The organism is Erythrobacter sp. S158, from assembly GCF_057364915.1.
On sequence record NZ_CP200279.1, the window covers coordinates 164,510 to 222,180 of the forward strand.

Here is a 57,671-nt window from a genome sequence, read left to right on the forward strand (position 1 = left end):
CGCCTGGGCATCGAGCCACTCAAGCCAGTGCGGCCACCAGCTGCCCTTATGCTCCTTGGACCCCTCGACGAACTCTTTGAGCGATGCAGCTTTGCTGTTGCCCAGCCAGTATTGGTATTTGCCCGCGGCAGGTGGATTGACGACGCCGGCAATGTGGCCTGAACCGGCGAGGACGAATTCCAGCGGTCCCTTAAAGTGATTGGTGATCCGCCACACGCTTTCTGCTGGCGCAATGTGATCCTCACGCCCCGCCTGTACGTAGGAAGGGGTCTCGACCTGCGTGAGGTCGATCGGCGTCCCGTCGCCTGACAATGCGTCAGGCACGACCAGCTTGTTGTCGCGGTAAAGGTCGCGCAGATAGTCGCTGTGCCACTTGGAAGGCAGATTGGTGACGTCGCCGTTCCAGTGCAGCAGGTCGAAGGCGGGATAGTCCTCACCCAGCAGGTAATTGTTGACGACGTAATTCCAGATCAGGTCCTTGCCGCGCAGCGCATTGAATGTCGCGGCAAGGTAACGCCCGTCGAGATAGCCATCGCTCGACAGGTTTCCGATCATGTCGAGCTGCGTATCGTCGATGAAGCTCTTGAGATCGCCTGCGCGCTCGAAATCGACCTGCGCGGTGAAGAAAGTCGCGCTCTTGACCCGGTCGGCCCCGCCCCGGCGTGCAAGAACGGCGAGCGTCGCGGCAAGCGTGGTCCCCGCAACGCAATACCCGATTGCGTGAACCGAGGGCACGTCGAGCCGCTCGCGGATGGTGTCGATCGCCTCGATCTGTGCGCGGATGTAATCGTCCCACACGACGTCGGACATGCTTTCGTCGGCTGACTTCCAGCTGGCGACGAAAACGGTGATTCCCTGATCGACCGCCCATTTTATGAAGCTCTTCTGCGGGGTCAGGTCGAGAATGTAGAAGCGGTTGATCCACGGCGGGAAGATCACCAGCGGCACCTCGTACACGTCCTTGGTCGAGGGCGAATACTGGATCAGCTGGTAAAGCGGCGTCTCGTGCACGACCTTGCCCGGCGATGCGGCGAGGTTCTTGCCCAGTGTAAAGGCATTGGGGTCAGTGTGCGTGAGCTGTCCGCGCTTGAGGTCGGTGATAAGGTGGCGCATCCCGCGCACAAGGTTCTGGCCCTTGGTCTCGACCGTGCGCTTCATCACGACCGGATTGGTCAGCAGGAAGTTGGCGGGGCTCAAAGCCTCGCTCAACGCTTCGACGGCAAAGACAAGCTGCTGCTTCTTTTCCTTGTCGAGGCCGTCGATCGAGGCGGCCGCTTGCTGGAAGTATTCTGCCAGCATGAGGTAAGTCTGGTGAAGCAGCGCAAAAGCGGGAAGCTGGCGCCAGGCGGGGTCGGCGAAGCGGCGGTCCTTGCGCGGCAAACTGGGTTCGGCGGCGTCGCCCGCCCCATCACCGCCCACAAGGTTGCCAGCCATATTGCCCAGCACGCCCTGCCACAGCTCCATTGATTCCTTAGCAAGCTTTGCGGGTGCTTCGATGGCTGCCTTGGGCAATTGCTTGGCCATACTCTGCGCGACCATCAGCCATTGGCCCGGGTCGAACATGTTCTTGGGATCGGCTGCGCGGGTCATCGCCGACTGCGCCTGGCTGGCGACAAATTCGAGCCACATTTGCTGCAGCTCGGCGCCCGCACGGGCCCACTCGCCAAGCTCTGCATTGCTGACATTCTTGGGCATCAAATCGGCCAGGTTGCCGGCGACACCTTCAGTACTTTCGCCAAGACCGGGAAAGGACTTCGCAAACAGGCCCTGCATGGCCTTGCCCTGCATGTCGAGCATCGCACCGAACGGAGCCATCGCGTCCATCATCGCGTCAGCGCCCGAGGGAGTGTCTTCCTTGTCAGCCATCGGTGTCAGCCATCCTTGTGACGTTGTCGGTCTGTCCCGGTCCCTTGCCCCAAACAGATTGGCGTGTGTGGCAATCCGGTCTGCATTCGTCGAGATTTCAATGCCTAGCCGAAACGGCCCTTCACTTCGATAGCTAATGCCTTAGGATTGTGTAACCCGATGGTCGCATTGACGCGTCAATCGGGCATTTCAGGTTGCACCAGCCAAGGGCAAGAGATGGACGAACAATTCTACCGCATGAAGCGGCTGCCGCCTTATGTCATCGCAGAAGTGAATGCGATGCGGCACGCGGCGCGCCAGGCGGGTCAGGACATCATCGACCTTGGCATGGGCAACCCCGACCAGCCACCTCCGCAGCACGTGATCGACAAGCTGTGCGAAGTCGCGATGAAGCCCGATGCGCATGGCTATTCTCAGTCCAAAGGCATTCCTGGATTGCGGCGCGCTCAGGCGAACTATTACGGACGCCGCTTCGGGGTCGATCTCGATCCCGAAAACGAAGTCGTTGTGACGATGGGCTCGAAAGAGGGCCTCGGGAGCCTCGCCAATGCGATCACCGCTCCCGGCGATGTCGTTCTGGCGCCCAACCCGTCATACCCGATCCACACATTCGGCTTCATCATTGCGGGCGCAACCATTCGCTCGATTCCTACGACGCCTGACGAGGAATATTGGCGCTCGCTCGAAAGTGCGATGAATTTCACCGTACCCCGGCCAAGCGTGCTGGTGGTGAGCTATCCTTCCAACCCTACAGCCGAGACGGTCGACCTCGCTTTTTACGAGCGGTTGGTCGCGTGGGCGAAAGAGAATCAGGTCTGGGTCCTGTCCGATCTTGCCTATTCCGAGCTCTATTATGACGGCGTGCCGACGCCCTCGATCATGCAGGTTGACGGGGCAAAGGACATCGCGGTCGAGTTCACCAGCATGAGCAAGACTTATTCGATGGCCGGATGGCGGATGGGATTTGCGGTAGGAAACAAGCAACTAATCGCCGCGCTAACACGCGTGAAGTCTTATCTCGATTACGGCGCGTTCACACCGATCCAGGCGGCAGCCTGCGCTGCGCTCAACGGACCGCAGGACATTGTCGAAAGCAACCGCGACCTGTATCGTAAGCGCCGTGACGTGATGGTTGAGGCGTTCGGCCGTGCGGGTTGGGATATTCCATCTCCGGCGGCCTCGATGTTTGCTTGGGCGCCTCTACCTCCTGCTTTGAAGGAGATGGGGAGCCTTGAATTTTCAAAGCAATTGCTGACCGAGGCGCAGGTCGCGGTCGCTCCCGGTGTCGGATATGGTGAGAAAGGCGAGGGCTATGTCCGCATTGCGATGGTCGAGAACGAGCAGCGATTGAGACAGGCGGCTCGCAACATCAAGCGATACCTCGCGTCGGCTGGAGTGAACACTTCAGCGGCATGATGTGATTATTCAAGTGCTTGATAGGTTGATGTGTAAGGGGCGGAACTAACAAGCGAAACGATCTGTTGTCTTAGTGAGTACCCGATGAATAAACAGGTGGAGACTCCCATGCCTAGCCCAGCAGCGCGATCGCTCACCGAGCGGCAGCGTGCGGTTATGGAAATGATAGACAGGCGCGCCTCGATTAAGGTTATCGCGCAGGAGCTTGGGGTATCCGAAACCCGAATCAACCAGCATATCCGGGCACTTAAGGACATCTATGAGGCCGAAAGCCTCGGCGAACTGGTCGAGTGCTATCGGGCGGACAATGCCGAAATTTACGATGCAGAAGGTTCGGGCTCGCAAGAAAATGCCAAGCAAACTGAAGGGGTTACGTCAAAAGAGAACCCCTACAGCGATCCTGCATACAAGAATAATCAGGTCCCCAATCCCGACCTGATCGCCAATACCCATTCAGGCAACGACCCGGGCGAGCTCGTGATGAGCGACGTTCTCCCGCTGGAGGAACAGGCCCCATGGCTAAGGCCTGGCGAACCAAGGGTTGTTGCCCGGGCGCTCGACGGCGAACACGCTGTTCTCTATCGCCTCGCAGCAATCGTGGGTATCGCATTCGGCTTTCTTGCCGCAGTGGTTCTCACTGTCACCGCAGCGGTGACGCTTAGCGATGCTTTGGAAGGACGCGCGACCGTCCCGGTCGATGAACGAGGGTTTTCCTGACGAGCACAGGGGCCTGTTTGGAGATCCTCCCATGTCCGACCGTATCCTCAGCGACGCTCACAATATCCGCAAACTAATCCGCGAAGCCGAAGCGCTGGCAGACGAATCCATGATCGCATGCGCTCGCCTGAAGCAGGCAATGCTTGCCGCACGTCAGAACCCAGAAGTCGAAGTCGTCGAAGGCCAGCGCGCGCTGATGCGTCTGAGCCAGGCGGAAAGCCAAGCGCTCGCCATGTCGACCACTCTGCTGCGCGTCCACGACGAGCTTAGCAAGATCGGCCGCGAAAAGATGGGCGGCGACAACGGAGCTGATACCATCATTCCCAATGAAGCGCTGACGCTTGATGCGCCGGTAGCCGATACGCGTGTGCCCGCCGACACGTGATTGATCTGCCGCGATGATTGAACTCCTGACAGACGGTGAGGTGCGGGGCACCTTGCAGACGATCCTCGCGATACTTGTCTGCGGGGCCGCCTTCTTCCTTGGCGGAAAGCCCGAGCGGATCATCGCGGCAACATGGCTTATCTGTTTTGACGGGCTGCCGTGGCTGAAAGCCTGGCTGACCGGAGAAAGCATGCAATTGGTCGGCGTGGACGAGTTCGCGGCGGCGATGGACCTGCTCGCAGGAGCCATCTTCGTCGCTGTCGCACTCTACGCTAACCGCAACTATCCCCTTTGGATTGCAGGCATGCAGGTTTTGGCGATCACCGCTCACATGGCGCGCGGCTTCAGCGAAATAATCTCGCCGATCGCATACACGGTGTTGGTGGTCGTGCCTGGCTGGTTTCAGTTGGTGTTCCTCGCGATCGGACTGTTCCGACATATCCGGCGCGAGCAGCTTTACGGTCGATATCGCGATTGGCGCGTCATGGGCGGTCGTCCGCCGACAAATCTGCCGTTCGATACGTCAGGCGCTTCTACGGGTTCGCTCCTTCCGGGGCAGACTTCTTGGCGGGATGAGCTTAAATGATCCAGCAGATCCTCAGGCCGCTTGAACAACGCCGGGCGACCTATCCAAGACAGCAGCGCGAGCTTGTCGAACTGCTACGGGCCATGGTGGTCGGTCCTTCGGGGAGATGCGAGCGGATGCATGCCTTGTTTGTCGACAACACACGATCCTATCTCGGCGATACGCCGATCGGTTCGGGCGCAGCGGGAAGCCTTTCGATGCGCATTCGCGAGCTGTTTCAGGCCGCGCTCAGCGTCGATGCGCACGGCATAATCCTCGCTCACAATCATCCGTCCGGTTTATGCCGACCCAGCGCGTATGACGTAGAGGCGACCCGGAAGCTGAAAGCCATTGCGCAAACGCTCGATATCGAGCTGCTCGACCATCTTATTTTTACGACAAGCGCGGTCTATTCGATGCGCGCAGGGGGTCAATTATGAAGAATTCCGCCGTCAGGCGCCGGTTTCCGGACAGCGCTTTGCTCATCCCGCGATTTCGCGAGTTGGGCGATCTGACACTCGACCTTTTCCACCGCGACGGGCGGGTGGACGATCGCTGGCTTGGCTTTCATCCCCGCGAATTCGAATTGGTCTGGCGACTGGCTGACACGCCGGGCGAACCGGTGACAAAGCGACAACTGCTTGCCGAGGTATGGCGACTGAACTTCGAGCCTGCCACTAACAGCGTGGCTGTCCACGTTGCACGGGTCCGGAGCAAGCTCCTCGCGGTTGAACTCGGCGGACTTCTGGTGACCCATCCTGAGGGTGGGTACTATCTCGATTGCCCCGCAACACCGGAAACCTTCAAGCGCGAAAACCAGGCGTAAAGAGCGCCAGATTGTCCCGTTTCAGCTGGACAGCGCGTGTCCGTTGCTCCACTTTCGCGACATTATTTTGAAGACACATGCGAGGGAATCCGATGTCGCAAATCGAGGCCGAAAGCCAAGTCCAGACCAAGGCACCGACAAAGCCAGAGAACGACCGCGTGTCGATCGACATCGGCGAGGATGGGGTAGCGCAGGTCCGCTTGACCCGCCCGGACAAGATGAACGCCCTCGACCCGGAAATGTTCGCCGCGATCATCGAGGCCGGAGAGTATCTGGCGAAAGCCAGGGGTGTTCGCGCAGTTGTCCTGTCGGGCGAGGGCCGCGCCTTTTGCGCAGGGCTTGATACATCACGCTTTTCGCAGGCGCCTGACGAGAACGAGCCAACGCTGCTCGAGCGCACGAACGGCAATTCCAACCGCCCGCAATATGCAGCGATGGTCTGGCGCAAAGTGCCCGTTCCCGTGATCGCTGCGCTTCACGGCGTGTGCTTCGGCGGTGGTCTCCAGATCGCAAGCGGTGCGGATATTCGCATCGCTCATCCCGATACGCGTATGGCGATCATGGAATTGAAATGGGGCCTCGTGCCCGACATGGGCGGCTATGCCCTGTGGCGCGGCCTCGTGCGTGACGATGTGCTTCGCGAGCTCGTCTACACCAACCGCGAGCTCAACGGCGCAGAGGCGCACACGCTCGGCCTTGCGACCTATGTCGACAATGACCCGCACCGCCGCGCGACCGAAATCGCGACTGAAATCGCCAATCGCAACCCGCACGCCATTCGCGGCGCCAAGCGGCTTCACGCGGTGATGCAGGAAGCAGACACCGACGAGATCCTGATGGAGGAAAGCGTCGAGCAGCACTCGATCATCCGCAGCCCGAACCAGATCGAAGCGGTCATGGCCGCGCTGCAAAAGCGCAAACCCGATTTCAGCGACGTAGAGTAGGCGCGCGCCTCAACCGAAAACCGCGACGCATTGGAGGCCGTCAAGCACTTGGCGGCCTTCGCCATCCCACATCCTCAAACGCTCCGACGAATAGCCGGCATCGGCATGCTGGCTCGCATTTTCGGCGAGATACCACCCGTCTTTCGAGCGCGTTTCGGGGTCGAGCACGTTGAATGACCAGTTGATCGAGCTGATCGGGCCCATGCGCTGCATGATGCGCATTGCGCCCGGCGGCATGACGTCGCCCATCAGCACCAGCTTGCTCACTGGATCGAGATCGTGCTCTTCGGTCAGCCGTGCCCAACGCCTGATAGTCGCGCCGTGGTCCTCGCCTTTGGTCTGACCAAATCGGATTTCGAAATTGTTCTGGATGAAGGACGGCCCCTGACCCTTCATCGCCTGTGCAGCGTCTTCGGGCGGGCCGGGCCAGTTCTTCGGCGCATCCGCCTCGCGGCGCGCATTGGGGTCGCGGCCCTCTGCAAATAGCCAGAACGCAGTGAGAGCCACGCCTTTTTCGTTGCGAACCTCGCTGCGCACTTGAGTTACATTGCGCCCTTGGCGAACGATCTCGGCCGAAAGCTCGATCTCTTCGCCAACCGGAGCCACGAACCCAATCTGCGCTGCGCGAAGCGGAGGCAGATCGGGGAAAGCGCGAACAGCCGCCGTGTAGCCAACCAGCGCCGATGCGCCGCCATAAAGCGTTCGCCCCTGCATCCAGTCGCTTGCATGTTCGAGCCGGGCTGGGCCAGGCTTGCCGGTGATCGGTTCAAGAAGGCTTGCAATGGTCATGGCACGCCCCTGTGCCCAATGCGACCCCGCCGGTCCAGAGTGACGTTGCGTAACCCACTGGCAGCACAATTGCGCGGCTGAAGCGAATGATTGCATTGCCTTTCGCGCGCCGAATTGTTAGTGCGCCGCTTCCGCCCTCAAAACGGGGCGGCTCGGCCCGATGGCGGAGTGGTTACGCAGAGGACTGCAAATCCTTGCACGCCGGTTCGATTCCGGCTCGGGCCTCCACCTTCTCAGCAATGAGAATGTGCCGCTTTAGCTCAGTTGGTAGAGCACATCATTCGTAATGATGGGGTCACGTGTTCGAGTCACGTAAGCGGCACCAGCACTTTCAGCTTCGTTTTCATCGACCTTTTGGCGAGAGTGCCTTGGGCCTCGCTTGGTTCGGTTTTGAGCCGGGGCGGTCGGTCCTCTTTTTGCCATTGGGGGTCGCGAAGCCGCTATTTCGCTTCCGGCCCAAATCAGGCCGCAGCGCAGTAGCCTTCCCAACTCCCCAAGTGCTGATTTGAAATTGCCTTATGCGATCAGAGAAGCCTCCCGAGAGATGGGAGCGATAAAAGCGCTCAAGCGAAGGGGTACCCTCGCGCCAATGACAGCGGATGTACTTCGCACGTTCTGCCTCAATTGACATTCAGTGCCGATAATGCGCCAAAGCCAAGTTTACGAAGCTAGCCAGGCGCTTCGACTTTAGCAGCTAGGCCTCATTCGACCCTGCTATTCGAGGTATCTGCCAGGTGAATTGCCGCTCTGCTCACGGTATTCCAGCCGCAACCATGCGCTCGTTCAGCTTTTGCGGTCGCTTGGAACCGGAAAGCTGCAACGCACTTTAAAGATCATGTCGTCCTCGTGCGAGACGATCTCGCCGCCCAATTGCTGGGCAAAGGCATGAATAAGATCGCTGCCAACCCCTTCGGACACGATCTTGGTGAAGCGGACTTCAGCAATCGGGTTTTCCACCCTCAGATGTACCGTCTCACCTTCCTGGGCGAGCGTGACGGTGATTTCGCAATCCTGGTCATGCGACATCCCGTATTTGACGGCGTTCGTGAGCAATTCGTTGAGCGTCAGCGCAAGCGAAACGGCAAAGCGCGAAGGCAGCGCGATCGACTGTGTTGTCACGCTGATCTTGCAACCGTTCTCATCGCCTTCAATGGTCCGGGCAAAACTGTTCGCAAAGCGTTTGAGCAGGTCGCCTGCATCAACGTATTCAACGCCCGTATCCGCGTGCAGTTCGCCGTGAACATCCGAGATTGCCATGATGCGATTGGCAGAGGCCTTGAGAGCTTCCTGGGCCTCGTCGCTCTTGGTCGCACCGATCTGGTAGGACAGCATCGCTGCTGCAATCGCGAGCGAGTTCTTGATCCGGTGGTTGCTCTCGATCACAAGCGCCGCGTTCCGCTGTGACAGGTCTTCCATCCGAGCGCGGGCTTCTTCGACGTCGGTCATGTCGATGAAGGCGCCGAACAGCTTGAGCTTTCCATCGACCGGATCGCGCTCGATCCCGGCGCGCACGCGAATGAACCGATGGCCCGAAGTTTCGGGTATGACGACCCTGTAATCGAAGGCCGCACTCGTCCCGGCTCCGCCGGCCATAGCGCGCTCGACCTCGGCCTGCACTGCAGGCAGATCATCGGGCATGATGCGGTCGAAAAAGGGTGTTGCGGTTGGTCCGGCCTCGTCGGGTTCGAAGCCGAACATCTCGTCGATTGCGCTGTTCCTCACGAACCGGTCATTTCGCGGATCGTAAGAGAAGAAGGACAGGCCCGAGGCTTCCTCGGCTGCTATCCTCACCGCATCGGTGAGGCGGCGTTGTCGCACCCGCTCGGTCACGTCTTCTGACCGCTGAATAATGGCGACGACTTCATCGCCATCGACGACCGGCCACATGACCAGGGACCAGAATCGCGGCTCGTAGACCCCATGCTCGTCAGGCAGATCGTGCTGTTGCTCGGTAATCGCGAAAGGCTCGCGCGTGCGCACCATTTTCGCCACACCATCCTCGATTGCACCTTTGGCGCTGGCTTCATCGGGCTTTTCAGGATTGGGCGCGAACACATCGAACATTCCGCGCCCGACAACCTCTTCGGCGCTACGCCCGGTCATCTGCTCATGAGCGGCGTTGATGTACAGCATGGTTAGGTCGGGCGTGAACAGCACCATTGACGAGGGGCTCTCGTTCAAGAGCATCACGGCTGCTTCGACCACCTTGCTGGAAAGGGCAGTTGTCATTGAATGCCCCTACGGAAAGCTGCCAAAAGGCGCGAGTCAATTCGTCCTAACACCTCTATGCGTCCATGGCGCGAGAGTTGGTCTTGTCCGGCAGGGGGAATTGCACGACCGCTCTCACCCCTTTCTCTTTGGTCTCAAACTGGAATTTGCCGTCGAGACTGTGTGCAAGCACGCCGATGATTTGCGAGCCGAGGCCGGGATGCATCAGCGCGGTATCCGCAATGCCGACGCCGTCATCCTCGACCACCAGTGTCGCGGCATCATCACCGTCTCGCACGAGCGCGGCGCGCACCTCGCCCTTCTCGCAGCCCGGATAGGCAAAACGGGCTGCATTGCCGACCAGTTCTGAAAGGATGATACCGAGCGAAATCGCCTGGTCGACCGAGACGGTCGCTTCGATGCATTCGAATTTCAGGTCGGAAAGCGAGCGTCTGCCAAGGTGATCGCTGCGCAGCTCTCGGGCCAGGCGCGTCAGATAGTCGTCAATCGCGACCGTCCCGACTTTCATCGAGGCATAAAGTCCTTTGTGAACCTGTGCGATTGCGTGAACGCGGTCGGCAAAGTCATCCATCGCGCGATGCGCTTCGCCTGTTGGTAATGCACCGGCCTGCATGTGAGCCATCGACACGACGAGCGCGAGGCTGTTGGCGATGCGATGTTTCATCTCGTCCAGCAGCATGTCGGAGCGCGAACGCGATACGGCCGCCTCTCGCTCCGCGATCATCTTACCGCGCCGCGCACGGTCATGATTAACGCCGCGGCCAAGGATCGCATCGAGCAGGCCAACAAACCCCGGATCAGTCTCTTTGACGAGATAATCCTGCGCCCCGGCTTTCAACGCATCAAGCGCAAGCGAAGCATTGTGCGAGGCAAGCAGGCAGATGACCGGTGGCAGACTGTCGACCTCGCCCAGCGAACCAATCGAGCCTTTCATTACGTCTTCGCTGTCAGCAAGAAGGACAGTATCAAACTCACGATTGGCAAGAAGTTCTGCGGCATCGTCTGAGCTCGCCACATGTGTGACGTCATGTCCGATGCCGCCGAGCTGGCGCGCGATGTCAACTGCCGATGCCTCGTCGGGATCGACATAGAGAACGGACAAGGAACCTGTGCCAGAGGTCATCTGTCAGCTCTCTTGGCTAGCCGCCCTTATCAGGCGTGCTCTGCATCCATCGAAGCCTCGCGGCTCACCAGCAAAGCCTGCATGACCGTTGCCGCGACGTGATCGGGATTAAACGGTTTGGCGATGACGTAGGCCGGTTCAGGACGTTCGCCGGTCAGCAGCTTTTCCGGGAAAGCCGTGATGAAGATGACAGGCACGTCGATTTTCTGCAGGATCTCGTCGACCGCATCAATCCCGCTCGACCCGTCAGCCAGGTTGATGTCGGCAAGGATGAGTTCGGGCTGGACTTGGTCAGCGGCTTCGACCGCCTCGCTCGCCGTGCGGGCGACCGCGGCGACGTCATTGCCCATGTCGACAAGCAGTTGTTTGAGGTGCAGCGCGATCAGCGCCTCGTCCTCGATCACCAGCACGCGTGAAGAAAGCATCGCACTGATCGCTTCTCGCGCTTCGGCAGTAAGGGCGCGCACTTCGCTTTCCTCGATGGCGAGAATGAATGCTGCGTCGTCCGCTTCGAAACCCTCGATCGTGGTCAGCAGCAATGCCTTGCGGGCCTTGTGCGGCAATGCGCCGATTACTGCGCTCGACAGGTCGATTGAGCGCAGGGACGCGTCGGTCCAGAGCTTGTGAAACACGCGGTACAATTCATTTCGCACCGGAAACTCGGTGCGAAACTCGTCGGGCGCGGCAATCATCGCCTGCAGCGTTTCGCGGACAGCGGCATCGCCAGCGGCCTGCGATCCGGTAAGCATTCGTGCGTAGCGGCGGAGGAACGGCAGCTCGCGCGCGACTTCATTCTCAAAGGTCATAATCAGTAAACTCCCTGATGGACCAAGATTGCCCGGTCGGATTTGTTCCCGCTTTTTATGGAACATTTTGCGTCGCGACCCACTTGCATGGGTATGACTATCGAGCAGCTTCATCAAAATGCTGCTCATCCAACCTGATTTTTGCGGTGCTCAAGGCACCGATCTGGAAAGACAAATGAGCTATGCAAGCACGATGACAAACGAGCGCAAACAACGGTCTACGTCATTTGACCCAATTGACGCGGCACTGCGTCAGATGTTCAACGACGTGGAAAAAGAAGAGGTGCCGGATGAATTTTGCGACCTGATCGCAGAGTTCGCCAGCAAACAAACCCGGTCGAGGGAGAGCTGATGGCAGGCACCGTGGAACGTTCTTCGCGACCCGACGGCTTCTCTCAGTTCCAAGAGGATATGGTCGCGCTGGTCCCTTCGTTGCGTGCTTTTGCGCGTGGCCTTTGCCGCAACCGCGATCTTGCGGACGATCTTGCGCAAGAAGCGATGGCTCGCGCATGGTCCGCGCGTGAAACCTATATTCCGGGTTCCAACTTCCGGGCATGGATGTTCACGATCCTGCGCAACGAATTCTACAATTCGCTCCGCAAAACAAAGCGCGAAACAGATCTCGAACCCGAACAGGCCGAGCGCTTACTCATTCAGCAGGCAACGCAAGAAAACGGCATCCACGTCGATGACGTCGAGCGCACCATGGCGCGCCTGCCAGCACATCAGGCAGAGGCCCTGTGGCTCGTTGCCGGGGCTGGAATGTCTTACGATGAGGCAGCGAGTATCATGGACACGAATGTCGGCACGGTCAAAAGCCGCGTCAGCCGAGCACGCGAGACCATGCGGGTGTTCATGGGCGATGTCGAAATGACTTCAGCGACCCAGAAGGCGCTGGCCCCCTGAGCGCAGAGTTCATGGATTAGATCCCTGGAACGATGTTTGCGAGGACTTCAAAATAACTGTCGTTCCCGCAAGGGTCCGAGTTAGTCGCAGATGAGCGAGCGGCTTGTCGAGCAACAAGCCAATTGCAGGCGCGACAGATCATATCGCCAAGGGCTTCACCAGCATCCAAACCGCCATGCCGATCATGAACAGGTTCTCGGTCAGTGAGACAAAGCCCAGCGGCACGTTGCTGTCGCCGCCGACACAAGCGCACTTAAGCTCGCGTTTGTCGATATAGACTGCCTTGAACACGCTCACCGCGCCGATCGTACCGATGAAAAGCGCGACGGGGATCGATACGAAGTTGAGGACCTGCGCGGTCATCAGCACTCCTGCTAATCCCTCTGCAAACGGATAGATATATCCATATGGCACCCAGCGCTTTGCCAGGAGGTCGTAGTTCAAGAACATGGTCGAGAAGCTCTCGACATCGCGCAGCTTCAGATAGGCAAGCGCACACATTGAAAAGCTGACGAACCATTCAGCTGACAGGATCGAGAGCGGCTCACCCGTTGCGACCCACGCTGCACCGAGCGCCATCAACGCCATCATACCGAACAGCGCCGCGACCGGCTGGTATGACGTTCCCTTTTTCTGGACCGGGTTGCCGAAATGCGCTGCGAGGTCGGTGTAGCCGCCTATGCGCTCATCACCGATCCATGTCTGGGGGGTGGTCTTGACCCCGTGCTTGTCCTTGAAAGCGTCGGTCTCTTCGCGCGTGGTGAGGTGGTGGTCGTCAACCTGGTAGCCACGGCTCTCGAGCAACCACTTCGATTTGATACCGTAGGGGCACACATGGTCTTCCATGACCATGCGATAGAGCTTGGCTGTATTTGGCTGTTTCATATCCAGAAAAACGCTTACTTGCGCGTGCGTTCCAAGAGCTCGACCAGTTCCTCGAACTTCTCGCGCTGTTCGACTTCGTCACCGCTTGCGATAGCCTCGGCTACGCAGCACGCGGCGTGGTCCTTGAGCACCTGGCTTTCCACCTTGGCCAAGGCTGACTTGATCGCTGCGATCTGGTGCAGGATGTCCATGCAATAGCGGTCATCCTCGATCATCTGGGCCACACCGCGCACCTGTCCTGCGATGCGGTTCAACCGCTTGATCTTGTCCGTTCCGCTCATCGGATGAAATCCCGTTTACATACTATAGGGGGGTATAGTATCCCGATGTTGAGATTGCAGCAACCCCAAAGCCAGAATGACATTCAACACCTCACGCCGCGCATTTATTTCGAGCACTGCCGCCCTTGCCGCAGCAACTTCACTTCCGATGCCTGCATGGGCGCGAGGTGGTGGTCTTGCGCACGCGAAAAACGGGTTCGGCGAACTTTCGGGGGAGGACATCAATCTCTCGATTGGCGATGCGCATTTCATGACGGGCGGGCGTTCGGGACATGCCTTTGCGGTCAATGGCACGGTTCCTGGCCCGCTCATCCGCTTGCGCGAAGGGCAGGACATTCGGCTCCACGTCACGAATAACCTTGCAGAGGATTCCTCTATCCACTGGCACGGCCTGCTGCTGCCCTTCCAGTTCGACGGCGTTCCCGGTGTCAGCTTTCCAGGCATCAAGCCGGGTGAGACATTCACCTATGAGTTTCCCGTCAGGCAGAACGGCACATATTGGTGGCACTCGCATTCCGGGCTTCAGGAACAGGCTGGGCACTATGGCCCGATCATCATCGAAAGCGCTGACCCCGACCCGCGCTACGACCGCGATTATGTCGTGCTGCTGAGCGAGTTCACGCCGATCCACCCGCATGAGATCATGCGCAAGCTCAAGGTCGGCGAGCACTACTTCAACCGCCAGATGCAGACCGCGAGCGAGGGCGACATGTCTGGCGAAATGCGCCGCATGTGGAGCCAGATGCGCATGAACCCGCGCGACATCTCGGATGTGACAGGCTCGACCTATACCTATCTCATCAACGGCCACGGCCCGGCAGACGACCTTCAGCTCGAGTTTCGACCGGGCGAGAAAGTGCGGCTGCGCGTCATCAATGGCAGCGCGATGAGCTTCTTCAATGTCCGTATCCCCGGCGTGCCGATGACGGTCATCCAGGCCGACGGTAAGGACGTCGACGAGGTCGAGGTGGACGAGTTCCAGATTGGTGTCGCGGAAACCTACGACGTGATCGTCGCGCCATCGGACGGGAGCCACGCCATCGTGGCCGAGGCCATGGATCGCAGCGGCATGGGCGTTGCCAGCCTCACGAGCCACAAGGGCCACATCGCGACGCCTCCGGCCCTGCGCGAGACACCCACGCTGACCATGACCGATATGGGCATGATGGATCATTCCGCCCATGCCGCGATGGGTCACGATATGGGCGGTATGGATCACGAGATGCGCGACACGTCAAAACTGCCCGATGACGTGAAGGTTGGCCCCGGTGTCGACATGGTCGCACCCATGCCAACCGATCGCATGGACTTCCCCGGCCTTGGGCTCGACAATATGCCGCACCGCGTGCTGCGTTACACCGATCTCAAGGCAAAGCGCATGAACCCGCACCGCGAGGTCGATCGCGAGATGGAAATCCATCTCACCGGGAACATGGAGCGCTACATGTGGAGCTTCGATGGCAAGAAGTTCACCAGCGTTACCGATGACCCGATCCGCTTTGGCTATGACGAACGTGTGCGCGTGAAGTTGGTCAACCAGACCATGATGGCGCACCCGATCCACCTTCACGGTCATTTCTTCGAAATGGTGAATGGCGCGGATCACATGCACCAGCCGCTCAAGCACACGATGGTCGTTCAGCCGGGCGGCACGGCGACCTTCGACCTCACCGCGAACGAGCCGGGCGACTGGGCCTTCCACTGCCACCTGCTCTATCACATGCATGCGGGCATGATGCAGGTCGTGACCGTGCGCCCGTTTCCCGAAGGCACGCCGTCCTGATGCGTTTTGTTTTGCTTGCAAGCGCGGCGCTCTTCGCTGCCCCTGTTGCCGCGCAGGATCACTCCGCGCACGGCTCGCACGGGGCGCATCAGCACGCAGCGCAGCCTGAGCCGACGACCGAAGTCGATCATTGCGCCATAGGGCATCTGCCGCCCAAGCAATGCCCTGCGAAAGAGAACGAGGTGCAGAATGGCCAGATGGACCATTCGCAGATGGACCACAGCCAGCATCAACAGGATGCCAAGAGCGATGACGGTGCGGCGGATGATCCCGGTAGGGACCACGGCAGCATGGAACACGGCAGCATGGACCACGCTCAGATGGACCATTCCGCGATGGATCATTCGCAAATGGGGCACGGCCAGCACGGCGGCGCTTCGGTCGATAAAACCGCACCCGGCGCAGCGCCCGAAAGCGCCGTCCCCGAGCGCGCCTTCGACGGCCCGCGCCACGCCGCCGACTCGATCTGGGGAACCGATGCGATGGCTTCCAGCCGTCGCAACCTCGCACGAGAGAATGGCGGCATGCGCACCGGCAGCGTGCTGATCGAGCGGCTCGAAGCGCGCTTTGCTGCCGATGGCGGCGAGGATGGCTATGTCTGGGACGCGCAGGCATTCTATGGCGGCGATATCAACCGCTTTGTCCTCAAGACCGAGGGCGAGGGCGAGTTCGGCGGCGAGCTCGAAGACGCGGAAATTCAGGCGCTCTACAGCCGCGCCATCGGCCCGTTTTTCGATCTTCAGGCCGGCGTGCGCTTTGACCCCGAGCCCGATACGCGCGGCCATCTGGTCGTCGGCATTCAGGGCCTTGCGCCTTACATGTTTCACGTAGACGGGGCGCTGTTCCTTTCAGATCGCGGGGACCTGACAGCGCGCGTTGAGGGCGAATACGACCAGCGCATCACGCAGCGACTGATCTTGCAGCCAAGGCTCAAAGTGGAGCTTGCTGCGCAGGACATTCCCGAGCGCCGCATCGGCGCAGGGCTGACCAAGGTCGAGCCGGGCCTGCGGCTGCGCTATGAGATCGAGCGCGAGTTCGCGCCATATGTCGGTGTCGAATACGAGGCAAAACTGGGCGAGACCGCTGACATTGCTCGCGCAGCCGGTGACGATCCTGACGGCTTCAAGGTGCTGATCGGCGTACGGGCCTGGTTTTAGAGCTCAGCTCCAGTCTGCTTCGCGCCCCATCAACCTCTATTCACGGAATCTCTCTTCGAAAGCTGCATCGAAGAGCGGCTCGGGCCGATCCGAGGCCACGGACGGGCCCGTCAAATCCCGCGATGAGGAAAAATTTTCGTTACAATGCAACCTTTTGGCGCGCTGTGCATATTTCTCTTTGCATCGTTCAATGACCCGCGGTGCCCCCGAACTTAGCCCCCGCCATCCTTAGAGATCGCGGGGGCATTTTTCGTCCTGGCTTCAGGTGTCGTCCTGTGACCAACCCTGCTGGCTCGATCGCGCGATTGCGCGCAGCAAACACCTGTCTTTAAGCCCTTTGAATTATAAGCTAGCTTTACGAGACAGTTACCTTGGGGTCGGGGAATGGAAGTATCAGCGCAGGAGCGTTCGCTCGCGCCTTTTCGATATCATGATGACGTGATCGCGCATCTCAAGCGCGAGGAGTCGCACGCATGGGAATGGTCCGCGTCAGAGGCCCAGACGAAGGAATTTGGCGAAATTCGCGACACAATGCTGCGCGATACATACCGGTTGGAGCCTGCGGGCCATCCGGAGGTGTTCGAGGCATGTCGCACGGCGATGGAACGGCTCGGGATCGAGGCGCCGGTGACGCTCTACCAGGCGAATGACGGCACTATGAATGCAAGCCTCGTCTATACGCCCGGCGAGATCCACATGATCTTCTTCGGCCCGATCCTTGAAAAGCTCAATGAGGCCGAACTTCTCGCGCTGCTTGGCCATGAATTGTCGCATTACCTGCTGTGGTCGATTGGTGAAGGCGAGCATTATCGCGCGAACCGCGTGTTCGAACACGCGCTGGCCTATCCGGACGCAAAGCCGTCGCACCGCGAGACGGCGCGTCTGCTCAGCCTCCACACCGAACTTTTCGCCGATCGCGGCGCAGCGATTGCGGCAGGCGCTTTCGAGCCTTCGGTTGCGGTGCTGGTCAAGGTCATGACCGGTCTCACCAATGTCGATCCCGACGCCTACCTACGTCAGGCGCAAGAGGTCGAAACGCGCGGAGGCAAATCGCAAGGGCTCTCGCACCCAGAGGCCTATGTGCGGGCGCGCGCGCTCCAGTTGTGGTGGTCAGGCTATCCGGAGATGGAGCCATGGCTTGAAAAGCAGCTCAAGGGCCCGCTCTCGATCGAGGCGCTCGACCTGCTCGGCCAGAGCAAGCTAACGGAAATGACCCGCGCATTCCTTGCCCGATTGATGGTCGATATCGAGGATGCAGGAGAGGAGATCACGACCCAGCTGCGCGCGTATTTCCCTGACTTCGGCAAGCGCGAAGAGACGCCGCTGGATCTCGCTGAAATCGGCGTCGAGCGGATCGATGACGCGACGCGCGACTACTTCGTCGCGCTCACTTTCGACATCGCGATGGCCGATCCCGACGCGACCGACGCGGTGATGTTGGCGGGGGCCAAGATCGCTTCAGAAATTGGCGCGAGCGAGCGTATGACCGGCGCGCTGCGGCGCGACCTCAAATGGACCAAGGCGCGCAGCGACAAGCTGGTCGCGCAGGCGGCGAAGGCAGCATGAGCGAGACATTGGAACAGGCAGCACCGACCCGGCTTCTGGGTGCGGTTCTCGAGGATGCGCGCATGCTCTCGCAGGACGATGTCGTTCACGCGTTGCTCGGCCTCATGCGGCAGGTCGCGCAGCTTCACGAACAGGGGCTGGTCGCAAGGATCGCGCTCGACAGCGTGGTGGAGCTCGAAGACGGCCAGCTGGTGCTTGTCGATACAGCAGGTGAAGCGCCAAGCAGCAATCTGAAAGCCATCCACGACATCCAGCCGCAGGTCTCCAGCGCGCTCAAACTGGTCGGCAATTACCGCGTCACGCAGGACGAGGAGCGCGGCACCAAGATCGATGATCTCTCGGTACTCGAGGGCGACGAAATCGATCTAAAGGCCCCGTCCTACATCACCGGGCTGCGAAGCTGGGAAATCGAGCTTGGCCATCACGACGAGATCACCGACGTCTTCCAGCTGGGCATGATCATGGCCTCGCTTGCCTGCGGGATCGACCCGAGGGAGTTTGAGGATCTCAAGCAGTTCTCGCTTAATCGCGACAACCTCTTTGCCATCGCGCCGCGCCTGCACCCGGTCATCGCCTCGCTGATCCTCGAAGCCACCGAGCTGAACCGCCACTCGCGCGCAACGGACGTCGCCGAGCTTGCGCGCCGCCTCGACACGTGGCGTGACCAGCCCACCGGCATCGAGGTCGAGCGCGTCATGGCCGAGGCGCAAGGCGTGCCCGGACGCCGCGCGGCGGTGCTCTCGCACCTGCGCGACCGGTTGTTCGACCTCTCGCGCCGCAACCGCCTGATCCACTTCCGCGCCACCCAAAGCTCGATCAACCTGACCGAGGCCAGCATGCCGATGGTGATGCGGATCGAGAGCGTGCGGGCCGATTCGCTGTGCACGTGGAAGGGCAAGTTCACCAAGGACGTGCTGGGCGGGAAATCCGTGCCGCTCAATCGCTGGCTGCGTTTCGAAGACCAGCCGCAGATCCCCTCGCAGCTTGACCGGATCATGCAGGAAAACCGGCGCAACCGGAATGAATACGGCTTCTCCAGCCTGCGCCTGACGGTCGCTTTCCTGCACTGGCACAACCTGAAAGAAGCGCCCGAGGACCGCATCAGCTCGCCGCTCTTGTGGCTTCCCGTAGAGGTGAAGAAACGCAAGGGTGTGCGCGATCAGTACGTGATGACCTGCCAGGACAGCATCGCGGAATTCAACCCGGCGCTGCGCCACATGCTGCGTCAGCTTTACGACATCGAACTGCCTGAAAGCGTCGATCTTTCCGAAACACCGATTGAGGCAGTGCACGAGGCGATCCGCACGCAGATCCATGAGAGCGAGCCCGGCGTGCGGCTTGAACTGCAGGAGCGGCCCGAAATCCGCCTCATCATGCAGCGCGCGGTCGCCCGCGTGAACAAGTTCAACCGCCGCCGCTCGGGCCGCAAGGAAAGGATCAGCGCCAATGCCGACTTCAGCTATTCGCGCGACGATTATCGCCCGCTCGGCCTTGCCCTGTTTGAGAAGTTCGTGAAGCCCGATGCTCTCCCTCAGCGCATGGCGGCAGGCGGTGGCTATCAGGCCAAGCGCGAGCTGATGGTCGCCGAAACCGAAGCGCTGTCATACGGAAAGGCGAGCGGCGAGGGGCACAAATTTTCTTGGTCGATAGACCTCACCGGCGTGACGCTGGCGAACTTCAATTACAAGAAGATGTCGCTGGTGCGCGATTACAACGCGCTCATCGATGACCCCGAAACGCAGCCGGGTTTCGATCAGGTCTTCTCCATCGAACCGCGCCCGTTCGTCGAGGAAGCGCCGCCGCCGATCCCGCCTGAGGAGCAGTGGAGCGTCGTGCCGAGCGATGCGACGCAGGAACAGGCCGTCGCCTTCGCGCGCACGGGGCGCAGCTACATCATCCAGGGGCCGCCGGGCACCGGCAAGTCGCAGACGATCACCAACCTGATCGCCGACTATGCGGGGCAGGGCAAACGGGTCCTGTTCGTGTGCGAGAAGCGCGCGGCGCTCGACGTCGTGTATCACCGGCTGGGGCAGGCTGGCCTCGATGGGCTCGCCACGATCATCCACGATGCGCAGGACGACAAGAAGGACTTCATCGCCAATCTGCGCGACCATTACGAGCGCTGGGGGCGGACTTCCGACCAGCTCGAAGACGCGCGCGCTGCGCGTTCGCAAACGGTTGCTGCGCTGAAGGAGCATTTACAGCAAATCGCTGCATTCGAGGCGGTCGTCGGGGCTACGGATGAAGGCAACGGCGCTTCATTGCGCGATCTTGTGCGCCGCGCTGCGATGCTGCCTGCGCCCGATGGATCGGTAGGGGCGGCGACGCGTGAGATGCTGCCCGATCTTGCGCAATGGGACGCCAGTCGCGCCATGATCGAGCGCGTGACCCGCGCGATGCACGAACTGGTCGGCGTCTCGCAGATCGCGGTGATTCCCTTTGCGCGGCTGCGCGCCGATATCCTTCGTCAGGATCGCCCCTACGCCGCGATCGAAGCCGCCATCGATAATGCCGAAAGCCAGCTCCAGCGGCTCGACCCCCTGTTCGAGGATGCAGACATTCCGCTTTCCGGCGGCAGCGCCTTTGCCGAGGCGAGCGAGATTGTCGCGCTTGCCGAGAAAATGGCGGCAACAGGCCTGGCGAATTCACCCGGCCTGCTCGACCCGCTTTCGGATGACACCAAGGCACTGAAAGCCGATGTCAGCCGCATCGCCTCGCTCGAAGAGGCAGAGAGGGAGGCCGCGAAACAGGCAAGCGGGTGGAGCGATCCGCTCGATCCCGCCGATACCGCTACGGCGCTTGATCTGGCGCGCTCGAAAGAAGGTTCTCTCTTCGCGTTCTTCAGCGGCGAGTGGCGCACGCTCAAGGCGACTGTCGCCTCGCGGTACGACTTCGCGTCGCATGCAGTGAAGCCCAAGATCACCGCCGTGCTCGAAACGCTGTCGCAGCTTCACGGCGCGCGCGATGAATTGGCGCGCGGACGCAAAGCGATTGAGGAGCGTCTCGGCACCGATGATCTTGCCGGCCTGCTCGCATTTCGAAACACGATCCTCGAAGGCACGCCTTCGAAGGCGACAGAGAAACTGCTCGCGCTTTCCTCGTCTCCCAACGGCGCGCAAATATTTGCCCGCATGGCGCAGGCCGCCTCGGCCATGCGTTCGCTCAGCGAGACGGTGGAGGGCACACTTGGGGCGTTGGGTGACATTACGTTTGATGAGCTTGCCGAATTGCTGCGCGATCTGCGCGAAAATCTCGACGAGCTTCCCGACTGCCTCCCGCATCTGACCGAGCTGCACAGCGCGCCCGAAGCGGTGGCGCGCGCTCTCACCCAGTTGCCTCTGCCGCTAGGCGGGATCGAGGCGCTGATTGTCGATGAAGCGATTGCACAGAAAGAGCGCGGCAATCCGGAGATTCGGCGTTTCGACATCGACCGAATGATCGCGATCTCGCGCCGTGCCTCAGCCGCGCGCGACGTGGTGCGCGACCAGAACTCGGCGGCGATCCGCGCGACGCTTCACCGCCAGTTCCGCGACAATGTGAAGATCTCCGAGACCTCGGTGACGCAGCTCGACAACGACGGGCGCGCGTTCAAGAAGGTCTACGCCAATGGCCGGCGCGAGCTCGAGCACGAGTTCGGCAAGACCATGCGCTACAAGTCGATCCGCGAACTCGCGAGCGGCGACACGGGCCGGGTGGTCAATGACTTGAAACCCGTCTGGTTGATGAGCCCGCTTTCGGTGTCCGACACGCTCCCGCTCGAGCCCGACCTGTTCGATGTCGTGATCTTCGACGAGGCGAGCCAGGTCCCGACCGAAGACGCCGTGCCCGCGCTATGCCGGTCGCAGCAGGTGGTGATCGTGGGCGACGAAATGCAGCTACCCCCGACGAGCTTCTTCGCAACCTCGCAGAACGACGAGGACATGGAGATCGTCGCCGAGGAGGGCGGGGAGCGCATTGCGATCGTGCTCGACGCCGACAGCTTGCTCAGCCAGGCCGCGCGGAACCTGCCTGCGACCTTGCTCGCATGGCATTATCGCAGCCGCTTCGAGGCGCTGATCAGCTTCTCGAACGCCGCGTTTTATGCCGGCGAACTCGTCACCATCCCCGACCGTTCATTGCGCAAGCGCGATGCGGCTGGCGCTCCTGTCAATTCCGAGGACGAGGGCGCGTGGGGCACAGGCGTCGACCGCCTGCTCGCCGCGCCGATCACCGCGCACCGGATCGAGGACGGCGTTTACGACCGCCGCGCCAACCTGCCCGAAGCGCGCTATATCGCAGGGCTCGTGCGCGAGCTTCTGATGCGCGAGACGGGGCAGACGATCGGCATCGTCGCCTTCTCCGAAGCCCAGCAATCAGAGATCGAGGACGCGCTCGAGAAGCTGGCGGCAGAGGACGAACCCTTCGCCGCGGCGCTCACCCGCGAAGTGGAGCGCGAGGATGACGGGCAATATACCGGCCTCTTCGTCAAGAACCTCGAAAACGTGCAAGGCGACGAGCGCGACATCATCCTGATGAGCGTGTGCTATGCGCCCGGCCCGAATGGGCGGATGGTGATGAATTTCGGACCCATCAACCAGCGCGGCGGGGAGAAACGCCTCAACGTCATCTTCAGCCGTGCAAAGCGTCACATGGCGATTGTGTCGACCATCGCGCCCGAAGCGATCACCAACATCCACAACGACGGCGCGCGCGCGCTTCGCAGCTTCCTCGCCTTTGCCGAGGCGCAATCGGACGGCGCGCATGACAACGCGCAGGCTGTCCTTGCAACGCTCAACCCGGATGCGGCGCAAACGTTCGATGCTGAATTGCCCAATGATCCGGTGCGAAGCGCCATCGCGGCAGCTTTGCGCGCCAAGGGCCACGAGGTGCACGAGCATGTCGGCGGGGCAAGCTTCCGCTGCGATCTCGCCATCGTCGATCCAGCGGGCGGCGGCTATGCGCTCGGTGTGCTGCTCGACCGCGAGACGACGTCGCCCGAGGCTATCGAGGAACGCTATGTCTTCCGCCCCGGCATCCTGCGCGCCTTTGGCTGGCGGGTGGTCGATGTGCCGGTGACGAGCTGGCTGCGCAATCGCGGCGCGGTGGTAGAGCGGATCGAGCGCGAGCTTGCCCGATCAAGCTGGGAGTTGGCCGACCCCGATCCAATCGCGGGGACGACCATTACCCCGATAGCCACGCCCGAACCTGCTCCCGCCGAGGCCGCGCCCAAACAAGGCGAGGCTCAGCAGGACGAGGCTCAAGGCCAGGCAACCGGCATGACCGAATACCGCCTCGTCGCGGGCGCTTCGAACAAGTTCTGGCGCGTGGGCGTCGATGGGGCCGACCTGATCGTCGAATTCGGGCGGGTGGGGACTAAGGGGCAGCGCGTGATCAAGTCCTTCGCGGACGAAGACCGCGCGCGGCGCGAGGCGAACAAGCTCACGCTTGAGAAAACCCGCAAGGGCTACGAACAGTTCGGCTGAACTCCTCGCCTTGCCCCGCCTCAGCTTTCGGCGTTGAGGTGCTTGAGCAGCGGTGCCTGAACGGTGCGGTGCTCGACCAGTTTCGAGAGGCGCAGCACCGGTGCATCGACATCGTCGCCCCCCATCGCGATCAGCGTCGCGATGGCGGCGTTGGCGATGATCTTCGAACGCATCGCGTCCTCGCCGGTCCACAGATAGGTCGCTGCGCTCAGTGCGGTCAGCTCCAGCGCCTCGATCGCGCACGCCCGGTTGGGCATAGCCGCAACCAGCCACAGCGCGCCGCGCACGAATTCCTCGTTCTCGACGCTCAGCCGCATGAAGCTCGCGAGTGACTTGTAGGCGGTGCGGCCGTCGGCATGCTTGTAGCTTGGCTTGGGCAGGTCGAGCACGCCGGTGGTCGCGGTCTTGTTCTTGTAGCTGTGATCGTCGGTCAGCACGAGCTTGCAGCCAAGCGCGTAGTCGAGGCCATGTTTACCGCCACTCGCAACGCAGATCGCGATGGCCTTGCCAAGCGCTTCGACCTCGTAAGCGTGGCGCTGCGGCCAGTCGCCATGGGCTTCTTCGAGCCGGTCGATCGTGTAGGCGAAGCGGTCGCCATTGACGACCGCAGTATAGTTCGCACGGCCAAGCGCGGGCGAATGGAACAGCGCAAGCCAATCGTGCAGCTTCTCCTCCACCGTTTCTAGACCGAGCGGCTTGCACAGTTCAAGCGCTTCCTTGAGCCAGGTTTTCGTCGCCTTGGTTGCGCGGCGCTGGGTGATAAGATGCTCGACCAGCGCGGTCCAGGCAGGGTTTTCAAGGTCGGCCAGCACATCGAGGCCGGGGATCTGGCCCATGCTCCAGTCATATCGCGAATGCGCAACGGCGCCCGCGATTGCGCCGGGGAGCGTGCGGTAGGCTTCCGTATCGGCCCAGCCATTGCGTCGGCCATTGTTGGCCTTGAGATCTGCGACCGGTTGGGCGGAACTTTTCCAGTCGGTATAGCTCGGGCGCACGTCGCCGCAGGCGGGCCAGTGGGCGTTGAAGGCCGCTTCGGTGCTCGCCCACTTGGCGCGTTTCGAGCCCTTGGTGGCGAGACGGATGTCGTTCAGATTGGTCGCGACCTCAGCCAGCAGGTCGGCCCAGAACTGCGCGTTCGGCCGTTCCTTGTCGGGGATCGCAAACTCGTTCTCTGCGCCCTCACAGCGCTCCATCAGGAACTCGGTCGCGCTCACCTCGACACCGGCGAGCTTCTCTAGCTTCTCGGCGCGCAGGATCATCTTTTTGGTGTTGGACTTGCGATAGGTCGAGCGCGCTTGCCGGATCTCGCTCGCCATCTCGGCAAGCGCTTCGCAATCGCCCGAGGACAGGTAAGCGCCCTGCTTGATCGCGCTGTTGATCAGCTTGAGTAGCTTGGAGACCTGCGTCTCGTAATAGTAGCGCTGGCGATAATCCTTGTTGCGGAGCAGGATCGTGAGCAGCGCGGCCAGATGCTCCTTGCGGACCTCGATTTCCTTGTTCCAGAGGCATGAAAGGCCGTGCTGCGCGATCAGCTGCGCTTCTGATGCGTCGCGCTGATATTCCCCGTAATGGCCTTGGCCCATGACGATATCGGCGAGCAGATCGCCGCGTTCTTCCGGGGTGAGGAGCTCAAGCGCCTGGTTGCAGCCGGATGCGGGATAGGAGGGGTTGGTGACCAGCTCGCGCGCGTCGGCATAGAAGCGATCGAATGGCGAGCCACCGCCGCCCCCGCGCGATGGGCGATTGCCGAAAATCCGGCCGGACTTGGGCTTCTCCGGTTGAAGCGGGGCGAGACCCTTGCGACCAAAGGTCTTGCGACCGAACCCCATGAAACCCATTACAACCCCCTTCAAACCATCCATTCCAGTTCGACCCTCGCTGTAATTTGGTAGTCTTTACAAACGCTAAACCATGAAACCCGGCGGCCTTGCCGCAGCATTGGACCGGCTCTCGAAATATCGCTAGCTCTTGAACCGTACTCGAACCGGACGGAGCCGCAAGTTGGACGAAAAACAGTATCTGGACGCGAACGAACTTCTCGAATTGTCGTTTGCGCTCGCGAACCAGATCATCGCTTCAGGCTTCGTGCCAAGCCATATCGTCGGCATCTGGCGCGGCGGTGCACCCATCGGGATCGCAGTGCAGGAATTGCTCGAAGCGCGCGGGTTCGAATGCGATCACATCGCGATCCGCACCTCGTCCTACACCGGCATCGGCGAGCAATCGCGCCACGTCAAAGTCTATGCGCTCGGCTACCTGATCGACACGCTCAATGCCGAGGATTCGCTGCTGATCGTCGACGACGTGTTCGACACGGGCCGCTCGGTCGAGGCATTCATCGAGGAGCTGGGCAAACGCTGCCGCCGCAACACGCCCGAGACGATCAAGATCGCGACCGTCTTTTACAAGCCGTCGAAAAACAAGACCGTCCTGACGCCCGACTACTATATGCGCGAGACCGAGGACTGGCTGATCTTCCCGCATGAGCTTAACGGGCTTTCCGACGAGGAAATCCGCGCGAACAAACCGTGCGCGAACGAGATACTCAAACTGAAAGGACAAGCCTGATGGACCGGGCCGCAACCAAGACCCGCGAGGCATTCATCGCCGCGGTGCCCAAGGCCGAACTGCATCTGCATATCGAAGGCTCGCTTGAGCCGGAAATGATGTTCGAATTGGCGAAGCGCAACGGAGTCGATCTGCCTTATGCCAGCGTCGAGGAAGTGCGCGCCGCTTATCAGTTTTCGAACCTGCAGGAGTTTCTCGACCTCTATTACCTCGGCATGCAGGCACTTGTGGAGGAGCAGGATTTTTACGACCTCACCATCGCTTATCTCGAGCGCGTCCACCGCGACAATGTGCGCCATGTCGAGATCTTCTTCGACCCGCAGGGCCATACCGAGCGCGGCATTGCGTTCGAGACGGTCATCACCGGCATCCTGCGCGCACTAGACGAGGGCAAGGCACGGCTTGGCATCAGCTACAAGCTCATCATGTGCTTCCTGCGCCATCTGTCGGAGGAAGAGGCCTTTGCCACGTTGGAAGAGGCGATGCCGTGGCTTGGGCGGATCGAGGGTGTTGGGCTGGATTCGTCCGAAGTAGGCCATCCGCCAGAGAAATTCGCACGCGTTTTCGCCAAGTGCCGCGAGCTTGGTCTCAAGCTTGTCGCACATGCGGGCGAAGAGGGGCCGCCCGAATATGTATGGCAGGCGCTGGACGTGCTCGACGTCGACCGGATCGACCACGGCAATCGCGCTTTGGAAGACGCGGCGCTGGTCGAGAGGATCGTGCGCGAGGGACACACGCTTACCGTCTGCCCGCTCTCCAATTTGAAGCTCTGCGTAATCGACGACATCGCCAAGAGCCCGGTTCGCACGATGCTCGAAAGCCGGGTGAAGGCGACGGTCAATTCGGACGACCCTTCCTATTTCGGCGGCTACATCAACGACAATTACCGCGCGGTCGCCGAAGCGCTCGACCTGTCGATCGAGGACATCACGACACTGGCGGCAAACTCATTCGAGGGTTCGTTTCTGGAGGAATCGGAAAAGGCCGCTTTCGTCGAGCAGGTCCACCGCGCCGCGGCTGAGGCCGGCTGAAAGGCACACGTCTCAATTCTTAAATCCTTTGCGAGTTTGAGGGCGCTTCGCATGATTTGAGACGACCAGCGGCGCGAGGGATGTAGGGGGCGTGGGGCATGCACATTCCTGAACAGAGAGCCGCCTGATGGAAGGCGCAGATCAACTGACCCTCAACTGGCGCAGCGTTGCGCTCGCCTGCGTGTTGGCGAGCATTCTCGTTGCGCAGTTTTACATCCTGTCACGCGGGATCGAACGGCGCGCGTCTGTATGGTTCACCGCCTTCGCCGTCGCGATTGCGATCACGACGATCCCGATGATCATTGGCTTTGCGGGTGCTTATGACATCTGGCCGGGGCTCACCTTCCTGCCGACTGACCTCACCTTGCTGTTCGGTCCGTTGCTCCTGTTCCATGCGCGCCAGCTGCTCGATGGCGCTGCGCCGCGAGGGCAATATTGGCTGCTCGCACCCGGAGCGATCTATTGGCTTTACCAACTCTGGGCTTTCACAATGCTCGGCGATTACCGCGACAAGTGGGCGTTCAACGATGCGGTGCATGAGCCTTTCGTCGTGCCGCTCGTGATGGTCACGGCAATCGCTCTTAGCGCATGGTCGCTGTGGGAGGTCTTGCGTATGCGGCGCGGCTACAAGGCGTGGCTGGACGCGAACCGCTCGGACGGGGACGATTTCGAGCCGACATGGATAGGGCATTTCATCGTTCTCGGCGTGGTGGCTGCGGCGATCTGGGCCTTGGAAACCGCGCTCTACCTGTCGCTGGGCCTTTCCTATGTCGATGCATTCTGGTGGGACCTCGCCGTGCTCGCCGCGATCATGCTGCTCTCCCTCGAAGCGCTTACCCGGCTCACCCAACCATATCCCAAGATGCTCGCGCCCGATGCGGTTTCTATCGAGCAATTGGTGGAGAGCGCTAATACCGAAAGCGAACGTGACTGGCAGGCGGAGGGCGAGCGGCTGCGCGATCAGGTGATCGCCAATGGCTGGCACCTTGAATCCTCGCTCTCGCTGCAGACGCTTTCGCGGCGCTTCGGCATGAACCAGGCCTATGTCTCGCGCGCGCTCAATCAGGGGCTGGGGACAAGCTTCAGTCACTTCGTAAATGCATTGAGGGTCGAGCATGCACGCGGAATGATCCTTCGCGAAGAGGTCAATCTGCTCGATGTGGCGCTGTCCTCCGGCTTTGGGTCGAAGGCGAGCTTCAACCGCGCGTTCAAGGCGCATGCGGGGGTGACGCCGTCCGAATACAAGCGTCTCAATTCGTAAAAAGCTCAAGCGATGTGGTCTCTTGCAGCGCATCGCCCGCCAGCATGGCTAGGTGAAGCGGCGAAGGAGACTTGAACATGAAAACCCTCGCTTACTTGCCCCTGACTGCCCCCCTGACTGCGATGGCCTCGCTCACTCTCGCAGGCCCGCTTGCTGCCAATGACGATCCTGCAAAAGCGTGGCTGACCACCGAGCAGGTCGCTGCCGACCTCGCCATTGCCGAGGATGCCTATTCGCGCATCCATCCCGGCTACACCCGCTATGCGAGCGAAGACGAGATGCGCGCCCAGTGGCAGGCGATCCTGGACGATGCGCGCGGAAGTGGCGGCATGAGTTCAGGCGATTTCTACCTCGCTGTGACGCTCGCGCTCACCAATATCCGGTGCGACCACACCAAGGCCGAATTGCCCGATGCCATGCGAGAGGGCCGCGCCGGAAAGCCGCTCTACATGCCGTTTCGCTGGGAGCTCGTCGAAGGGCGCGGGGTGATCGAGATCGCGGGCGAAGTCACGAGCCTCGCGCGCGGCGATGAAATCCTCTCGATCGACGGCCGCGCTCTCGCCGATGTGGTCGATCAGGTCGCCAAGTACATTCCGGTCGACGGCTTCACCGAATGGGCCCGGCGCGGAGAGATCGCAGCGAGCACCGAGGTGATGGGCGGCGGGGTCGACCATTTCGGCGCGCTTCTATGGGACGTGCCCGCGACCGCGACGCTCGAAGTGCGCCGGGTGGATGGCACGCTTGAAACGGTCGAGGCACCGCGCATAGACTACGCCCAATGGCTTGCGCTTGGCCGCGAGGCGGGGCGGGCGCGCAATTTCAAGGACGCAGTGCGGTTCGAGCGGGTGGGCGAAAACGCCGCCATCCTCTCGGTCGACACCTTCGTCAATTACCGCACGCCGGTCGGCCCGCAGGAGCTTTACCAGCCGCTGTTCAACGCGCTGCGCGATGAGGGGCGCGACACGCTGATCCTTGACCTGAGGCGCAATGGTGGGGGTTCGACCGATGCCTCGATCGGGCTCGTCGCCAACCTCGTGCCTGACGAGCGGCGCTTCATGCGCGAGTTTCGCGTGGCTACCATCGACCACTCGCCATGGGAGGGCATGATCGGGACGTGGGATGAAAAAGCGCTAAACCCAGATCCGCGCGGCTTCATCGCGAATGCGGATGGCAGCTACACTCTGCGTGACGGGATCATGGAGGACACCGGGACGGTCAGCCCGACCGACGTTGCATTCGACGGCAAGCTCATCATCCTTACCAGCAGCAACAATTCTTCCGGAAGCACCAACATTCTGGCGCACCTCGCAGACCGCCCCAACACTGTGACGGTAGGCGAGAAAACGGGTGGCAGTGCGGAAGGGCCGACTGCAGGCGTGATCTTCTTCCTGACCCTGCCCGAAAGCGACATGCGGGTGCGCATCCCGATGTTTCGCCAGTGGAACAACACCGGCAGCTTCGAGGAGGGCATGGGCGTCACCCCGCAGGTGAATGTCGCCATGACCTTCGATGCCTATCTCGAAGGCCGCGATCCGGCGCTTGAGAAGGCGATAGAGCTTGCAGGCTCACCTACGCGCACCGCGATGCGCTGATCTCAGGCGGAGGCGAGTTCCGGCTGGTCGCTGCCTTGCGACTTGGCCGGTCTCTCCGCCTCCCACTTGAGGTCGCCAACATAACGCTGTGCGAGCTCGCCATCCTCGCCAATGGCGAACAGGTGAAGCCAGCGATTGTCGAACAGCGCGCGCACTTGCGGATGCGCTTTGAGGATATCGTTCATGGCGCTGGTCGGCGCCTCGATGCAGACCGAGAGGCGCAGCGGTTCGTGGACGAGGTTCTCACCATCATGGACCGACTGCCACGCAAGGCCGGCGCGCATGTTGCCGCCATTGCCTTCGAACACGCCGATGCCGCCGACGACATTGTGCAGGAGCTTGTTGCCCGCACCGAATGCCTGCGGAGCGACGGTCGAACCGTAATATTGCAGGCTGATCCAGCTCGCGACCACGACCGGCGCGGTCATGATGAGTTCGAGCACCGAATAGCCGTTTTCCTTGTCGTGCCGCCAATCGTAGTCGTGCAGGAAGGCGCGACCATCCAGCGCCTTGCCGCTGGTGCGGTGGCGCGGGGCGGCGATGAAGGCCTTGCACCCGGCGAGCGCCCATTCCGGGCGAACCTCTGACCAGTCGCGTGCGCGCCGGGCAATGTCGCGCTGGCTGGAAGCGCCGGGGAGGCGGCGGCTGCGCTCGGTGCGCGAAAGTTCCCCTGCCATTGCCAGCCAGGTGCGCGCCTGCCGGATCGCATCATCGGGCGCAGCGCCGCCAAGGTCGCCGTCATAGATCGTGACTTCGTCCTTGGTTGTATCGTGCAGGGCGGCAACGAAAATCGTATCTGCGGGCACTTTGATCCCGCGCTGTGACAGCCCGTCGCGCACAGCTCCGGTATTGAGCAGGCCAGCGAGCAATCGCGCATTGACCTCGCCCGAATAGCCGCCGCACGCCCCGCAATGAAGCGCGCTTGCATGCGGGTTGTTGGTGACGTTTGCGCCGTGTCCCGCGATCAGCACGAGGGGCGCGAAATTGCCGGTCAGCGACATTGCCTTGAGGATCGTCTCGGCCGCATCGACCTGCTCGCTCAGCTCCATGCGCGTCGTCAGGCGCGGTGCGGGTTCTGGTGATTTGCCAGAAGTCTGAAGCCCGAACGTGTCGCGCAGCAGCTTTGCGGCGTAGAGCGGACCCGTCGCCTCGACGAATGCGAAGGACGAAACCGCTGCCAGTTTGAAGCGGCCCCAAGCGCGTTTGGCGCGGGCGGTGAAACGGGTGGAGCGGTCGCGGGTTTTGTCGCCATCGCTGCCGGAAACCGACTGAACCGACGGGTTGAGCAGCACCGGCAGACGGCGCTCGGCAACATCAGAGGCAAAGCTGCGGTGCTCTGCGGCAAGCCCGAAGAAGCCAGCAAAGCCAAGCGTGCGGATCGAAGGATCGACGCTCTCGAGCGCGCGGCGGAAGACTTCGGAACGAACGTCGATGCAGAAGGCAGCCTGCATGGCAGGGCGCTCGGTAGTCGGCGTTTGGCCTTCGCTTGCGAGCACTGCGCCAAGGTCGCGCTGGGCGGCGCGCTCGGCGGCTTCCTGAAGGATCTCATCGACTATGTCGGCCCGGTCGGCGCGCGTGTCGCGGGCGTGGGCGGCGCGGGTCTCGCGCCATTCGTCAGCGACCATATCGGCATATTGCAGGTAGAGCGTCTCCTCCCACAGTAGACGGATCGCGAGCAGGTCCGAGATCACCTCGTCCGTCTCGCCCGCAAGTTCGGCCTGCCACAATTTGTATCGCGCATATTGCGACCAGCCGCCCATCGAGAACAGCAGCTGGTGGAAATAGGTCGCCATCTCCTCGTCCCTGAGGCCGAGCGTCTCAACCGCGCGCGCGATCAGCACTTTGGGGTTCTGCGGCGCTTCGGCGACGATCCGGCCAAAGCCCGAAAGCCCCATGATCTCAGGCGTGAGGTCGTGGGTCGCATAGGTGCGCCAGGCTGCCCAGGCCGAGCGGCCCGGAATGGCTGGCCACAGCGCCTGGCCTTCATCGAAATAGCTCGACAGCCACGACCCGGTGCGATCAGCACACACGCCCGCCCAGTCGGTGCCGCTCGCGTCGGACGCAAGGTTGGCGATGGTGGGCAGGGCCGTGGGCTTGTTGCTCTCGGTCTGCACTTCGAACTTGAGCGCTTCCATTGACGACGGCTTTGCCGAATGCGGCGAAGCGGCAAGCGCTGCGGCGAGGTCTTCGCTTGTGATCTCACCCTCGGCGATCCGCTCGCGATACCAGGAACGAGGCATGGTGACCGGCACGCCGCCCACGCGGCGCAGGCGCGAGGCGGTGGCGGCGAGCGACTCGTCCGTCTGGCCGAGGAACGGATTGACCGCGACGGTCGCCGACAGCGGCCATGCTGGCGGGATCTGGCGAACGGCATGTTCGATCGCGCCTTCGATGGCGACCGCGATTGCCGTGACTTCGAACTGGGTGGTGGGGAACTGGGTGTTCATGATGAATGTCCTTGTTCGAAGCCGCTCAGCGGGCCTTGCGGGTCGACCAGTTGCCGACGAGGCGGTCGAAGACGGCGTTGGCGTAAAGCCCGTTGGAAAGGTGGACGCGAAGGCCCGATGCCGCCGGGTGCAGCGCCCAAAGTGGGAACAGCGCCTGGGCGATGGCGACCACGCCGAAACTTGCCACCGCCAGCACGATCAGCGCCCATTCGAGCGGGCCGGGAGCGGGCGTTGCGGGGAGCGTCCCTTGGGTCAGCCACTCCGACACGCGTTGCAGCGTGAAGTAACCGAGCGAAGCGGCGAGCGAGTAGATCACCGTCTTGCGGGTCAACTCGCGCGGAGCCTTGTCGGCAAGACCCTGCGCGAACAGGTAAGCGACGCCGAAGACGAGGATGGCTCCCAGCGCGATGGCCTGCGGCGACTTGTCGCTGAGGCCGAACAGCGCGCCGATCGCCGCATAGATGCCAAGCGCCAGCGCGAAAGCGGTCATCACGTTGCGCATGCTGGGAACGGCGATGGGGCCAGGCTTGCGGATCGCGGCGACGTTCTCGACCGCGCTCCCCGATGAGAGGAAGGCGTGCGCCTTGTAATAGGAGTGCGCGACAATGTGCAGCAGGGCGAGCGGGAAGAGCGCGAGGCCGCACTGCATGATCATGAAGCCCATCTGCGCGATGGTCGACCATGCAAGCGAGTTCTTGACCGCCGGCTGGCCGAGCATGGCAAGACTGCCCAGCAGAGCGCTGAAGCCCCCGATAACCACAAGGATCGCGAGCACGTTTGGTGCGAGCAGCATGACATCGGCAAAACGGATCAGCAGCACGCCGCCGCCATTGACGACGCCTGCGTGAAGCAAGGCGGAGACGGGCGTGGGCGTATCGACCACTTCGGTCAGCCAGCCATGGGTGGGAAACTGCACCGATTTGAGCACCGCTGCGAGAGCCAGAAGGCTCGCTGCGACAAGCGTTGCCGTGGTCGCGCTGCCCTCACGCGCTTCAGCAAGGATGGTGGCGATGTCGGTGGTGGCGTAGCCCTGCCAAAGTGCGAAGGCGGCTCCGATGAGCGCTGCATCGCCAAGGCGAGCGACGATGAAGCGCTTGCGCGCGCCGCGCACCGCCTGAATGCGGTCGGGATAGAAAAGGAGTAGGCGCTGAAGCGTGAGGCTGATCGCGATGAAGGCGACCACCAGCTGGACGAGATTGCCAGCGAGCACGAACAGCAGAACCGCACAGAGCGTTGCTGCCATCCAGCCGATGAAGACACCCTGCCGCTCTTCCCCGTCGAGGTAGTTCGCCGAATAACGCAGCAGCACCCAGCCGATCGAACAGATCATGGCGAGCATCGTGACGCTCACCGCGTCGAGCCGCGCCGAAATGCCGAGCCCGCCCGTGCCGATCAGGGCTGAGGTTGATGGGCCTGCCACAACGAGCTGAACGATCGAGGCAAGCGAGATCGCGATGGTGCCAAGCGCCGCGATCTCTGCGATGCGCAGGAGCGTCTTCGGGCGGCGGCTTGGGCTCGCCCATGCGATCAGCGCGACAATCGCGAAAATGAGCGGCGCAGCCAGAGGCAGAAAGGGGTGGATCATTCGAGAGGCTCCGGGGGGGGGTTAGGGCGAGCGAGAATTGCGTCGAACTAGCGGGAACCCGGATTTAAGAAAAATACATTGTTTGTTACGAAACGTTCTGATTTAAAGAACGATAGATGAGCGACTTCAACTTCCACCACCTGCGCTATTTCCAGACCGTCGCCGTCATGGGCAACCTCACGCGCGCTGCGCAGAGCCTCAATGTCTCGCAAAGCGCGGTGTCGACGCAGATCAAGCTCTTGGAAGAACGCCTCGGTCAGCAATTGTTCGAACGGCGCGGGCGCTCGCTGCAATTGACCGAAGCCGGGCACATCGCACTCGACTATGCAAATTCGATCTTTGCGAGCGGCGATGAGCTGGTGGCGACTTTGCAAGCCGCGGGGCGGCAGCGCCGTGCGCTCAGGGTCGGATCGCTCGCCACGCTCTCGCGCAATTTCCAGCTGGGCTTTCTTCGCCCGATCCTTGGCCGCAGCGATGTCGAGGTGATCCTGCGCTCGGGCAGTGCGGGCGAACTCTTCAACGCGCTCGCCGATCTGCAGCTCGATATCGTGCTCACCAACCAGCCGCCCGACACGGACGCGCTCAGCCACTTCGTCGTCACCCGCATTGATGAGCAGCCGGTGGGCCTGATTGCGGTGCCGGAGTTGGTCGAGGAAGACGTCTCGATCGAGGAGCGACTGTCCACAGCCCCCCTTATCCTGCCCACACCCGGAACCGCGCTTCGCATGGGGTTCGATTCCATGGCCGACCGTCTCGGTATCCGTCCCCAGATCGCTGCCGAAGTCGACGACATGGCCATGATGCGCCTGCTCGCGCGCGAGGGGGTCGGGATAGCGGTCATCCCACCCATCGTCGTGCGCGATGAGCTTGCAAACGGCATCCTTGTCGAATGTGCCGAGCTCCCCGGCTTCATGGAAAGCTTCTACGGCGTCACGGTCGAGCGCAAGTTCCCCAATCCGCTGCTCGAAGTTCTTCTTTAGGCCTGCCTTCCTCTAATCGCTTGAGCGAAGCCGCGTCATGCCATAGCGCTTGGCCTCAATGACCGATTTCCTCGTCCTTGCCACCATCCTGCTCGGCGTCGGCGTCATTGCCGTTCCGATCGCGACCCGGCTGGGGCTGGGTTCGGTGCTCGGTTACCTGATTGCAGGCATGGCGATCAGCCCGGTGCTCGGCGCGCTGGGAGTGAACGTCATCCAGCTTCAGCATTTCGCCGAGTTCGGCGTGGTCATGATGCTGTTCCTGATCGGGCTTGAGCTTGAACCGCGAAAGCTGTGGGAGATGCGCAGCCGCCTGATCGGCCTTGGCGGGGGACAGGTTCTCGTGACCACGCTGTTGATCGCCTCGACCGCGATCTTCATTGTCGGCGATCCGTGGCAGACGGGGCTCGCGATCGGCATGATCCTTGCGCTCTCTTCGACCGCGATCATCCTGCAGACGCTCGACGAGAAAGGCCTGATGAAGTCCGAAGGCGGCCAGTCGGCGTTCTCGGTCCTGCTGTTTCAGGACATCGCCGTGATCCCGATGCTCGCGATCCTGCCCCTGCTGGCGCTGCCCGATTTGGGCGGAGCAGAGCTGGCTGCCGATGTCGCCCATGCGGGCGGTGGCCATGCCGGTGAAGCGGGCGACCACGGTGGCGGCGCGGGTAGCCTGATGGACGGTATGCCCGCCTGGCAATCGGGCCTGATCACGCTTGGAGCCATCGCATTCGTCGCGCTGGCGGGCAATTACCTGACGCGCCCCGTCTTCCGCTTCATCGCCTCTGCTGGCCTGCGCGAACTGTTCACCGCAACCGCGCTGCTGTTCGTGACCGGCATTGCGCTGTTGATGACCGTCGTGGGCCTTTCGCCTGCGCTCGGAACGTTCCTTGCCGGGGTTGTGCTGGCGAACAGCGAATACCGGCACGAGCTGGAAAGCGATATCGACCCGTTCAAGGGATTGCTGCTCGGCCTGTTCTTCATCACCGTGGGCGCAGGTATCAACTTCAGCCTGCTCGCGACACAGTGGGGCGAAGTGCTGATGTGGACGGCGGTGCTGGTCGTGACCAAGCTCGCGGTGCTCTGGGTGCTCGGTGGCATCTTCAAGATCAGTGGCACGGCGCGCTGGCTGTTTGCGCTCTCGCTCGCGCAGGCGGGCGAGTTCGGGTTCGTCCTGTTGAGCTTTGCGGTCGGCAACTCAGTCATCCCGCAGGACACCGCAGACCTGCTGCTCTTGGTCGTGGCGATGTCGATGCTGATCACGCCGCTGCTTTTCATTCTCTACGACAAAGTAATCCTGCCGCGCTTCGACCGCGAGCGGGAGCGCGAGTTCGACGCGATCGAGGAAGAGCGCGACATCATTGTCGCAGGGCGCGGGCGCGTTGGCGGGATCGTCGACCGGATGCTGGAAACCGCCGGCTATCGCACCACCGTGATCGACTATTCCTCCAGCCAGATCGAACGGCTCGGGCGCTTCGGAATGCGCGTCTATTACGGCGATGCGACGCGGCCCGATATGCTCGCCTCTGCCGGGATCGAAAGCGCCAAGCTGCTCGTCGTTGCCATCGACGACAAGGAGGCGACCAACCGCCTCGTCTCCTACGTCCACAAGGCCTATCCCCACGTCCACATCATCGCGCGCGCTTATGACCGAAACCACGTCTTCGAATTGTGGTCGCTTGGCTGCCGGGACATTATCCGCGAAACCTATGACAGCTCGCTTCGCATGGGCCGCTCTGCCTACGAAGCGCTGGGCCTGACGCGTGAGAAGGCGGAGGATCTGTTCCGCGTTTTCGAGGACATGGACCGCGAGATGATGGTCCCGATGGCCAATGTCTGGGACGCCGACACTCCTCCGTGGGAAAACGAGGAAATGATCGCGCTGGTCAAGAAGCTGCGCAGCGAGTGGGACCCGCTGCTGCGCGACCAGATGGACCAGATCATGGGCCGCGACGACCTGGACGAAGCTGCCGAATGAGCCCTGCTGAATGAGGGTGCCCAGATGAGGGTGGCGGTCGCGGGGGCGAGTGGGACGATTGGCCGTGCTGTGGTGCGCGAATGCACGGCACGCGGGTATGCGGTGACGGCTCTGGTGCGCAGCGATGCGGCGGAAAAACTGCCTGAGCTTGAGGGTGCAGAGACCCGCGTGGTCGACCTGTCCGATCCTGCGGCGGTGGTGCTTGCCTTGGGCGAAGCAAAGCCTGTGAGCGTCATCTCCTGCATCGCCTCGCGCAGCGGGTCGCCCGAGGATGCAAAGGCGGTCGATCTCGACGCCAATCTCAACCTGCTCGCGGCGGCTGGTGCGTGCGAGGCTGGGCATTTTATCCTGCTCTCCGCCATCTGCGTGCAGCGCCCGCGTCTCGCTTTCCAACGCGCCAAACTCGCCTTCGAGGCTGCGCTGACCAAGGCCGATATCGCGCACACGATCGTCCGCCCGACTGCCTTCTTCAAGTCGTTGTCCGGGCAGGTCGCCCGGGTGCGTGATGGCAAGCCATTCCTGTTGTTCGGCGACGGAGAGCTCACTCGCTGCAAGCCGATTTCGGACGCCGATCTTGCGCGCTTCATCGTCGACAGCGTCGGCAATGCGGAGCGCCACGGCAAGGTGCTGCCCATCGGCGGTCCCGGCCCGGCAATCTCGCTGCGCGAACAGGGAGAGATGCTGTTCGAACTTGCGGGCAAGCCACCGCGCTTCCGCTCGATCTCGCCGCGCCTGTTCATGGCCGCGTCGCGCCTGCTCTCGCTCGGTGCGCCGTTCTCGAAATGGTTCGCTGAGAAGGCTGAGTACGCCCGGATCGCCCATTACTACGCGACCCAGAGCATGCTGGTCCTCGACGAGGAAACGGGTGAGTACGATGCGGATGCCACGCCCGAATACGGTGAGGACACCTTGCGCGACCACTACCGCGCCATGCTGGCCACAGGTTCGTGAGTGCCCGCATTTTCCTACTCGCACGCGGCTTGGTAAGCACCGGCGCGATGAAGACCTGTGCTCACCTCAAAACTGGAAAGTCACACCTCCTACAGACGTTTTCGCGGCAACGCGCTGAAATTGCTATCATTTCGGGGGTGACGGGTTTTTACAGAAGCGGCCGTGTGTGTAACATCCACCACGCAGATCAGGCGCCAGCATGAGCGGAGCCAACATCGCCTTCACGCTCGCCAGTTGCATCGCCTTCATGGGTCTGGTCGGCTGGTTCAGCTGGCTGAAAACGCGCGGCACGGCAGAGACGAAAGACGGATACTTCCTCGCCGGACGCGGGTTGGGCGCGACCTTCATCGCGGGCTCGCTGCTGCTCACCAACCTCTCGGCAGAGCAGCTGATCGGGCTCAACGGTTCGGCTTATGGCTACAACATGTCGAGCATGGGCTGGGAGGTGACGGCAGCGGTCGCGACCATCGCGATGGCGCTCATCTTCCTGCCCAAGTACCTCGCAGGAGCTTTCACCACCCTGCCACAGTTCCTCGGTGACCGCTTTGACCCGATGGTGAGGCGCATGTCGGTGGTGCTGTTCATGCTTGGCTACGGCCTCGTGACGATCCCGAGCGTGCTCTATTCAGGCAGCCTTGCGGTGATCGCCTTCTTCGACGTTCCCGCACTGACGGGCCTTGGCGACTTCGAGGCGCTGGTGGTCACGGTCATCGCGATCGGAGGCATCGGCGCGGTCTACGCGATCTTCGGCGGGCTACGCGCGGTGGCGGTGTCTGATACGCTCAACGGCGTGGGCCTGCTCATCATCGGGATCGCGGTGCCGGTCTTCGGCCTCATCGCGCTCGGCAATGGCGACTTCGGGGCAGGGCTGGCGACGCTCGGCAGCGAGCATACCGAAAAGCTCAACGCCATCGGTGATGCCGACGCGCCGACGCCGTTCGGCACGCTCTTCACCGGCATGATCTTCGCCAACCTGTTCTACTGGTGCACCAACCAATACGTGATCCAGCGCACGCTCGGCGCACAATCGCTGGCAGAGGGGCAGAAGGGGGTGCTGCTCTCGGGCTTCTTCAAGATCATGGTGCCGTTCCTGATGATGATCCCCGGCGTCATCGCCTTCCACATGTACGGCCCCGGCCTTGGCACCATCGACGAGGCCTATCCGCGCCTCATCCGCGACGTGCTGCCATTGTGGATGTCGGGCTTCTTCCTCGCCGTGCTGCTGGGCGCGGTGTTCTCGTCCTTCAACTCGCTGCTTAACAGCGCGGCAACGCTGTTCAGCCTCGACGTCTATGGCCCTGCGAGGGAAAGCGTGAACGGCGCGCCGCCGAGCGATGCAGAACTGGTGCGGGTCGCCAAGATCGCGAGCTTGGTGATCGCGCTCTTCAGCTTCGTGGTCGCGCCGCTCCTGTGGTTCTCGCCAGAAGGGCTGTGGCAGATCATCCGCATCTTCACCGGCTTCTACAACATACCCACCGTGGTGATCGTCATAGTTGGCCTCTTCACCGCCCGCGTACCTGCGCTGGGGGCCAAGATCGTGATCGTGTTCCACGTGGTTGCTTACGGCCTGCTTCGGTTTGCGCTGAATGATGTGGTGACGATCCACTTCCTCCACCAATATGCGATCCTGTTTGTGATCGAGGTCACCATCATGCTCGCCTGCGGCTGGCTTGCGCCTCGCAAGAGCGCGTGGAAGTTCACCCGCAACGAGCAGGTCGACCTCACCCCATGGCCTCACGCAAAGCCGCTTGCGGTGACGCTCTTCAGCTGCGTGGTCGCGACCTATCTGCTGTTCTCACCGCTCGGAGCGGCCACGCCGGGAGGGCCGGGCTTAACCTTCGTGATGCTGCTGGGAGCGCTGATTGCGGGCAATCTCGCGTTATGGGCGTTAAGCTTACGACGGCCCGGTAGCAAAGCGGGACAGGGCGCCTGATTGGGCGTGCGGCCTGATTGCGGGCACGTGGGGTACAGGTAGACTGATGGCGGGGGCGAGACTCGGACTGGAGTTCGTCAATGACATCAACAGCAAAGCGGCTGCGCAAGCGCCGTTACACCGCGCCTGTGCTTGCCCGCTTCGGGACCGTGCGAAACCTGACGGGGGGAAGCTTCACCCGCGCAAGGGACGGGGCGATCCAGCGCTCGCGCTTCTAGCGCGGCTATCAGGCGACGCACTCAGGCAACAAGGCTTGCGAGCACCCGGCGCTTGCCCTCGAACGGGCGGCGTCCGTGCATGACGAGGAAGTTGTCGACCAGCGCGACATCGCCCGCCTGCCAGGCAAGGTCGTGGGTCAGCTCATCCGCGACGGCGATGGCCGGGGCCATGTCCTCGCTCGTTATGGGTGATCCGTCGCCAAAGGTGATCGCGCGGTTCGGGTCGTTGCGACTGTCGGCCCAGCCACGAAACGCCGCGATCAGCTGGTTGAAGAACGTCCTGCGCCCATCGGCAAGCTCGCGCACCGCGTCGAGGCGCGGCGTGGTCGCGCGAAGGCTCCCGTCGTCGCGCCACTGCCAGTCATAGCCAAGCTGCCTGAGCCGCGCTTCGGCTCCGTCGCGGTCAGCAACGCTCAACGTGCTGCGCCAGCTGCGACCTTGGCCCGAACCCGCATCGTCGTCGCCCGGCATGACATTGGTGTAGCGCACGCCCTCGGCCTCGACCCGCGCGACGAACGCCGGCGCGTCGGTGGCAAGCCGTTCGAGCACCCAGTCCGAGCGGCACAGCGGCGTCGCGCCGCCTGCTTGCGGAGCGATCTCGCAGTAGAAGAAGAGCTTAGCCGGATAGAGCGGGGTCTGCGCCATCTCGTGATGGAGGAAGATCTCGGTCGTCGGCGGCGCTTCGTTGGCGGTAAAGACGCGCGGCGTCACATTGGTGCGCACCGCGTTGGAGAGCGAGTCCTCGTAGGTGAAGCCCGGCTCGCCATAGCCCTCGACTACTGCATCGAAGGCCTGTGGATCGGGCACGTCGAAGCCGCGGAACAGCAACGCTCCCGCATCGGCAAGCGCTGCATCCACCGCGCCCTTGTTCGCTGAAATGAAGGCGGCCAGATCGCCGCCGCCCGGAATGACGCCGGGAAACTCGCTCGTCGGTGTCTCAGTCATAGATCGGGTGGAAGGTGTTGAAGGCGGCTTCTGTGAAGACGCCGGGGTCGTTGAAGCGGCGGTCCTGGTTGAGCGCGCTGATCGCGGCCATCTCGACGGACGAAAGCTCGAAGTCGAAGATGGCGAGGTTCTCGCGCATCCGTTCGGGCTTGGAGGTCTTGGGTATAACCGCCGTGCCGCGCTGGACGCCCCAGCGCAGCAGCACTTGCGCGGGCGTCTTGCCGTGAGCCTGGGCTGCAACCATCACCGGAGCTGCGCCAAGCAGGCTCTCGCCCTCATCCGCCATGCCGAGCTCGAAGTAGCTCTGCGCGCCAAGCGGAGAGAAGGCAGTGACATCGATTCCGTAGCCCTTCGCGCACCGGATGAGCTTCTCCTGCGCCAGATAGGGATGCGCCTCGATCTGGAGCATCGCGGGTTTGATGCGGGCATAGGTCATCAGGTCGTGCACCAGCGCGGAGTTGTAGTTGCAAACCCCGATCTGCTTCACGAGCCCCTTGTCGACGAGCGCTTCCATCGCGGCCCACGTCTCGTGGAGCGCAACCTTGGCGGGCTTCATGACGGGTTCGGCAGCGTCAGGTTCGTGGAGCCACTCGGGCGGGTAGCGGGTCTCGATCGGCACGTACTCAAGCGCGATCGGGAAGTGGATGAGATAGAGATCGAGCGTATCGAGCTTAAGGTCGGCAAGCGTCTTGCGACACGCTTCCTCGACATGCTCGGGCGCGTGGAAGGTGTTCCAGAGCTTCGACGTGATCCAGAGCTCGTCGCGGGCGACGAGACCGTCCGTCATCGCCTGGGCCAGACCTTGGCCTGTCTCGGCCTCGTTGGCGTAATCGGCGGCGCTGTCGAAGTGGCGGTAGCCTGCCTTGACGGCTTCGACGACGCTTGCTGCAGTGTCTTCGCGGGGGATCTTCCAGAGGCCGAAGCCAACCGGAGGCATGGATTGGGGCATGTCTTAGTCCTCGTCCTCGAACTGGATCGCGACCGGAAGGCCGGTGGCAATGCTCTGCTGCGCGGCGGCTCCCATCACGACAGAGCGATAGCCATCGCGTGCGGTGATAAGCGGCGCGCTGCCGCTCACCAACGCCTTGTGAAAGTCGCGCTGCTGGTAGTAGGTCGCACCGTGGTGGTCGCCAGCGGCAAGCGCATCGGGCGGGGTGGCGATGTGCTGGGAGAAAGGTCCCGACTTGTCGCGCGGAGACCAGGTGACAAGGCCGCCCGGAAGCTTAACCTCGAGCTTACCCGTCGGGCCGACTGCGCTGATCTCTTCCTGCTCCTTAGACCCCTCGGCAAACATGCACAGGTCGAGCACTGCGCGCGCTCCGCCTGCGAAATCGACCATGACGAAGGCGTTGTCGATGATGTCGGGCACTTCACCGTCATAGCGCTCGTCCAGATGGTTCACGTCCTGCGCGCCGCTCGCATAGATGCGTACCGGCTCGTCGCGAAGGATGTGGCGCATGAGATCGAAGAAGTGGCAGCACTTCTCGACCAGCGTGCCTCCGGTGTTGCGGTTGAAGCGGTTCCAGTCGCCGACCTTGACGAGAAAGGGAAAGCGGTGCTCGCGGATCGCGAGCATCTTGATGTCGCCTGCTTGCCCTTCATGGACGCGGCGGATGAAATCGGTGACCGGCGGCATGTAGCGATATTCGAGCCCGACCCAGAACAGGTTGGGATAATCGCGCGCCTTCTCGAAGAGGACCAACGCTTCGTCGATGGCGGTGCACATTGGCTTTTCCATAAGCACCGCAAGCCCTGCGTCCATCACAGGGCGAACTACGTCAAAATGCGTGAAGTTGGGCGAGGCGATGATAACCGCATCTGGCTTCGCCTCGGCGAGCATGGTCGCAGTGTCGCTGAACAGCGAAACATCCTGACCAAGCGTCTTCGCATGGGAAAGCGCGGCATTGCGCGACCCTTCGTCAGGATCGGCGATCGCGACCAGATCGGCGCCCGGCACCAGAGCAAGGTTCGCCATATGCTCGCGGCCCATCATGCCGCAGCCAATGATCGCGTATCGTCTGCTCTCACCCATGGCCGGTGCTCTTGTGCGCGTCGCAAAGGATTGGCAAGCTAGGAAATGCAGGCCGAAGAAGGATTTGACGCAATGACACGGCGCGCGCAATGACTGCATTTACACATATCTAAATATCTTTATATGATAGTCGGGTCATGGCGATAGACACGATCTTCAAGGCCCTTGCCGATCCGACGCGGCTGCGCATTGCGCGGCTGTTGTCGACTATGGAGCTTGCCGTCGGTGAGTTGGCGCAGGTGCTGGGGCAAAGCCAGCCGCGCGTTTCGCGCCATGTCAGCATCCTTTGCGATGCTGGTCTTGCCGAGAGGCGGCGTGAGGGCAGCTGGGTGTTCCTGCGATCGACCGGCAGCGGCGACGATGCGGATGCAACCCTCGCAGCGCTGGACCGATTGCTCGCCACGGCAGAGCAGGAGAACCCCGAATTCGCTGCGCAGTGCGATGATGACAGGCGCAAGCTGGCCGCCATCCGCAAATCGCGCGAAAGCAATGCCGAGGATTACTTCGCGCGCCATGCTGGCGAGTGGGATGAATTGCGTGCGCTGCATACGTCCGATGCGCAGGTCGAGCAGCAGCTTTCGGCGGCCCTTGGTGATGTGCCGCTCGGCGTTGTTCTTGATATTGGAACGGGCACCGGGCGCATGGCGGAGCTGTTCTCAGACGATGCCGAGAGGGTTGTGGCCCTCGACAAGAATCTCGAGATGCTGCGCGTTGCTAGAGCAAAGCTTCAACATCTCCCGGCTTCGCAAATCGAACTCGTGCAAGGCGACTTCACTGCACTCGATTTTGGAGCACAGAGTTTTGATACGGTGCTGCTCCACCAGGTGCTGCATTTTGCGCAAGACCCGGCATTGCCGCTCGCCGAAGCCGCTCGGGTGACCCGGCCCGGCGGACGGATTGCGATTGTCGACTTTGCAGCGCACGATCACGAAGAGCTGCGCAGCCGCTACCAACATGCGCGCCTTGGCTTCAGTGACCGGCAGATGGCAAGGTTGCTTCGCGATGCGGGCTTCTCGCCCAAGGCACCGATCGCGCTCGAAGGTGGCGAACTCGTGGTGAAAATCTGGATCGGCACCCGCCGCAAGCTTCCCTCCGTAACTCACGATCAAAAGACCGATTCTTCCCTCAAAGAAGCAAACTCATGACCCCGACACTCAATCAGCTTCACGAGGCCAAGACAGCGCTTGATGCGCCGCTCTTCTCCGACCTCCCCGGCGATATCGACATCAGCTTCGAATTCTTCCCGCCCAAGACCGAGAAGATGGGCGAGACATTGTGGAGCTCGGTGGCGACCCTCTCACCGCTTGGTCCGCGCTTCGTGTCGGTCACGTATGGCGCGGGTGGATCGACGCGTGAGCGCACGCACGAACAGGTGGTGCGCATCCAGAACGAAGCGGGCATTCCCGCAGCCGCGCACCTCACCTGCGTCAACGCGACCAAGGAAGAGGTGAACGAAGTCGCACGCCACTACTGGGAAGAGGGCATCCGACACATCGTCGCGCTGCGCGGCGATCCACCTGACGGTGCGTCCGCTTACACCCCGCACCCCGGTGGGTATGAGAACGCCGCCGATCTCATCGCCGGGCTAAAGAAGGTCGCCGACTTCGAAATCTCGGTCGCTGCTTACCCGGAAGTCCACCCGGACTCGCCCGATGCGCAGGCCGATATCGAGAACCTCAAAGCCAAGTTTGGCGCAGGCGCTGACCGTGCGATCACTCAGTTTTTCTTCGATCCCGAATGCTTCTTCCGCTTCCGCGATGAAGTAGCCGCCGCCGGCATCGAAGCCGAGGTGGTCCCGGGCATCATGCCGGTCATGAGCTTCGCTGCGGTCCAGCGCATGAGCGCGATGTGCGGGACGGCTATCCCCTCGTGGATGGAAGGATTGTTCGACGGGCTCGACGAACGCCCTGCTGCCCGACAACTGGTTAGCGCAACCATCGCAGCCGAACTCTGCCGCAAGCTTTATGCAGGCGGCGTTCGACAGTTCCACTTCTACACGCTCAACCGGGCTGAGCTTAGCTATGCGATCTGCCACATGCTCGGAAAGCGCCCTGCAGGAGAAACCGCATGAACGCGCGCGATAGGCTGAATGAAGCCGCGAAAGAGCGGGTGCTGATCTTCGACGGCGCGTTCGGAACGCAGATACAGGAGCGCAAGCTCACCGAAGAAGACTACGCAGGCGACCTTGGCCTGAAAGCCGATCAGAAGGGTAACAACGATATCCTCGCCCTGACGCGGCCTGACGTGATCAAGGACATCACGCGCAGCTATCTCGACGCAGGCTCGGACGTGGTTTCCACCAACACCTTCTCCGCCAACAGCATCAGCCAGGCCGACTACGCCGCCGAAGACCAGGTCGCTGCGATCAACATTGCCAGCGGGATGATCGCCCGCGAGCTTGCCGATGAGTATGAGGCCAAGGATGGACGGCCCCGCTTTGTCGCAGGCGCAATAGGCCCGACCAACAAGACCCTCTCGCTCAGCCCCGACGTCGAAGATCCCGGCTTTCGCGAGATTGACTTCGACGAACTGACCGCCGTCTATAAGGAGCAGGCCGCTGCTCTCGTCGAGGGCGGGGTGGACTTTATCCTGATCGAGACGGTGTTCGACACGCTCAACGCCAAGGCAGGGATCATGGCGGTCAAGCGGCTCGAGCAGGAACTCGGGCGCGAAGTGCCGCTGATGATTTCGATGACGCTTACCGATCTGTCTGGCCGCAATCTCTCAGGCCACACGGTCGAGGCGTTCTGGTACGCAGTGCGGCATGCCAAGCCGGTAACGATCGGCCTTAATTGCAGCTTTGGCGCAGACCAGCTGCGTCCGCACATTCAGGCACTTTCCGGCATCGCCGATACCTTGCTCATGGCCTATCCCAATGCCGGCCTTCCCAATGAACTTGGCGAATATGACGAGATGCCTGATACGACAGCGGGGCTGGTGAAGCTTTGGGCGCAGAACGGGCAGGCCAACATCCTTGGCGGATGCTGCGGTTCATCGCCTGCCCATATCAAGGCGATTGCCGAGGCGGTCGAAGGCCTGCCCCCGCGCGCGGTACCCACTCCGGAAACCGCCATGCGCCTGTCCGGCCTCGAAGCATTCGTGGTGGCTGCCTGACAATGACCAACCCAAATTCCAGCGCCCGCTTCATCAATATCGGCGAGCGCACCAACGTCACCGGCTCGGCGCGCTTCAAAAAGCTTATTATGGCGGATGATTACGCCACCGCCGTCGAGGTCGCTCGCCAGCAGGTCGAGAACGGCGCGCAGGTGATCGATGTCAACATGGACGAAGGCCTGCTCGACGCCGAGAAGGCGATGACGACCTTCCTCAAGCTGATCGCCGCCGAACCTGACATTGCCCGCGTACCGGTCATGATCGATAGTTCGAAGTGGGATGTGATCGAGGCCGGGCTGAAATGCGTTTCAGGCAAACCGATCGTGAACTCGATCAGTATGAAGGAAGGCGAGGAGCCGTTCCTCGATCAGGCACGCAAATGCATGGCCTATGGCGCGGCAGTCGTGGTCATGGCCTTCGACGAGGTAGGACAGGCCGACACCAAGAACCGCAAGGTCGAGATTTGCAAGCGTGCTTACGACCTTCTGACTGGGATCGGCTTCCCGCCCGAAGACATCATCTTCGACCCCAATATTTTCGCGGTGGCGACCGGCATCGAGGAGCACGACCGCTACGGGCTCGACTTCATCGAGGCGGTGCGTGAGATCAAGGTGCGGTGCCCGCATGCGAAGACCAGCGGTGGGCTCTCCAACCTCTCCTTCAGCTTCCGCGGCAACGAGACCGTGCGGCGCGCGATGCACTCGGTGTTTCTTTACCATGCGATCCCGGCAGGGCTCGACATGGCGATCGTCAATGCGGGTCAGCTCGATGTTTACGACACGATCGACCCGGCGCTGCGCGATGCGTGCGAAGACGTAATCCTGATGCGCCGCGAGGATGCGACCGAACGTCTCATCGACCTCGCGGAGAGCTACAAGGGCAAGAGCGTAGCCGATGAAAAGGCGGCGGAAGAATGGCGCGGCTGGGAAGTCGAACGCCGTCTTGAACATGCTCTCGTCAAGGGCATCGACGCTTACGTGGTCGAGGATACAGAGGAGGCCCGCGCCGCGCTCGAGGCATCGGGTGGCCGCCCGATCGAGGTGATCGAAGGCCCGCTGATGGACGGGATGAACGTCGTTGGCGACCTCTTCGGATCAGGCAAAATGTTCCTGCCTCAGGTGGTCAAGTCCGCGCGTGTAATGAAGAAGGCCGTGGCTCACCTCATCCCCTTCATCGAGGCGGAGAAGGAAGAGGGCTCGAAGGCCAAGGGCACTATCATCATGGCGACCGTAAAGGGCGACGTGCACGATATCGGCAAGAACATCGTCGGCGTGGTTCTTCAATGCAACGGCTACGAGGTGGTCGATCTTGGGGTGATGGTGCCCTGGCAGGACATCCTCAAATCAGCGAACGACAACAATGCCGACATGATCGGGCTGTCTGGGCTGATCACGCCTTCGCTCGACGAAATGGTGACCGTTGCCGAGGAAATGCAGCGCGCCGAAATGACCATGCCGCTGCTGATCGGCGGGGCGACGACGAGCAAGGTTCACACCGCGCTCAAGATCGACCCGAACTACGAAGGTCCCGTGATCCACGTCCTCGATGCAAGCCGCGCGGTCGGGGTTGCATCGAAGCTGCTCTCCGACACCCTGCGCGATGATTACGTCACCGAGGTAGCGGACGAGTATACGCATGTGCGCGATGCGCGCGAGGGCAAGGCGGAGAAGCAGCTGCTCCCTCTCGCAGAGGCGCGCGCAAACTATTACGATGCCTACCTGTCGGACAAGCCTGCGCCGCCGCTCAAACCGGGCGTTCATGTCTTCGACGACTGGTCGCTCGAACACTTGCGCGATTACATCGACTGGACGCCGTTCTTTCGCGCATGGGAGTTGCATGGAACCTATCCCAGGATCCTCGACGACGAAGTGGTCGGCGAAAGCGCTCGCAGCCTCAAGGCCGACGCGGATGCCATGCTCGACCAAATCATCGAGGAGAAATGGCTGACCGCGCGCGGTGTCTGCGGCTTCTGGCCCTGCGCGCGCGACGGGGACGATGTGACCATCCACCGCGTTCAGCGCGAAGAGCATGTGCGTCTCCCGTTCCTGCGCCAGCAGATCAAGAAGAGCCGCGACCGCGCCAATATGTGCCTTGCCGATTTCATAGACCCGGCCGGCGACTGGATCGGCGGCTTTGCGGTCGGCATTCACGGCATCGAGCCGCATTCTGCGCGCTTTCAGGCAGACAAGGACGACTACTCCGACATCCTTCTCAAGGCTTTGGCCGATCGGTTTGCCGAAGCCTTTGCCGAGGCGCTGCATGAGCATGTCCGCAAGGATCTGTGGGGCTATGCACCCGATGAGCAATTCACGAACGAAGCGCTCATCAAGGAGCAGTATCGCGGAATTCGCCCGGCACCGGGTTATCCCGCTTGTCCGGACCATTCGCTCAAGCCGACCCTTTTCGATCTGCTCGAGGCGGAGAAAAATGTCGGCCTCTCACTTACTGAGAGTTTCGCCATGTGGCCCACGGCCGCGGTCAGTGGATTCTACTTTGGCCATCCTGAAGCCCAGTACTTCGGCGTCGCTAAGATAGGTCGCGATCAACTGACGGAATATGCCGAGCGCAGAGGCGTCGACCTTGCCACGGCAGAGCGCTGGCTTCGCCCCAATCTTTAACGGGATCGGGTGCGCGCCACGCGCTCAACAGGTCACGCGTTAACTATTTCACGTCTTTGCAAGGCGTTACGAATTCTCGTGCCAATTAGGTACAGAACCCTAACTGAGCAGCCGGCAAACCGCTGGTTTGCTGGCCATTTCAGCACGATAATGTATTAAACGCCTCGACTTTGGGGGCGACTCACCGTACTAACCCGTACGAGAGTCTTAATTTTTGGTTAGGGCTGTCCGTTAGGACAGAGGGGAAAGACAATGCTACGCATAGTAGCGGTGACACTGGCGCTAGCCGGTTCCGCGATTGCAAGTCCGGCATTTGCGCAGGATCTTGTGCATCAGCCGATCAGCCCGACTTTCGGGGGTAACCCATTCAACTCAGCACACATTCTGGGCACCGCGAACGCTCAGAATGACACGACCAACCCTGATGCGGTTGATCGCAATGACCAGTCGAGCATCTTTGCTCGCCAGCTTGAATCGCGGCTGCTTTCGGCGCTTTCTTCGCAGATTGTCGACGCGATTTTCGGTGACAACCCGCAAGAGCAGGGCACGATCACCTTTGGCGGTCAGACCATCGAATTCTTCCGCGGCCTCGACGAGGTGACGCTGATTATCCGCAACGACGATACGGGCGAAGAGACCCGCATCGTGATCCCTCTGTTTATTGAGGTGAATTGATGCGTTCGTTTGCGAAAATCGGCGTGCTCGCAGCGCTGGCGCTTGGTCTTGGTGGATGCATGTCCATCGGTGAAGACGGGCGCGATTTCCTTCCTGAGACCACAAGTCTCGCTTACTTCCCAAAGAAAACCCAGACGCAAGGTTTGCTGAACCAACTGCCTGCGCCGCAGCGCCAGGTGGCTATCGCTGTTTACGGGTTTACTGACCAGACTGGCCAGTTCCGACCGACCACGACCGGGCAAACGCTATCCCGTGCGGTCACGCAAGGTGCGGGCTCGATCCTGGTCAAGGCGCTTCAGGACGCTGGCAACCGTCAGTGGTTCACGGTTGTCGAGCGTGAGCGTCTCGATAACCTTCTCAAAGAGCGCCAGATCATCGGTGAGATGCGTCGCCGCTATCTCGGCGAAGAGCAGGTTGACCCGAGCGCGCTTCCGGCGCTTCTGTTTGCGGGCGTGCTGCTCGAAGGCGGGATTATTGGTTACGACACCAACACCGTCACCGGCGGTGCTGGCGCGGCGTTCCTGGGCATTGGTGCGCGCACCGAATATCGCCAGGACACCGTAACCGTTTACCTGCGCGCCGTGTCGGTGCGCACCGGCGAAGTGCTCACCAACGTTCAGGCCTCCAAGACGATCGCCAGCCAGGCAATCGGTGCGAGCGCCTATCGCTTTGTCGCCTTCCGCGAACTGCTGGAAGCCGAAGCGGGCATCACTTCGAACGAGCCTGACCAGGTCGCTTTGCAGCAGGCGATCGAGAAGGCGGTCTATGGCCTCGTTCTCGAAGGCGTGGATCTGGGACTGTGGCGCTTTGCCGACATGGCAAGCGCCGAAGCCCTGATGAGCACCTATCGCGCCGAGCGCGACGGGATTTACGACGCGGGCGACGTGCAGGACGCCGTCGAACGTGCCGGTTCGCTGACCGCTTTGACGGTCGTGGACAGTGGAGAGGATGACGAAGAAGGCTCGTGATTTAAGCGGGCAACGAAGTCGAGGCGTGCGCAGTCAGTGATTTGAGTGGCGCGCCATCTGGGTCGCATTTGAAAGGAGCCGGGGTGAACCTCCCAGCTCCGTTGAATGAAGCATGAGGTTCTCGCGTTTCGGTGGCAATGGCCGGAGCGCGGGCAAGCAATGACCTCAGACCCAAACCCGGGGGGAATGAAATGAAGAAAACTATTCTTGGCAGCGCGTCTATCTTTGCGCTTGCCCTAACAGCGCCGGCCATGGCTCAGTCCGTCGGTGAGCCGACGCCACCGGCGACGCCAACCACAGCGCCAGCGACGACGGACTGCCCGGCGGGCACAAACAACTGCTCGCTCGTCGAGCAGGACGGCACCGACCTCGAAGTCACCGTCGACCAGACTGGCAGCGGAAACATTTCGGACGTTGACCAGATCAACGGTTCGGTCGGGACTGCCGGTGACGTCGAAGTCGATATCGACCAGACGGGGACTAACGCACGGTCCTATGTCCTCCAGTCCGAAACGGGCATCGCGGGTTTCGAGACAAGGGCTACAGTCGAACAGAGCGGTGACGGCGCTGAGTCGATCATTCTTCAAGACCAGGCGCGCAACGCCAGCACCTCTGTCACGCAAGACGGCGCGAGCGACTCCTTCGTAAGCCAGTCCGGTGCGATCGGTGGCGGGAACGGTTTCGTCAACATCGACCAGCGCGGCGGTATCGACAATGACTCGGTGGTCTTCCAGCTTGGACATCGCGACTTCGGCACGACGGTTAATCAGGACGGGAACCTCAACAATTCGGAAGTCTATCAGGGCGATTTCTCTCCAAACGAGGACCTGACCCGGGGCCAGCGTACGAATGTTGACCAAACCGGTGATCGCAACGATTCCTTCGTGAGCCAGACCATCCTTCAGTCAGGCGCAAACCGTGATTCAATCGTGACCATTGAGCAGGACGGCGACGATAACGAGTCATCCGTCGTCCAGACCGGCAACCGCGTAAATCACGATGTCACCATCGACCAGAACGGTAACGACAACCTCTCGCGCGTCGTTCAGAACGACTTTGGCACCGTCGATGTCGGCGGTAGCCAAGTGATTGTCGAACAGAACGATGATGGCAACGACAGCTTCGTCGACCAGCGTTCGGGAAGCAGCTCGCGTGCGGATGTCACCCAAAATTCGACTGATACGTCGGGCATGGTGATCGGCACCGACCGCTTAAACGTGCTCGATAGCGCGCCGGACGGATCGAACGATGTCTTTGATTCGGTACGGGCGAATTTCTCTAACGTTGTTCAGTCGGGCGACGGGATCGCCGATGCGACCGTGTCTCAGACAGGGTTCGGCAACCGTTCGGACCTGAGGCAGGACAATCCGACTGCCGCAACAACAGCTATTGCAACCGCAACTCAGGAAGCGACGCTGCAAAACTCGGATATTCAGCAGCTTAGCTTTGGCTTTATTCAGGTAAGGCAGGGCATCACCGATCCGACCAGCAGCAACAACGACTCGCTGGTCATTCAGGCCGATGACGCCAGCACTGTCTTTGTCGAGCAGCTGAACTCGAACAACATTTCTCAGGTCGAGCAAGCCGTCGGCGGCGGCGGCAATTTTGCCAGTGTGTTCCAGCGCGGCCTCGGCGGTTTCTCAGGCGTCGAGCAAACGGGGAACGGCAACTTTGCCGAGCTGACCCAAGGTGATCTGAGCGAGGACTCGGTGTCGCTCATTGTCCAGAACGGCGACATGAATAGCGCGGATGTTGATCAAACCGGTGTCGGCGATTTCTCGTCGGTCTCACAGACCGGATTCGGAAACACCGCTACCGTCAATCAGGGCCCTTGATGAACACATTTGAAAGCCGCGCTCGCACGAGCGCGGCTTTCGCATTTTGAATTACGGGCCGCGAGGCCCGGGACAATTAGATGGAGCGAAAAGCTCCGCACGTCGCGTCCATAAAGCTGAAGTAAGACAAAGGACAAAAACGATGAAGAAGCTAGCAATGACGGGGGCATCAATCCTTGCCCTGAGCATGGCCGGAACCGCAATGGCGCAGTCTGTGACTGAACCTGCCGCTCCTGCAGCAACCACACCTGCACCAGGCGCAGAAGAATGTCCCCCGGGGACCAATAACTGCTCAATCATTGAGCAGGATGGCTCGACTTTGAATGCGACGGTAACTCAGACCGGTTCCGGAAACATCTCAAACATTGAGCAAGAGGTTACAGCGCGTACTGCAACTGTCACGCAAAGTGGTAGCAACAATACCTCTGATATCGACCAAATCGGTACGTTTACATCAGGATCGACTGGCTCAAGGGCGACAGTTACTCAATCCGGCACCAATGGCGACTCTTATATCCTTCAGGATGGCACTGGTTTGTCAGGCTTTCCCAGCAATGCGACAGTCAACCAGAGCGGGGACAGCGCCTCGGCTATCGTACGTCAGATTGGAGTTCGTAACTTTGGCGTCGGCATCATTCAAAATGGCGACAACGACGCTTTTGTCTCGCAGGACCGGGAAGGACTCAACGGGCAAGACTCTAGCGTAGGCGTTCGACAATCCGGAGGTGATGGTAACAATGCAGTAGTCTTCCAGAATTCAGGAGACTCACGCGTTGGGGGAAGCAATGGCAATAATGGCGTGACCCAAAATGGTAACTTCAACAATTCCGAAGTGTATCAAGGTGACTTCGTTGGTCAGGGCGGAACTGGTCGTCGTTTGAATGCACGCACCGACCAAGTCGGCGACCGGAATGACTCCATTATCATTCAAGGCAATGATAGCTCCGGTACGACCAGCGCAAGACTTGCTCAAGACGGCGATGATAACGCGTCGTCAATCGTACAAAGCGGAACAGGCGGTAACGCATTCGTAAATGGTGTTCAGGTCAATATCGACCAGAATGGCAACGACAACGTTTCGCGCGTTGAACAAAACAACCTATCGAGCGGTGCCGCCGGAAGCGGTATCAGCATCGTCCAGAATGACGATGGCAACGATAGCTTCGTTTCGCAGTCATCAGGTACTGGCCGTGTGGTGGTTACTCAGAATTCCAACGACACTTCGGGAATGGTCGTCGGCACTGATGGTCTCGCCATTCTGGACACAACTGATCCACTAAACCCGGTGTTCAACTCGGTTCGTGCGAATTATTCGAACATTGTCCAGGATGGCGCTGAGCGTACCGAAATCACCGTCGATCAGACCGGCTTCGGTAACCGTTCGGATGCACGCCAGACAAACAACAATGCTGGCGGCGACGCGATTGCGTTCGTCACGCAAAACGGTACTGGCAACAATTCCGACATCGACCAGGACGACGCTTCGATGGCGACAGTCCGTCAGGGCGTTACTGGCACAAGCACGGACAACATCTCGTTTGTGTTCCAACTGGGCGCTGGCGACGTCGCTTTCGTTGACCAGATCGGTGAGGGTAACTTCTCGCAGATCAACCAGAATGGTGCAGGCGGCGGAAACGACGCCAATGTCAATCAGGACGGTGTGTTCAGCGAATCCGGTATCGAACAGACCGGCACGCTGAACGATGCAAACGTGTTCCAGCAGGCGACTTCTGACACGAGCATCTCGGTGATCTTCCAGGATGGCACGTCGAACACCGCCACCGTGACCCAGGCGGGCACGGGCGACTTCTCGAGCGTCAACCAGACCGGCACCGGCAACACCGCTACCGTCAATCAGGGCCCTGTGGTCCCTTAATTGGCATAAAGATTCTGATGGGGGCGTCTCGGCGTCCCCATCGGAAGAAAGCTCAGGGCCCTCGCTCAAAAAAGCCCGAACGAATTTGGCTTCAACCTGACTCCGTGAGGAAGAATAATGAAGAAGGTAATTCTCGCAGGTGCATCGATCGCTGCACTGGCATTTGCCGCCCCGGCAATGGCTCAAAATGCTGGCAACGGTCCCGTTCCGGCGGCTGACACTCCGGCTGGTTGCCCGGCTGGCATCAACAATTGCTCGCTCGTCGAGCAGACGGGCGAAGAGAACGATGCAACGGTCGATCAGACCGGTACCGGCAACGTTGCGGATGTCAGCCAGACGGGCACATTCGCTGCTCCCGGCAATCTTGTGACGGTCGATCAAACCGGGACCGAAAACTTCGCTTTCGTTACCCAGGACACGAGCGCGACCAACGCTGCTCGAGTGACGGCAACTGTGGTGCAGGACGGGGTCAATTCACTTGCTGACATCGATCAGGTTGGCAACGAAGCCGGTGGAAGTGCCACCATCGGGCAGAATGCACTCACAGATTTCAGCTTCGCCACAATCGAACAGACTGGTGCTGTGGGTGGCGGAGCAAACACTGCGACCATTGTCCAGACCGATGGTTTCCTCAATGACGCAGCGATCGTTCAGGGGCGCACGACCGTGTTTACCGATACGATCCGCGGCATCGCACCTGGCACCGTTACGGACTCCGACGGCGGCATTGCCACGATCGATCAGATCGGTGACCTGAACTTCGGTTCAGTCGTTCAGGGCGGCACCGATCAGTTTGCGGACATCGACCAGGACAGCAGCGGCGGCGCCACTTTCGGCAACTTCGCTCTCGTAGTTCAGGGTTCGGGTGCACTCAGCGCCGACAACGACGCGCTGGTCAACCAAGACGGTGACGATAACTTCAGCGAGATCTACCAGAATGATCAAGCTGCAGGCGGCAACAACCTTGCAGATGTCGACCAGTTTGGCACCGACGGAAATTTCAGCCGCATCACTCAGAACGGAAGCGACCATCAGGCTTTCGTCACCCAGTATGACGGCAGCTCGTCCTTCGTAACCCAAAGCGGTACCGGCTCGATCGCTACCGTTACGCAGGGCACCCCCTGATAGGCTGTTGAGTTAGGCATGCCGGGCGGGCGGGGGGCTCGTCCGGCATCCCATCAGAGAATGCCAAGGTGTAGTATGAAAAAGCGTTTGATCCGATCCACGACGGCAGCAGCGGTACCGCTTCTTCTCGGCGCCGCATTTATCACGGCCCCGCTTTCGGCGCAGACCTTCACGCCTGTCGAGACGCCATCGACGAGCAACTTCAACGTCTTTGTTGAACAGATCGGTGAGCGCCACGAAGCGACGATTGAGCAGTCGTCCAACACTCAGACCGCGGAAGTCCGGCAGGAAGGCAGCGACAACGAAGCCACGCTTGAGCAGAACGACGATGGCTCGCACATCGCCGTGCTTGGACAGGACGGCGCTGGTAATACTGCCGAAGTCGCTCAGTCGGGCGATGGCGAGGCGGTTGCCAACCTCATTCAGCAGGGCGACGGCAACACGATCCTGCTTTCACAGACCGATAACGGCCTGCTGGGAACAGCAGCCGAAATTGCTCAGTCGGGAAATGGCAACATGATCGGCCTTGTCCAGGATGGCTCGGACAATCAGGCGCGACTTGTGCAGAATGGAAATAACAATACAATGACCGCATCCCAGCTCAATTCGGGTAACCGGCTTGAGTGGGTGCAGGATGGCTCTGGCCTGTCTGATATGGCTGTTGAACAGACGGGCGGCCAGACCATGTTTATCCTGCAAACCAACGGAGGATAGCCCTGACGAACTCGTGTGCCCGGCCTGCCAATTGTCTGGCCCTTTTTGGGCTCGCTCTTGCTATGCCCGGACATGCGCTCGCTCAGGCAAATCCCAACGATGTTCCGCGCGATGAAAGCGCGTTTGTGAATCAGGCTCCCGAGCGATCCTCAGAGGTTGAGCCTGTGGCACAGCCAGTCCAGCAGATCGGCTCGCCAGTTTACTTCCCGGACCAGATCACCCCGCAATCCGTCGCCGAAGCGCGGGCTCGAGCCGCGCAGGAAGAAGAGTTTGCGCGTCAACGCGCCGCCGCAGCGCAAGGCGAACTCGCGCAGGTATCCAGGGGCGAAGGCGCCCGCGACGTGGACCAGTTGTCCGATGGGCAGCCCGCAGAAGCTCTCGCACAATTGAGCCCGGCAGAACGGCAGGTCCTTCTCGAGGCGGTCGAGGGCACGGATATTTGCGAACAAGCCAACAATATCGAGGCCATCCGCGCGCTTTGCGAAGATCGCATTGAAACGCGCTCAGCCGAATTCGGGCAACGCCGCACTGCCTCTGCCGAAGATACGCTTTTGGGTGGACGTTTCGACAGCGACCGCATCGCGACGCTCGAATCGGCAATCTCGCGGCTCGCTCAAAATACGGGACGTGCACAGAGTTTCTCAGACCAAGCCGTTGCATCGGTTGCGCTCAGCCAACAAACGCTGAGCGATGCGCAAGCGACTGCAGCAGAGGGCGACGGCGTCGACGGTCTCTCGCCAGAAACCCAGGCTGTGGTGAACGCAATTGTCACGCAGCTGGGCGGCAATTGAGGCTAGGCTTGATGCGCAAACCGCTTACCCGATTGCTCGCGCTTCTGCCCTTGCTGGCTATCGGTAGCTTTGCAGGAGCGAAGAGCATGGGATACCAGGACAGGGCGCTGACGCTTGAGGTCGCGGAACTGGCGGGCAGTGTGGAGATCGAGCTCATCGCCGATTCCGCAACCAGTCAGAAGGTCGACTACAAGCTCAAGCTCACAGGTTCCTCGACCGCTCGCCATGCTGGAAGCACCAGCGTCAATGCCGGCGAGAGGCATGTGCTCTCAAGGCTGAAAACGAGCTTCGCCGAAAGCTGGTGCGCGACCGTTGACGTGACTGAGGCGAATGGAGAGCAATACACGCTTACCGCCGGGGCCTGCGCGCAAGGTTGAAACCCTGATTGCGCACTTTGTGCATAATTATTTGCCCAATGATCAATCCGGCGATTGACGCTTCTTTTCGCATCCGCAACATAGAGCGCGCCTGCCGGGAGTGATTCCGGCGTCTTTCGCGGGAGAGACTGGTCCGGGCTATGCCCGGATCCGGCGCCGAAGGAGCAACCGCCCCGGAAACTCTCAGGCAAATGGACCGCGAAAAGGCATAGGCACTCTGGAAAGCGCTGCGGACCGCACTGGTTCGTCGCCACCGAAGGGGAAGGCCGCGCATATCTCGCCGCGGCTAAGCTCTCAGGTTTACCCGACAGAGGGGGCAGGAACTCGCTTCAATTCGGAGCGTTTGATTGCCTGTTC

General features: G+C 61.3%; 47 protein-coding genes, 2 tRNA genes and 1 riboswitch (1 of these 50 cut by a window edge). Of the genes, 36 read left to right on the plus strand and 13 right to left on the minus strand.

From position 1 onward, the window contains the following. Window positions 1-1,866 carry the 5' portion of a PHA/PHB synthase family protein gene (locus AC0V6T_RS00865; protein ID WP_486123488.1) on the minus strand. Its footprint begins 96 nt before the window's first position, so the window shows 1,866 of its 1,962 coding nt (coding positions 1-1,866); the start codon lies at window positions 1,864-1,866; the stop codon falls past the left edge of the window. 216 nt (window positions 1,867-2,082) lie between these two features. Between AC0V6T_RS00865 and AC0V6T_RS00870 the strand changes: the two genes are divergently transcribed. From AC0V6T_RS00870 to AC0V6T_RS00900, 7 genes are all read left to right on the plus strand, one after another. Next, window positions 2,083-3,282: an LL-diaminopimelate aminotransferase gene (locus AC0V6T_RS00870; protein ID WP_007165259.1), complete on the plus strand. Its 1,200-nt coding sequence runs from the start codon at window positions 2,083-2,085 to the stop codon at window positions 3,280-3,282. A 108-nt stretch (window positions 3,283-3,390) separates the two neighbouring features. After that, a complete protein-coding gene (locus AC0V6T_RS00875) occupies window positions 3,391-3,999 on the plus strand; it encodes a LuxR C-terminal-related transcriptional regulator (protein WP_486123490.1) in 609 nt (202 codons plus the stop codon). A 31-nt stretch (window positions 4,000-4,030) separates the two neighbouring features. After that, on the plus strand, window positions 4,031-4,384 hold the full coding sequence (locus AC0V6T_RS00880; RefSeq protein ID WP_486123492.1) for a hypothetical protein: 354 nt from the start codon (window positions 4,031-4,033) through the stop codon (window positions 4,382-4,384). A gap of 13 nt (window positions 4,385-4,397) precedes the next feature. Beyond that, window positions 4,398-4,970, plus strand: a complete 573-nt coding sequence (locus AC0V6T_RS00885; protein WP_486123494.1) for a hypothetical protein — start codon at window positions 4,398-4,400, stop codon at window positions 4,968-4,970. Further along, a complete protein-coding gene (locus AC0V6T_RS00890) occupies window positions 4,967-5,389 on the plus strand; it encodes a JAB domain-containing protein (RefSeq protein ID WP_486123496.1) in 423 nt (140 codons plus the stop codon). Before AC0V6T_RS00885 ends, AC0V6T_RS00890 begins: the two co-directional genes overlap by 4 nt. Continuing rightward, the gene (locus tag AC0V6T_RS00895) at window positions 5,386-5,775 is read left to right on the plus strand and encodes a winged helix-turn-helix domain-containing protein (protein WP_486123498.1); all 390 of its coding nucleotides are present in this window, start codon (window positions 5,386-5,388) and stop codon (window positions 5,773-5,775) included. The genes AC0V6T_RS00890 and AC0V6T_RS00895 overlap by 4 nt, the downstream gene beginning before the upstream one ends. A gap of 92 nt (window positions 5,776-5,867) precedes the next feature. Further along, window positions 5,868-6,719, plus strand: a complete 852-nt coding sequence (locus AC0V6T_RS00900; protein WP_486123500.1) for a crotonase/enoyl-CoA hydratase family protein — start codon at window positions 5,868-5,870, stop codon at window positions 6,717-6,719. Window positions 6,720-6,728: 9 nt separating this feature from the next. Here AC0V6T_RS00900 and AC0V6T_RS00905 read toward each other — a convergent pair whose 3' ends face one another. Next, window positions 6,729-7,508 carry an acyl-CoA thioesterase gene (locus AC0V6T_RS00905; RefSeq protein WP_486123502.1) on the minus strand — a complete coding sequence of 260 codons (780 nt, stop codon included), beginning with the start codon at window positions 7,506-7,508 and terminating at the stop codon, window positions 6,729-6,731. 154 nt (window positions 7,509-7,662) lie between these two features. Here AC0V6T_RS00905 and AC0V6T_RS00910 point away from each other — a divergent pair. After that, window positions 7,663-7,736 (plus strand) — tRNA-Cys (locus AC0V6T_RS00910). 21 nt (window positions 7,737-7,757) lie between these two features. Further along, a tRNA-Thr gene (locus tag AC0V6T_RS00915) sits at window positions 7,758-7,833 on the plus strand. A gap of 458 nt (window positions 7,834-8,291) precedes the next feature. On the opposite strand, the gene AC0V6T_RS00920 is transcribed toward AC0V6T_RS00915, so the two are convergent. Genes AC0V6T_RS00920 through AC0V6T_RS00930 form a run of 3 tightly spaced genes read right to left on the minus strand, consistent with a single transcriptional unit; the run spans window position 8,292 to window position 11,666 of the window. Continuing rightward, the gene (locus AC0V6T_RS00920) at window positions 8,292-9,737 is read right to left on the minus strand and encodes a sensor histidine kinase (protein WP_486123504.1); all 1,446 of its coding nucleotides are present in this window, start codon (window positions 9,735-9,737) and stop codon (window positions 8,292-8,294) included. Between the two features lie 55 nt (window positions 9,738-9,792). Beyond that, a complete protein-coding gene (locus AC0V6T_RS00925) occupies window positions 9,793-10,860 on the minus strand; it encodes a sensor histidine kinase (RefSeq protein WP_486123506.1) in 1,068 nt (355 codons plus the stop codon). A 29-nt stretch (window positions 10,861-10,889) separates the two neighbouring features. Continuing rightward, window positions 10,890-11,666, minus strand: coding sequence for a response regulator (locus tag AC0V6T_RS00930; protein ID WP_007165246.1), 777 nt, complete (start codon window positions 11,664-11,666; stop codon window positions 10,890-10,892). Between the two features lie 118 nt (window positions 11,667-11,784). Here AC0V6T_RS00930 and AC0V6T_RS00935 point away from each other — a divergent pair, with 118 nt between their 5' ends. Both AC0V6T_RS00935 and AC0V6T_RS00940 read left to right on the plus strand, forming a co-directional pair. Continuing rightward, window positions 11,785-12,018, plus strand: coding sequence for a NepR family anti-sigma factor (locus tag AC0V6T_RS00935; RefSeq protein WP_486123508.1), 234 nt, complete (start codon window positions 11,785-11,787; stop codon window positions 12,016-12,018). Further along, a complete protein-coding gene (locus AC0V6T_RS00940) occupies window positions 12,018-12,572 on the plus strand; it encodes a sigma-70 family RNA polymerase sigma factor (RefSeq protein WP_486123510.1) in 555 nt (184 codons plus the stop codon). The genes AC0V6T_RS00935 and AC0V6T_RS00940 overlap by 1 nt, the downstream gene beginning before the upstream one ends. Window positions 12,573-12,710: 138 nt before the next feature. Here the strand turns inward: AC0V6T_RS00940 and AC0V6T_RS00945 are convergent, their stop codons facing one another. Both AC0V6T_RS00945 and AC0V6T_RS00950 read right to left on the minus strand, forming a co-directional pair. Further along, window positions 12,711-13,457 carry a MauE/DoxX family redox-associated membrane protein gene (locus AC0V6T_RS00945; protein WP_486123512.1) on the minus strand — a complete coding sequence of 249 codons (747 nt, stop codon included), beginning with the start codon at window positions 13,455-13,457 and terminating at the stop codon, window positions 12,711-12,713. Between the two features lie 14 nt (window positions 13,458-13,471). Continuing rightward, entirely contained in the window at window positions 13,472-13,738 is a 267-nt protein-coding gene (locus AC0V6T_RS00950; protein WP_040464408.1) for a metal-sensitive transcriptional regulator, read from the minus strand. A 76-nt stretch (window positions 13,739-13,814) separates the two neighbouring features. Between AC0V6T_RS00950 and AC0V6T_RS00955 the strand changes: the two genes are divergently transcribed. From AC0V6T_RS00955 to AC0V6T_RS00970, 4 genes are all read left to right on the plus strand, one after another. After that, window positions 13,815-15,521 (plus strand): copper resistance system multicopper oxidase, encoded by a 1,707-nt coding sequence (locus AC0V6T_RS00955; RefSeq protein WP_486123514.1) that lies wholly within the window; start codon window positions 13,815-13,817, stop codon window positions 15,519-15,521. Further along, window positions 15,521-16,678 (plus strand): copper resistance protein B, encoded by a 1,158-nt coding sequence (locus AC0V6T_RS00960; RefSeq protein WP_486123516.1) that lies wholly within the window; start codon window positions 15,521-15,523, stop codon window positions 16,676-16,678. Before AC0V6T_RS00955 ends, AC0V6T_RS00960 begins: the two co-directional genes overlap by 1 nt. A gap of 384 nt (window positions 16,679-17,062) precedes the next feature. After that, complete coding sequence (locus AC0V6T_RS00965; RefSeq protein WP_486123518.1) at window positions 17,063-18,244, plus strand: M48 family metalloprotease; 1,182 nt, start codon at window positions 17,063-17,065, stop codon at window positions 18,242-18,244. After that, complete coding sequence (locus AC0V6T_RS00970) at window positions 18,241-23,706, plus strand: AAA domain-containing protein (RefSeq protein ID WP_486123520.1); 5,466 nt, start codon at window positions 18,241-18,243, stop codon at window positions 23,704-23,706. The genes AC0V6T_RS00965 and AC0V6T_RS00970 overlap by 4 nt, the downstream gene beginning before the upstream one ends. A gap of 20 nt (window positions 23,707-23,726) precedes the next feature. On the opposite strand, the gene AC0V6T_RS00975 is transcribed toward AC0V6T_RS00970, so the two are convergent. Further along, window positions 23,727-25,544 (minus strand): hypothetical protein, encoded by a 1,818-nt coding sequence (locus AC0V6T_RS00975; RefSeq protein ID WP_486123522.1) that lies wholly within the window; start codon window positions 25,542-25,544, stop codon window positions 23,727-23,729. A 163-nt stretch (window positions 25,545-25,707) separates the two neighbouring features. Between AC0V6T_RS00975 and AC0V6T_RS00980 the strand changes: the two genes are divergently transcribed. From AC0V6T_RS00980 to AC0V6T_RS00995, 4 genes are all read left to right on the plus strand, one after another. Continuing rightward, window positions 25,708-26,274, plus strand: a complete 567-nt coding sequence (locus tag AC0V6T_RS00980; protein ID WP_486123524.1) for a phosphoribosyltransferase — start codon at window positions 25,708-25,710, stop codon at window positions 26,272-26,274. Continuing rightward, on the plus strand, window positions 26,274-27,305 hold the full coding sequence (locus AC0V6T_RS00985) for an adenosine deaminase (RefSeq protein ID WP_486123526.1): 1,032 nt from the start codon (window positions 26,274-26,276) through the stop codon (window positions 27,303-27,305). The genes AC0V6T_RS00980 and AC0V6T_RS00985 overlap by 1 nt, the downstream gene beginning before the upstream one ends. A 127-nt stretch (window positions 27,306-27,432) precedes the next feature. Next, the gene (locus AC0V6T_RS00990; RefSeq protein ID WP_486123528.1) at window positions 27,433-28,566 is read left to right on the plus strand and encodes a helix-turn-helix domain-containing protein; all 1,134 of its coding nucleotides are present in this window, start codon (window positions 27,433-27,435) and stop codon (window positions 28,564-28,566) included. A gap of 77 nt (window positions 28,567-28,643) precedes the next feature. Further along, complete coding sequence (locus AC0V6T_RS00995) at window positions 28,644-30,158, plus strand: S41 family peptidase (protein ID WP_486123530.1); 1,515 nt, start codon at window positions 28,644-28,646, stop codon at window positions 30,156-30,158. A 2-nt stretch (window positions 30,159-30,160) separates the two neighbouring features. On the opposite strand, the gene AC0V6T_RS01000 is transcribed toward AC0V6T_RS00995, so the two are convergent. Then, window positions 30,161-32,605, minus strand: coding sequence for a YbcC family protein (locus AC0V6T_RS01000; RefSeq protein ID WP_486123532.1), 2,445 nt, complete (start codon window positions 32,603-32,605; stop codon window positions 30,161-30,163). Between the two features lie 25 nt (window positions 32,606-32,630). Continuing rightward, window positions 32,631-34,190: a proton-conducting transporter transmembrane domain-containing protein gene (locus AC0V6T_RS01005; protein ID WP_486123534.1), complete on the minus strand. Its 1,560-nt coding sequence runs from the start codon at window positions 34,188-34,190 to the stop codon at window positions 32,631-32,633. A gap of 116 nt (window positions 34,191-34,306) precedes the next feature. Here AC0V6T_RS01005 and AC0V6T_RS01010 point away from each other — a divergent pair, with 116 nt between their 5' ends. From AC0V6T_RS01010 to AC0V6T_RS01030, 5 genes are all read left to right on the plus strand, one after another. Then, the gene (locus tag AC0V6T_RS01010; protein ID WP_486123536.1) at window positions 34,307-35,170 is read left to right on the plus strand and encodes a LysR family transcriptional regulator; all 864 of its coding nucleotides are present in this window, start codon (window positions 34,307-34,309) and stop codon (window positions 35,168-35,170) included. A gap of 58 nt (window positions 35,171-35,228) precedes the next feature. Further along, window positions 35,229-37,142 (plus strand): cation:proton antiporter domain-containing protein, encoded by a 1,914-nt coding sequence (locus tag AC0V6T_RS01015; protein WP_486123538.1) that lies wholly within the window; start codon window positions 35,229-35,231, stop codon window positions 37,140-37,142. 24 nt (window positions 37,143-37,166) lie between these two features. Beyond that, on the plus strand, window positions 37,167-38,093 hold the full coding sequence (locus tag AC0V6T_RS01020; protein ID WP_486123540.1) for an NAD(P)H-binding protein: 927 nt from the start codon (window positions 37,167-37,169) through the stop codon (window positions 38,091-38,093). Between the two features lie 199 nt (window positions 38,094-38,292). Further along, on the plus strand, window positions 38,293-40,026 hold the full coding sequence (locus tag AC0V6T_RS01025) for a solute:sodium symporter family transporter (RefSeq protein ID WP_486123542.1): 1,734 nt from the start codon (window positions 38,293-38,295) through the stop codon (window positions 40,024-40,026). Window positions 40,027-40,106: 80 nt separating this feature from the next. Next, entirely contained in the window at window positions 40,107-40,244 is a 138-nt protein-coding gene (locus tag AC0V6T_RS01030; RefSeq protein ID WP_486123544.1) for a hypothetical protein, read from the plus strand. Between the two features lie 21 nt (window positions 40,245-40,265). Here the strand turns inward: AC0V6T_RS01030 and AC0V6T_RS01035 are convergent, their stop codons facing one another. The 3 genes from AC0V6T_RS01035 to AC0V6T_RS01045 are packed head-to-tail and all read right to left on the minus strand — an operon-like array spanning window position 40,266 to window position 43,221. Further along, entirely contained in the window at window positions 40,266-41,189 is a 924-nt protein-coding gene (locus AC0V6T_RS01035; RefSeq protein ID WP_486123546.1) for a TauD/TfdA family dioxygenase, read from the minus strand. Continuing rightward, entirely contained in the window at window positions 41,182-42,138 is a 957-nt protein-coding gene (locus tag AC0V6T_RS01040) for an aldo/keto reductase (protein WP_486123548.1), read from the minus strand. Before AC0V6T_RS01040 ends, AC0V6T_RS01035 begins: the two co-directional genes overlap by 8 nt. A gap of 3 nt (window positions 42,139-42,141) precedes the next feature. Continuing rightward, window positions 42,142-43,221, minus strand: coding sequence for a Gfo/Idh/MocA family protein (locus AC0V6T_RS01045; protein WP_486123550.1), 1,080 nt, complete (start codon window positions 43,219-43,221; stop codon window positions 42,142-42,144). Window positions 43,222-43,358: 137 nt separating this feature from the next. Here AC0V6T_RS01045 and AC0V6T_RS01050 point away from each other — a divergent pair, with 137 nt between their 5' ends. The 12 genes from AC0V6T_RS01050 (at window position 43,359) to csgH (ending at window position 57,314) form a co-directional block, all read left to right on the plus strand. After that, the gene (locus AC0V6T_RS01050) at window positions 43,359-44,366 is read left to right on the plus strand and encodes an ArsR/SmtB family transcription factor (protein WP_486123552.1); all 1,008 of its coding nucleotides are present in this window, start codon (window positions 43,359-43,361) and stop codon (window positions 44,364-44,366) included. Next, the gene (gene metF, locus AC0V6T_RS01055) at window positions 44,363-45,292 is read left to right on the plus strand and encodes a methylenetetrahydrofolate reductase (protein WP_486123554.1); all 930 of its coding nucleotides are present in this window, start codon (window positions 44,363-44,365) and stop codon (window positions 45,290-45,292) included. Before AC0V6T_RS01050 ends, metF begins: the two co-directional genes overlap by 4 nt. Continuing rightward, window positions 45,289-46,335 (plus strand): homocysteine S-methyltransferase family protein, encoded by a 1,047-nt coding sequence (locus AC0V6T_RS01060; protein ID WP_486123556.1) that lies wholly within the window; start codon window positions 45,289-45,291, stop codon window positions 46,333-46,335. Before metF ends, AC0V6T_RS01060 begins: the two co-directional genes overlap by 4 nt. A gap of 2 nt (window positions 46,336-46,337) precedes the next feature. After that, entirely contained in the window at window positions 46,338-48,953 is a 2,616-nt protein-coding gene (gene metH, locus AC0V6T_RS01065; protein WP_486123558.1) for a methionine synthase, read from the plus strand. Between the two features lie 252 nt (window positions 48,954-49,205). Then, window positions 49,206-49,628 carry a curli assembly protein CsgF gene (locus AC0V6T_RS01070; protein WP_040464401.1) on the plus strand — a complete coding sequence of 141 codons (423 nt, stop codon included), beginning with the start codon at window positions 49,206-49,208 and terminating at the stop codon, window positions 49,626-49,628. Next, window positions 49,628-50,596, plus strand: a complete 969-nt coding sequence (locus AC0V6T_RS01075) for a CsgG/HfaB family protein (RefSeq protein WP_007165217.1) — start codon at window positions 49,628-49,630, stop codon at window positions 50,594-50,596. The genes AC0V6T_RS01070 and AC0V6T_RS01075 overlap by 1 nt, the downstream gene beginning before the upstream one ends. Window positions 50,597-50,787: 191 nt before the next feature. Continuing rightward, the gene (locus tag AC0V6T_RS01080; RefSeq protein WP_486123561.1) at window positions 50,788-52,431 is read left to right on the plus strand and encodes a hypothetical protein; all 1,644 of its coding nucleotides are present in this window, start codon (window positions 50,788-50,790) and stop codon (window positions 52,429-52,431) included. Window positions 52,432-52,573: 142 nt separating this feature from the next. Continuing rightward, on the plus strand, window positions 52,574-54,307 hold the full coding sequence (locus AC0V6T_RS01085; RefSeq protein WP_486123563.1) for a beta strand repeat-containing protein: 1,734 nt from the start codon (window positions 52,574-52,576) through the stop codon (window positions 54,305-54,307). Window positions 54,308-54,424: 117 nt separating this feature from the next. Next, complete coding sequence (locus AC0V6T_RS01090; protein WP_486123565.1) at window positions 54,425-55,432, plus strand: hypothetical protein; 1,008 nt, start codon at window positions 54,425-54,427, stop codon at window positions 55,430-55,432. Window positions 55,433-55,507: 75 nt separating this feature from the next. Next, window positions 55,508-56,146, plus strand: coding sequence for a hypothetical protein (locus AC0V6T_RS01095; protein WP_486123567.1), 639 nt, complete (start codon window positions 55,508-55,510; stop codon window positions 56,144-56,146). 164 nt (window positions 56,147-56,310) lie between these two features. After that, complete coding sequence (locus AC0V6T_RS01100) at window positions 56,311-56,937, plus strand: hypothetical protein (RefSeq protein ID WP_486123569.1); 627 nt, start codon at window positions 56,311-56,313, stop codon at window positions 56,935-56,937. Window positions 56,938-56,948: 11 nt separating this feature from the next. Then, on the plus strand, window positions 56,949-57,314 hold the full coding sequence (csgH, locus tag AC0V6T_RS01105; protein ID WP_486123571.1) for a curli-like amyloid fiber formation chaperone CsgH: 366 nt from the start codon (window positions 56,949-56,951) through the stop codon (window positions 57,312-57,314). A gap of 109 nt (window positions 57,315-57,423) precedes the next feature. After that, a riboswitch (glycine riboswitch) is annotated at window positions 57,424-57,523 on the plus strand. Window positions 57,524-57,671 lie beyond the last annotated feature (148 nt).

Coding starts and splice junctions, on each gene's coding strand:
- AC0V6T_RS00870 (WP_007165259.1), top strand. CDS start 2,083: ATGGACGAACAATTCTACCGCATGAAGCGGCTGCCGCCTTATGTCATC.
- AC0V6T_RS00875 (WP_486123490.1), top strand. CDS start 3,391: ATGCCTAGCCCAGCAGCGCGATCGCTCACCGAGCGGCAGCGTGCGGTT.
- AC0V6T_RS00880 (WP_486123492.1), top strand. CDS start 4,031: ATGTCCGACCGTATCCTCAGCGACGCTCACAATATCCGCAAACTAATC.
- AC0V6T_RS00885 (WP_486123494.1), top strand. CDS start 4,398: ATGATTGAACTCCTGACAGACGGTGAGGTGCGGGGCACCTTGCAGACG.
- AC0V6T_RS00890 (WP_486123496.1), top strand. CDS start 4,967: ATGATCCAGCAGATCCTCAGGCCGCTTGAACAACGCCGGGCGACCTAT.
- AC0V6T_RS00895 (WP_486123498.1), top strand. CDS start 5,386: ATGAAGAATTCCGCCGTCAGGCGCCGGTTTCCGGACAGCGCTTTGCTC.
- AC0V6T_RS00900 (WP_486123500.1), top strand. CDS start 5,868: ATGTCGCAAATCGAGGCCGAAAGCCAAGTCCAGACCAAGGCACCGACA.
- AC0V6T_RS00905 (WP_486123502.1), bottom strand. CDS start 7,508: ATGACCATTGCAAGCCTTCTTGAACCGATCACCGGCAAGCCTGGCCCA.
- AC0V6T_RS00920 (WP_486123504.1), bottom strand. CDS start 9,737: ATGACAACTGCCCTTTCCAGCAAGGTGGTCGAAGCAGCCGTGATGCTC.
- AC0V6T_RS00925 (WP_486123506.1), bottom strand. CDS start 10,860: ATGACCTCTGGCACAGGTTCCTTGTCCGTTCTCTATGTCGATCCCGAC.
- AC0V6T_RS00930 (WP_007165246.1), bottom strand. CDS start 11,666: ATGACCTTTGAGAATGAAGTCGCGCGCGAGCTGCCGTTCCTCCGCCGC.
- AC0V6T_RS00935 (WP_486123508.1), top strand. CDS start 11,785: ATGCTGCTCATCCAACCTGATTTTTGCGGTGCTCAAGGCACCGATCTG.
- AC0V6T_RS00940 (WP_486123510.1), top strand. CDS start 12,018: ATGGCAGGCACCGTGGAACGTTCTTCGCGACCCGACGGCTTCTCTCAG.
- AC0V6T_RS00945 (WP_486123512.1), bottom strand. CDS start 13,457: ATGAAACAGCCAAATACAGCCAAGCTCTATCGCATGGTCATGGAAGAC.
- AC0V6T_RS00950 (WP_040464408.1), bottom strand. CDS start 13,738: ATGAGCGGAACGGACAAGATCAAGCGGTTGAACCGCATCGCAGGACAG.
- AC0V6T_RS00955 (WP_486123514.1), top strand. CDS start 13,815: ATGACATTCAACACCTCACGCCGCGCATTTATTTCGAGCACTGCCGCC.
- AC0V6T_RS00960 (WP_486123516.1), top strand. CDS start 15,521: ATGCGTTTTGTTTTGCTTGCAAGCGCGGCGCTCTTCGCTGCCCCTGTT.
- AC0V6T_RS00965 (WP_486123518.1), top strand. CDS start 17,063: ATGGAAGTATCAGCGCAGGAGCGTTCGCTCGCGCCTTTTCGATATCAT.
- AC0V6T_RS00970 (WP_486123520.1), top strand. CDS start 18,241: ATGAGCGAGACATTGGAACAGGCAGCACCGACCCGGCTTCTGGGTGCG.
- AC0V6T_RS00975 (WP_486123522.1), bottom strand. CDS start 25,544: ATGGGTTTCATGGGGTTCGGTCGCAAGACCTTTGGTCGCAAGGGTCTC.
- AC0V6T_RS00985 (WP_486123526.1), top strand. CDS start 26,274: ATGGACCGGGCCGCAACCAAGACCCGCGAGGCATTCATCGCCGCGGTG.
- AC0V6T_RS00990 (WP_486123528.1), top strand. CDS start 27,433: ATGGAAGGCGCAGATCAACTGACCCTCAACTGGCGCAGCGTTGCGCTC.
- AC0V6T_RS00995 (WP_486123530.1), top strand. CDS start 28,644: ATGAAAACCCTCGCTTACTTGCCCCTGACTGCCCCCCTGACTGCGATG.
- AC0V6T_RS01000 (WP_486123532.1), bottom strand. CDS start 32,605: ATGAACACCCAGTTCCCCACCACCCAGTTCGAAGTCACGGCAATCGCG.
- AC0V6T_RS01005 (WP_486123534.1), bottom strand. CDS start 34,190: ATGATCCACCCCTTTCTGCCTCTGGCTGCGCCGCTCATTTTCGCGATT.
- AC0V6T_RS01010 (WP_486123536.1), top strand. CDS start 34,307: ATGAGCGACTTCAACTTCCACCACCTGCGCTATTTCCAGACCGTCGCC.
- AC0V6T_RS01015 (WP_486123538.1), top strand. CDS start 35,229: ATGACCGATTTCCTCGTCCTTGCCACCATCCTGCTCGGCGTCGGCGTC.
- AC0V6T_RS01020 (WP_486123540.1), top strand. CDS start 37,167: ATGAGGGTGGCGGTCGCGGGGGCGAGTGGGACGATTGGCCGTGCTGTG.
- AC0V6T_RS01025 (WP_486123542.1), top strand. CDS start 38,293: ATGAGCGGAGCCAACATCGCCTTCACGCTCGCCAGTTGCATCGCCTTC.
- AC0V6T_RS01030 (WP_486123544.1), top strand. CDS start 40,107: ATGACATCAACAGCAAAGCGGCTGCGCAAGCGCCGTTACACCGCGCCT.
- AC0V6T_RS01035 (WP_486123546.1), bottom strand. CDS start 41,189: ATGACTGAGACACCGACGAGCGAGTTTCCCGGCGTCATTCCGGGCGGC.
- AC0V6T_RS01040 (WP_486123548.1), bottom strand. CDS start 42,138: ATGCCCCAATCCATGCCTCCGGTTGGCTTCGGCCTCTGGAAGATCCCC.
- AC0V6T_RS01045 (WP_486123550.1), bottom strand. CDS start 43,221: ATGGGTGAGAGCAGACGATACGCGATCATTGGCTGCGGCATGATGGGC.
- AC0V6T_RS01050 (WP_486123552.1), top strand. CDS start 43,359: ATGGCGATAGACACGATCTTCAAGGCCCTTGCCGATCCGACGCGGCTG.
- metF (WP_486123554.1), top strand. CDS start 44,363: ATGACCCCGACACTCAATCAGCTTCACGAGGCCAAGACAGCGCTTGAT.
- AC0V6T_RS01060 (WP_486123556.1), top strand. CDS start 45,289: ATGAACGCGCGCGATAGGCTGAATGAAGCCGCGAAAGAGCGGGTGCTG.
- metH (WP_486123558.1), top strand. CDS start 46,338: ATGACCAACCCAAATTCCAGCGCCCGCTTCATCAATATCGGCGAGCGC.
- AC0V6T_RS01070 (WP_040464401.1), top strand. CDS start 49,206: ATGCTACGCATAGTAGCGGTGACACTGGCGCTAGCCGGTTCCGCGATT.
- AC0V6T_RS01075 (WP_007165217.1), top strand. CDS start 49,628: ATGCGTTCGTTTGCGAAAATCGGCGTGCTCGCAGCGCTGGCGCTTGGT.
- AC0V6T_RS01080 (WP_486123561.1), top strand. CDS start 50,788: ATGAAGAAAACTATTCTTGGCAGCGCGTCTATCTTTGCGCTTGCCCTA.
- AC0V6T_RS01085 (WP_486123563.1), top strand. CDS start 52,574: ATGAAGAAGCTAGCAATGACGGGGGCATCAATCCTTGCCCTGAGCATG.
- AC0V6T_RS01090 (WP_486123565.1), top strand. CDS start 54,425: ATGAAGAAGGTAATTCTCGCAGGTGCATCGATCGCTGCACTGGCATTT.
- AC0V6T_RS01095 (WP_486123567.1), top strand. CDS start 55,508: ATGAAAAAGCGTTTGATCCGATCCACGACGGCAGCAGCGGTACCGCTT.
- csgH (WP_486123571.1), top strand. CDS start 56,949: ATGCGCAAACCGCTTACCCGATTGCTCGCGCTTCTGCCCTTGCTGGCT.